Genomic DNA, 56,876 nt, shown 5'->3' on the forward strand with positions numbered 1-56,876 from the left:
GCGCGGACGCGGGAAGCGCGGACGCGAAGGCCACGGGCGCGGGGAGCGCGGACGCGGGAAGCGCGGACGCGAAGGCCACGGGCGCGGGGAGCGCGGACGCGGGAAGCGCGGAAGCGGGAAGCGCGGACGCGGGAAGCGCGGACGCGAAGGCCACGGGCGCGGGGAGCGCGGACGCGGGAAGCGCGGACGCGAAGGCCACGGGCGCGGGGAGCGCGGCGGTTTGTTACCCGTGCGGCAGGTCCGTCGTCACGGACACCACGGTGGCTCGGCCGGAGGTGGCCGGTGCGGCGGCCCCGCCGTCCGGTACGGGGTCCCCGCGCAGGATCAGCCCGTAGGCGTCGGCGAGTTCGCGGCCGGGGTCGATGCCCAGTTCGTCGACGAGCAGGCGCCGGGTGCGGTGGAACCAGTCCAGCGCCTCCGACTGGCGGCCCGCCTGGTACAGCGCCGTCATCAGCGCGGCCGACAGGGACTCGCGCAGCGGGTGGGCGACGGCCTCGGTGCGCAGGACGGCGGCGGCCCGGTGATGTTCCCCCAACCTGCCGTACGCGCGCGCCAGTTGCTCGACGGCGGACAGCCGGGACTCCTCCAGGGAGTGCGCGGCGGCCTGGAGCGGCGGGCCGGCGAACGCGCCGCCGAGGGCGGGCCCCTTCCACAGGGCGAGGGCGTCCTTGAACATGAGCACGGCGTCGGCGGGATCCCGCTGTTCCCGCGCCAGCGTCAGGAGTTCCTCGAACCTCTGCGCGTCGAGCAGCGTCTCCGGCAGCCGGAGTGCGTACGCGTCGCCCGCGGTGAGGAGTTCCACCCCGTACGCCTCCGCGTCGCCCTCCGCCAGCAGGGCGCGCAGCCGGGACACATGGCCCTGGATGACGCTCCGGGCCTGGCTGGGCGGTGTGTCGTCCCACAGGCAGGCCGTCAGCCGGGTCATCGACACGGGGGTGTTCGCCGACAGCAGCAGCGCGGCGAGCAGGCTGCGGCGTTTCGCGGGGCCGAGCGGCAGCGGTCCACGGCGGGTGTCGACGGAGACGGTGCCGAGCAGCCGGAACTCCAAGGGGGGTCCTTCCAGGCGGGCGCGAGGGGGCGGTGCGGACGGGGGGTGCGCATGGCCGGCACCAGTGACCGGTGCGGGAGAAACAGCAGCATATCGGGGGTGTCGGCGCCGGACCGCAGGGGTTTCGGCCGCTCTCGGGCCGGGTTTCACCCGCGCCCCTCACCCAAGTCCCCCACCCACCTCCCTCACTCATATCCCCCACCCGCCTCCCTCGCCCATGCCCCCACCCACCTCCCTCGCCCACGTCCCTCGCCCACGTCCCTCCCCCACCCCCCCGTGCCCTCTCCGCCGTACCCTTCTCCTCGTGTCAGCCTCTCGTCTCCGTCGTGCCGCCGTCCTCGTCCTCGAAGGTGCGAAACCCCTCGATGTGGGTATTCCGGCGCAGGTGTTCACGACGCGCGCGAGCATGCCGTACGAGGTGCGCGTGTGCGGCGCGCGGACCGGGCTGGTGACCGGCGGGGACGGGTTGTCGTACCACGTCTCGCACGGCCTCGACACGCTGGAGTGGGCCGACATCGTCTTCATTCCGGGGTATCGGTTCCCGGACCGCGAGGACCCGCCGCCCGCCGTGGTGGACGCCCTGGTCGCCGCCCACGCACGCGGCGCGCGGCTCGCCGCCATCTCGACGGGCGCCTTCGCGCTGGCCGCCACCGGGCTGCTCGACGGGCGGCGTGCCACGACGCACTGGCACTACACACGGGCCCTGGCGGCGAAGCATCCGCTGATCCAGGTCGACGAGAACGTGCTGTTCGTGGACGAGGGCAGTGTGCTGACGTCGGCCGGCGCGGCTTCGGGCATCGACCTGTGTCTGCACATCCTGCGCCGTGATCTCGGGGTGGCCGCGTCGAACCACGCGGCCCGGCGGCTGGTCGCGGCGCCGTACCGCAGCGGCGGTCAGGCGCAGTACGTGCCGCGCAGCGTCCCCGAACCGCTCGGCGAGCGGTTCGCCGCCACGCGCGAGTGGGCGCTGCACCGGCTCGGCGGTCCCCTCACCCTGGAGGCGCTCGCCAGGCACGCGGCGGTGTCGCCGCGCACGTTCTCCCGGCGGTTCGCCGAGGACACCGGGTACACGCCGATGCAGTGGGTGATGCGCGCCCGGATCGACCTGGCGCGCGAATTGCTCGAACGGTCCGAGCGCGGCGTCGAGCAGATCGCCGCGGACGTCGGCCTGGGCACCGGCGCGAATCTCCGGCTGCACTTCCAGCGCATCCTGGGCACCACCCCGAGCGAGTACCGGCGCACCTTCACGCAGGGGACGTAAGCCCGGCCGGCCGGACCCGGGGCCCTGCCTGCGGCACCCCGCACCGCATCAGCCCAGGCCACGCCCTCTCTCCCCCCTCTCTGCCCCTCTCTTCCTCCCCCTGGCGCGATCCTTTCGAACCATGGCGCTCACGCCACTGCCCCGAAGGGGACCGGCCCGCGAACCTGGTGGAGAACCGAAGGGACAGGACACCTCTCATGACTCGTATCGCCATCAACGGATTCGGCCGCATCGGACGCAACGTGCTGCGCGCCCTGCTGGAGCGCGACAGCAAGCTGGAGGTCGTGGCCGTCAACGACCTCACGGAGCCGGCGACCCTGGCGCGGCTGCTCGCCTTCGACACGACGGCCGGGCGCCTCGGCCGGCCGGTGAGCGTCGACGGCGACACGCTGGTCGTCGACGGGCACCGCATCAAGGTGCTGGCCGAGCGCGAGCCGGCGCAGCTGCCGTGGGCCGAGCTGGGTGTCGACATCGTCCTGGAGGCGACCGGCCGCTTCACCTCCGCCACGGCCGCCCGCGCCCACCTCACCGCGGGTGCGCGCAAGGTGCTGGTCAGTGCCCCGTCGGACGGTGCGGACGTCACGCTCGCGTACGGCGTCAACACCGGCGCGTACGACCCCGAGGTCCACACGATCGTCTCGAACGCCTCGTGCACGACCAACGCGCTGGCGCCGCTCGCCGCCGTGCTGGACGACCTGGCCGGCATCGAGCACGGTTTCATGACGACGGTGCACGCCTACACGCAGGAGCAGAACCTGCAGGACGGCCCGCACCGTGACCCGCGCCGCGCCCGCGCCGCCGGCGTCAACATCGTGCCGACCACGACGGGCGCCGCGAAGGCGATCGGCCTGGTGCTGCCGAACCTGGACGGCAAGCTGTCGGGCGACTCGATCCGCGTGCCGGTTCCGGTGGGCTCGATCGTCGAACTGAACACCACGGTCGCCCGCGACGTGACCCGCGACGAGGTGCTGGCGGCCTACCGCACCGCCGCGGAGGGGCCCCTCGCCGGTGTCCTCGAGTACTCCGAGGACGCGCTGGTGTCCGCGGACATCGTCGGCAACCCGGCCTCGTCGATCTTCGACTCGGCGCTCACCCGCGTCGACGGCCGCCACGTCAAGGTCGTCGCCTGGTACGACAACGAGTGGGGCTTCTCCAACCGTGTGATCGACACGCTCGACCTCCTCGCCGGGCACTGACCCGGCCGCCGGCGGCACTCCGCGAGCGGAACACCGCCGGTACGACACAGGGGCGGCCCTCAATCGGGGGGCCGCCCCTGTCGTGCGCACGGCCGCGTTCCCCGGAATGATCCACTCGAGTCGACGCGCTCCCGCACCCGGGATACGTTTTCCGGCAATTGCCCTTTCAGCGATTGCCCCTCTGCCAGTTGCGCCCGGGACCGAGTGCCCATGGCGCCTGGGACCGAGTGCTCATGGCGCGCGGGACCGAGCGAGAGAAGGACGCCGTGGAGCTGGCCATCGCTCACGAGACGGTCGCCCGCCGGCAGTTCGGCGTGACGACCGTCTACCACTTCCTCTTCGTCCCGCTCACCATCGGCCTCGGCGGGATCGTCGCGGGTCTGGAGACGGCCTGGGTGCGCACCGGCAAGGAGAAGTACTTCCACGCCACCAAGTTCTGGGGAAAGCTCCTGCTCATCAATATCGCGATGGGTGTCGTCACGGGAATTCTCCAGGAGTTCCAGTTCGGCATGAACTGGTCCAGCTACTCGCGCTTCGTCGGTGACGTCTTCGGCGCCCCCCTGGCGATGGAGGCGCTCGTCGCCTTCTTCTTCGAGTCCGTGTTCATCGGGGTGTGGATCTTCGGCTGGACCAGGATCCCGAAGGCACTGCATCTGGCGACCATCTGGATCGTCACCGTCGGCAGTGCTCTGTCCGCGTACTTCATCCTCGCGGGCAACTCCTTCATGCAGCACCCCGTCGGCTACCGGATCGACCCCCTCACCGGCAGGGCCCGGCTCACGGACGTGTGGCGCGTGCTGTTCCAGAACACCACCCTGGTGCAGGTCTTCCACACCCTGACGGCGGCCTTCATCACCGGCGCCGCGCTGGTGACGGGCATCTCCGCCTACCATCTGTGGCGGGCCGGGGACGGCAGGGAGACCGACCGGCGCCGGATCGCCGCGATGCGCAGTTCGCTGCGGTGCGCCCTGATCGTCGCGGTCGTCGCCGGTGTCCTGACCGCGCTGAGCGGGGACCGGCTCGCCAAGGTCATGTTCGAGCAGCAGCCGATGAAGATGGCCGCCGCCGAGGCGCTCTGGGACACCCAGGCCCCCGCCCCGTTCTCGATCTTCTCCGTCGGCGACGTCAACAGGGGCCGCAACGACGTGGAACTCCAGATCCCCGCGGCACTCTCCTTCCTCGCCAAGGGCGACTTCCACTCCCCCGTGCCCGGCATCAACGACCGGGCCGAGGACGAAGTGCGTGCGTTCGGCGGCAGCCGGGAGAACTACATCCCCAACATCTTCATGACGTACTGGGGTTTCCGGCTCATGATCTTCTTCGGGATGACCAGCTTCGCCATCGGTGCGGCGGGGCTGTGGCTCACCCGGAAGAGGTTCTGGCTGGATCACTCGTTCCGCACGGGTGAGGACGAGCCACCGCATCTGATGATCACGAACAAGACGGCCATGAACAGGTTCTTCACCCGGTGGAGCTGGCGCCTCGCCGCCCTCACCCTGGCGTTCCCGCTGCTGGGGAACAGTTTCGGCTGGCTCTTCACCGAGATGGGCCGTCAGCCCTGGGTGGTGTTCCGGCTGATGAGGACGGCGGACGCCGTCTCCCCCGAGGTGGGTGTGACCGAGCAGGTCCTCTCGCTGGTCGCGCTCAGCGTGCTCTACGCGGTTCTCGCCGTGGTCGAAGGGGGGCTCATGGTCAAGTACGCCCGGCCGGGCCCCGACGTCGAGGAACGGCCGCCGGCCAAGGACCCCACGCTGCGGCCCTCCGAGGAGGACGCCGACAAGCCCCTCACCTTTGCCTACTGACCCCTCACCTTCGCCTACCGAGGACGGGCCCGCCATGCACCTGCACGACCTCTGGTTCGTCCTCGTCGCCCTGCCGTGGACCGGCTACTTCTTCCTGGAGGGCTTCGACTTCGGCATCGGTGTCCTCACCCGGGTGCTGGCCCGCGACGACGTCGGACGGCGGGTCCTCATCAACACGATCGCCCCGGTCTGGGACGGCAACGAGGTCTGGGTGATCACGGCCGCGGGCGCCACCTTCGCGGCCTTCCCCGACTGGTACGCCACCTTGTTCAGCGGCTTCTACGTCCCGCTGCTGATCATCGTGCTCTGTCTGATCGCCCGGGGCGTCTCCTTCGAGTACCGGGCCAAGCGGCCGGGGCGCCGCTGGCGGCGGGGCTGGGAGCTGATCACCTTCTGGACCTCGGTGATCATCCCGTTCCTGTGGGGCGTGGTCTTCGCCAACATGGTCCGGGGCATCGCGATCGACCGGCACAAGTCGTACATCGGGACGGCCGGTGACCTGTTCAACGGGTACGCGATCCTCGGCGGCGTCACCCTGCTGGTGCTGTTCACCTGCCACGGCGCGATCTTCGCCACGCTGAGGACGGACGGAGAGATCCGTGAACGGGCCCGGCTGCTGGTGCCCGTGGTGGGGGCGGCGGCACTCCTGCTGGTCCTGGCCTTCCTGCTGTGGACGCAGGCCGAGTCCGGCAACGGCAGGAGCCTGGGCGTGATGATCGTGTCGTTCGCGGCGCTCGCCGTGGCGCTGCTGTGCAATCAACTGGGCCGTGAGGGCTGGGCGTTCGTGTTCTCCGCGCTGACGGTCGTGGCGGCGTTCGCGATGCTGTTCCTGACGCTGTACCCCGAGGTCATGCCCTCGACGCTCAACCCGCGCTGGTCGCTGACGGTCGCCAACTCCGCGTCCGGGCCGTACACGTTGAAGGTGATGAGCGTCGTCGCGGCCGTCTTCGCCCCGCTCGTCGTGCTCTACCAGGCCTGGACGTACTGGGTGTTCAGCCGGCGCATCTCCGTGCGCCACATCCCGACGGGCCGCTGACGGGCCGCTGACAGCCCCGCTGACGGCCCGCGCGGGAAGGGCCTCTCACGCGGCGGGCGTGATGGTCACCTTGACGTGCTTCATGATCGGCTGGTCGCTCTGGGTGCTGTAGTCGCACAGCGCGACCAGCACGTTCATCTCCGGCATGTACCCGGCGGCGCAGCCGCGCGGCATGTCGTACGGGACGGCGAGGTAGCCCTCCAGGGAGCGGTGTGTGCCGTCCTTGGCCGTGCTCACGATGTCGACCGGGTCGAACTCGGAGATCGCGCGTTCGCGCATGTCGTCCTCGTTCATGAAGACGAGCGTGCGCAGGTTCCTGATGCCCCGGTAGCGGTCGTTGTCGGAGTAGATCGTGGTGTTCCACTGGTCGTGCGAGCGCATGGTGCCGAGGGCCAGCATGCCCGGTTCGGGTACGACGTCGGGCAGCGGGGCGCTGGAGAACTCCGCGCGCCCGGACGGGGTGCGGAAGACCAGTTCGCGGGCGGGCTGCTTGATCCGGAAGCCCAGGGGCAGCCGCACCCGGCGGTTGAAGTCCTCGAAGCCGTCGAGGACGTGCGCCATGGTGTCGCGGATGCGGTCGTAGTCCTCGATGTACCACTCCCACGGGGTCCCGCTGGTGGGCAGCGCCGCGCGCGCCATGCCGGCGACGATGGCGGGCTCCGACAGCAGGTGGCGCGAGGCGGGCTGCTTCATGCCGACCGACAGGTGCACCATGCTCATCGAGTCCTCGACCGAGGTGGACTGGACGCCGGCTCGCTGGTGGTCCTTCTCGGTGCGGCCGAGACACGGCAGGATGAGCGCCCGCTTGCCGTGCACGAGGTGGCTGCGGTTCAACTTGGTGCTCACCTGGACGGTGAGGTCGCACGTGCGGATCGCCTCGTAGCTGAACGCGGAGTCCGGGACGGCCAGGGCGAAGTTGCCGCCCATGCCGACGAACACCTTCACGTCGCCGCGGTTCATCGCCCGCAGGGTGCCGACGGTGTCGAGGCCGTGCTCGCGCGGTGCGTCGATCTTGCAGACGTCGTCGAGGCGGTTCAGGAACTCCTCGCTCGGGCGGTGGTCGATGCCGCACGTGCGGTTGCCCTGCACGTTGCTGTGCCCGCGCACGGGGGACGGCCCCGCTCCCTCGCGTCCCAGGTTCCCGCGCAGCAGGAGCAGGTTGACGATCTCCCGGACGGTGTCGACCCCGTGCTCGTGCTGGGTGACGCCGAGGCACCAGCTGACGATGCTGCGGTCGGCGTCGGTGTACACCCGGGCCGCCTTGAGGATGTCGGAGCGGCTGAGCCCGCACTGCCGCTCCAGCTCGTCCCACGACGTGGCCTCGCACAGCTCCCGGTACTCCGCGAAGCCCTCGGTGTAGCGGTCGACGAACTCCTGGTCGACGGCCCTGGGGTCGGCCTTCGCCTGTTCCAGGACGGCCTTGGCCATGCCGCGGATCAGCGCCATGTCTCCGCCGACGCGCACCTGGAGGTTCATGGTGCTGGTCCGCGTCGAGTGGAAGGTGGCCATGTCCAGGAAGTCGTGCGGGATGATCGTCCGCGTGGCGCCCGCCTCGACGAACGGGTTGATGTGCACGACCTGGGCGCCCCGGTGGCAGGCCTCGGCCAGCGAGGTGAGCATCCGGGGGGCGTTGGAGGCGACGTTGACACCGAGGATGAACAGGGCGTCCGTGGCCTCCCAGTCCTTGAGGTCGACCGTGCCCTTGCCGGTGCCCAGCGCCGCCTGCAGGGCGCGGCCGCTCGCCTCGTGGCACATGTTGGAGCAGTCGGGCAGGTTGTTGGTGCCCAGCTCACGGGCCATCAGCTGGTAGAGGAACGTCGCCTCGTTGCCGAGCCGGCCGGAGGTGTAGAACGCGGCCTGGTTCGGGTGGTCGAGGCCGCGCAGGGTCCGCCCCACCAGCTCGAACGCGTCGTGCCAGGAGATCGGGACGTAGTGGTCCGTGTCCGGGTCGTACACCATCGGCTCGGTCAGCCGGCCCTGGTCCTCCAGCTGGAAGTCGCTCCACTCGGACATCTCGCTCACCGTGTGGCGGGCGAAGAGTTCACGGCCGGCCCGCTTGTGGGTCATCTCCCAGGTGACGTGCTTGATGCCGTTCTCGCAGATGTCGAGCTTCAGGCCCTTGGTGTCGTCGGGCCACGCGCACCCGGGGCAGTCGAAACCGCCGTTCTCGTGGTTCATCTTCATGATGGCGCGGGGCCCGTCCAGCAGGGCGCCCTCGCGCATCAGGAACTTGGTCACGCTCTTGGCCGCGCCCCAGCCCGCGGCGGGGTGGTGGTACGGCTGGAAGTGCGGCTCGCCGCCCGGCGTGGGACCGACCTGGGCCTCGGGCCCCTCCTGCGCCCCCGCCCGCTGCTCGTCCAAGGTGCTCAAGGGACTCACCCTTCCGCCGTCCGGGGCGTGCGTCCATATCGGCATATGGAACTCGCCGCCAGCCTATTGCGGTGGATCGGCGCCCGCCATGCGACCGACGGGACGAACGACGGGAGGCATCGCCACTTGGAGGGCAGGGCGGCAGGGGGACAGGGAGGGCCCCGAGGTCCCGGGGGCTCATCCCCGCCGGGCGTGCTCCGCCTGGGGTGCGGACTGCGCCGAGGGCAGGGACCCTCCCGTGTGCGGGCACCGCTCGCGGGAGGTGAGGGGCCAGGGCACGAAGGTCTCCTCGTCCGTCTGCACACAGATGCCGTGCCGGTGTGCCACGACAGCGGTGACGGGCTCCCCCCGCAGCCGGGCCAGCACATAGACGGCGGCGAGGCTGGTGACGTCCCTGATGGTGCCCATGGGCAGCAGGGACCTGGTCTCCGCGATGGCCTCGTGCTCGCCGGCCCGGATGACGACCCGGGTGCCGGGTGCCACACCGTGGGCGGCGATGGCGACCGCGATGTTGTCGAGATCGTCCGAGCCGACGGCTGCCAGGGCCCGCGCGTGGGTGAGGCGCAGCCGTTCGAGAACGGCCCGGTCGCCACCGTGGCCGGTCATCACGGGGATGCCCAGGGAGCGGGCGAGCCGTGCGGTCGAGGTGTGCGGGTCCCTCTCCACGCCGACGACGGGGACACCGAGACGGCGCAGCTCGACGCAGAGCCGCATGCCGACCTGCCCCATGCCGACGACGATGACGTGTCCGGAGCGGGGCAGTGTGCGCGGTCCGATGAGCCCGATCAGCTTGGGACCGAGCATGCGCTCGATGACACCGGCGGTGAACAGGGCGCTGAACACGAGGGTGGCGAGCATCGCGGCGCCGGACATGATCTGGTAGCCGCTCGCGTCCTCGGCCGCCGTCGCGGGGCCGACCGTGGCGACGACGCGGGCGGCGTCGAAGAACGCCTCCGCCGGAGCATGGCCGTGGCCGACGAGCCAGGACCAGTCACCGACCAGCACGGCGAGGATGCCGAACAGTCCGATCAGCAGCAGGCGGGCGCCCGCGTCGTGCGGCCGCAACTGGCCGGCCACGTGCTTCAGCCGGCGCCGCAGCCTCGGCCGGTGCTGCTGCCACTCCTGCGCGTACGGCGTGTCGCGCCCTGCGCGGACGGCCCGGATCTGCCGTCCGTTTCGCTGCACGGCGAGGTTCAGCGGGTCGAGACAGGGGCCGGCCAGCGCGGGGGCCGCGAGATCCGCCGGTGACGTGACGTCGCACTGGGGCAGCAGTCGCTTGAGCTCGTCGGCGACGGTGCGGTCGAAGACCGTGGCGACGATGGGCACGTACGGGAAGAGATGGGCCACGGCCAGCGCGTAGCGCAGGGCGGCGACGTCGTCGTGCAGGAGGATCGCGACGCCGTCGGAGCCGTCGCGCAGGGCGGCTCGCAGCTCGCCGTCGGTCGGTTCGACCAGGTGCACGACCGTGTCGTGACGTTCCCGCAGCGTTGCACAGACGCGACGGGCGAGGTTGGTCTCACCGATGACGACGAAGGATCGGGGGCCCGGGGGCATGGGGCGTATAGGGGTCACGGTACTGGGGAGTCCCTTCAGTCGTGAGGGCGCGATCTCAGGGGCTAACTTCGCTCGAATGAGCGACCCACCGATCATACGAGACTATGAAGGAAATGTGGACCACGTCATGGGTCCGGAAAGGAGCAGTTCCGGTGAGGTTCGGTCCGGTAAGGCGCAGTCCGGGAGGGCGCGGTCCGGGAGGGCGCCTCCCCGAACCGGTGGGCCTCGTCGCCGGGAAGCGGCGTCAGTCGCCGTGGCGGGGCGGCGTGGGGTCCAGATAGACACGCCGGACGGCCGGGATCAGGGCGCGGAGGCGGGCCTCCGCCTCTTCGGAGGCCCATTCGATCTCGTCGGAGGTGGAGACGCCGCGGAAGTCGACCTTCGCGGCGATCAGGATCTCCCCCGGCCCCTGCACCAGCGTCGTCAGCTCCAGCACGCTCTCGATCTGCTGGACGGACATCAACTCTCGGCGTACGGCGTCCCGCAGCGGCGCCGGCAGGGCGCGGCCGACGAGGAGCTCGGCGTTGGCGCGCCCGAGGACGGCCGCGACGAGGACCAGCAGCAGTCCGATCAGGATCGAGGCGATGCCGTCCCACACACCGGATCCGGTGAGCTGCCCGCCCAGCAGGCCGAGCGCGGCGAGCACCAGACCGGCGAGGGCCGCCGAGTCCTCCAGGACGACCGCCTTCACCGCGGTGTCGGGCGTGTGCCGCAGGTACCGCAGGATGGGCACGCGGAAGTACCGCGCCCTCCCCGTGACCTGTTTGAGCCCGGTCCGCAGGGAGAGCCCTTCGAGCACGAAGGACACGGCGAGCACGACGTACGCGACGAGGGGGTTGCCGGGTTTCTCGCCCGCGGTCAGGGCGTGGATGCCGTCGTACAGGGCGAAGACGCCGCCGCCCACGAAGGTGGCGACGGAGGCGAGCAGTGCCCAGATGTACCGCTCGGGTCCGTATCCGAGCGGGTGGTCCTCGTCGGCGGGCTTGTTGCTGCGTGTGAGGGCCAGCAGCAGGAGCACCTCGGTGATGGTGTCGGCGACCGAGTGCCCGGCCTCGGCCAGCATGGCGCTGGAACCGCTGAGGACACCGGCCACGGCCTTGGCCAGGGCGACACCGAAGTTGGCGGCGGCGGCCACGAGCACGGTGGCGACCGACTCGCCCGCTCCGGGGCCACCCCGGGAGCCGACCCGGGCGTCGCGCAGGGGAGCCGTGGGGGTGTCGGGCACCGGAGCCGTGGGGGCGTCGAGCACGGGGGCCGCGGGGGCGTCGCGCACGGGAGGCGTGGAGGCGTCGCGCACGGGAGGCGTGGAGGCGTCGCGCACGGGAGGCGTGGAGGCGTCGCGCACGGGAGGCGTGGAGGCGTCGGCCGTCTGCGCCGGCTCTCGTTCATCCTGTGCACTCATGCCCGGACAGCAGCCCCCTTCACCTGTGGGAGGACCGTACCTGATCTCGCGCGCGCTCCGGTGCCGTTCTCAGCAAGCGGACAGGTAGTCGTGGACGACCTTCGCACGGCCGAGGGTGAGATCGGTGAGCAGGTGGCTCGCGGAGACGATCTCCAGGACGGGCAGGTCGGCGAGCGGGGCGAGCGCGTGCTGGAACAACTGGAGGCGGGCCGGGCCCGTCCAGGCCCCCTTGACCCTCACGTCGGTGATCCGGCTGCGGACCAGTTCGCAGATGCGGGCGGTGCCGTCGTAGCCGGGCAGCTTCTTCAACATGAAGGAGGGGGTGGTCAGTTCCTTCAGCGCGGCCTCCTCGTCGACCGGGGCGTGCTTGTACCCCATGGTCGCCGTGGCGACGCGGAGGGTGCCGTAGTCGAGGGTGCCGATCAAAGTGTCGGAGTCGACGTACAGACGCGGTGTGCCGAGCTTCTTCGGGAAGGCGCCGATCTCACGACCGCTGGCGATGGCCGGAAGACTGTCGACGTACATGCCGAGGTTGTACTCGCCGTGCTCGCCGTCGAGTTCGACGGCGGCCAGGTGGCCGGACTCCGTGTAGTCGCCGAGGCCCGTGACGTCGGGCATGCGCATCACCTCGAACCTGACCAGGGGTTCCACCACCCGCAGCGGCTCCGGCACGATCCGGGTCAGTGCCCCGGGATCGGTCCGGTAGGTGATGTTGAGGTACTCCCGGTCGGTGAAGCGGTACTGGCCCTCCGGGTAGGCGGGGGCCGCGAGGGGTGTCGTCCACCGCTTGACCACGTCTTCCGCGCGCATCCTCGGTCCTCCGTCGGGACTCGGTCGGGACTCCGTCGGGACTCGGTCGGGACTCCGTCGGGACTCGGTCGGGCGCCGGCGACGCTCACGCCGGCGCCGAGACCCATCGGGTTCACATCGGGTTCACATCGGGTTCAGGACTGGGGCCGCTTGCCGTGGTTCGCGGCGTGCTTGCGGCGGGACTTCTTCTTCCGACGGCGCTTCGACGACACGGGAAACCTCCTGTGGGCGTGGTCGGGGACGGCACGAGGTGGAGCACCTCACACTCGGTGGATCACTTCACACGATGCCCGTAATGTCCATCGTCGGCCACCGCTCGTCCGTCGTGGCAGGCTCCGACTGGCACGCCGCACAAACCGGCAATTATCGTTTTCCCGTCAAGATATTCCGCCTGGAACACAGGAGCAGGAATGACTGGTGACCCCGAGCCCATCAGCGCGGACGCCCGTCACGCGCTCGAACAGGAGCTTGCCGACCTGCGCAAGGAACGCGGACTCGTCGCCGCGTCCCTGCGGGACAAGGACAGCGACGAGGTGGGCGACCGCGCCGACGAGGCCGACGAGTTGCAACGCGCCGACCAGCTCCAACACCTGGACAGGCGCATCGAGCAGATCACCGTGCGGCTGCGCCAGGCGGACCTGGCGGGTCCGGCCCGCACCGACGAGGTCGGCGTGGGCAGCACGGTGACCGTCCGGTTCCCGGACGGTTCGACCGACACCCTCCATGTCAGCGAGCTGCCCGACGCCCTGGACGAGCAGCTGGTCACGGCCGACAGTCCGCTCGGCAGCGCACTGCTCGGCCACCGCCCCGGCGACACCGTCCGCTACCACACTCCGGAAGGACAGACATCGGCGGTCGTGATGTCGATCGGCTGACAGGTCGATCACCGTACGACTGACACGTCGACCGCACGACGAAGAGGGCCCGACCCCTTCGGGCCGGCCCTCTTCGTCGTGCGGAGTTCGAGTAGCGCCGGCTCAGTCCTTGTAGCGGCTCGGCGGGTAGGGGTCCCGCCGCTTGCGGGAGACCTTGCCGGTCTCCATCTCGCCGCGGCCGACCTCGCGGTCGATCTCGGCCTGTTCCTCCTCGTACTGCGTCTCGGGACTCGGCTGCTCCCTGACGGGCAGCCCCGCGTCCCGGCGGTCCTCGGTCGCGCGCTCCTGGAGCCGTGCCTCGTCGGGCCGGCGCGGCATGCCCCGCCCGTGTCCGGCGTCCGGGTCGCCCTCGACCGCCTTGTTGGACTTGTGATGGTGGTGCCCCATGGATCCTCCCAGCCCTACGACTTGCCCTTCTTCGACGCCTTCTTCTTCGCCGCCGTGTCGCCGGCCGGCTTCTCCGCGGCGGCGGCGTCGGAGGCTTCGGCCTTCTTCCCGGCCTCCGGATCGCCCTTGCGCACGATGCAGTGCAGCGAGTCGTCCTTGATGTCGGCGACGATCGTGTCCCCGGGCTCGGCGTCACCGCTGAGCAGCAGTTCGGCGATCCGGTTGTCGAGTTCCGCCTGGATCGTGCGGCGCAGCGGGCGGGCGCCGAACTCCGGCTGGTGACCGTGCGCGATCAGCAGCTTCTTGGCGGCCTCCGTGACCTCCAGCGTCATGCCCTGCGCGTGCACCCGCCGCTTGCTCTGGTCCAGCAGGTGGTCCACGATCTGTGACAGATCGTCCTCGGACAGGCCGTGGAAGATGATGATGTCGTCGATGCGGTTGAGGAACTCGGGCAGGAACCGGCGGCGCAGCTCGCCCATCAACTGGTCCTTCAGCTCGGACACATCGCCCTTGTGGTCCAGGATCAGATGCGCGCCGATGTTGGACGTCATGATGATGACGCAGTGCCGGAAGTCGACGGTGCGGCCCTGGGCGTCGGTCAGCCGGCCGTCGTCCAGGATCTGCAGCAGTGTGTTGAAGACGTCGGGGTGCGCCTTCTCCACCTCGTCGAACAGCACCACGCTGTACGGCTGGCGGCGCACCTTCTCGGTGAGCTGGCCGGCCTCCTCGTAGCCGACGTATCCGGGAGGCGCGCCCACGAGGCGGGCGACCGTGTGCTTCTCCTGGAACTCGCTCATGTCGAAGCGGATCATGCGGTCCTCGTCGCCGAACAGCAACGCGGCCAGCGTCTTGGCGAGTTCGGTCTTGCCGACGCCCGTCGGGCCGAGGAACAGGAAGGAGCCGACGGGCCGGTTCGGGTCACCCATGCCGGCGCGGTTGCGGCGCACCGCCTGGGCCACCGCGGTGACCGCCTCGTCCTGGCCGACGATCCTCGCGTGCATCTCCTCCTCCAGCTTGAGGAGGCGCTCCTTCTCGCTCGCGGTGAGCTGGGAGACCGGGATGCCGGTGCGGCGCGAGACGATGTCGGCGATGTCGTTCGCGGTGACGCTGACGACTCCCTCGCGGCGCTCCTCGATCCCGGCGAGTTCGCCCTCGGCCTCGGCGATGTCCCGCTTGAGGGTCGAGGCCTTCTCGAAGTCCTCCGCCGCGACCGCCTGGTCCAGCTCGCGGCGCAGTTTGGCGATACGGTCCTCGCGGCTGACGACCTCGGTGGAGCGCCCGGCGCTGCGCAGCCGCACGCGGGCACCGGCCTGGTCCATCAGGTCGATCGCCTTGTCGGGCAGGAAGCGGTCGGTGATGTAGCGGTCGGACAGTCCCGCCGCGGCTTCCAGGGCGGCGTCGTCGAAGCGGACCTGGTGGTGCGCCTCGTACGCGTCGCGGAGGCCTTCGAGGATCAGTACGGTCTCCTCGACGCTCGGCTCCGGCACCATCACGGGCTGGAAGCGGCGTTCCAGGGCGGCGTCCTTCTCCACGTACTTGCGGTACTCGTCGATGGTCGTCGCGCCCACGACGTGCAGCTCACCGCGGGCGAGTGCGGGCTTGAGGATGTTGCCCGCGTCCATGGAGCCCTCGCCGGTGGCGCCCGCGCCGACGACGGTGTGCAGTTCGTCGATGAACAGGATGATGTCGCCGCTCGCGGCCTGGACGTCCTCGATGACCTTCTTCAGCCGCTCCTCGAACTGGCCCCGGTACTGCGCCCCGGCCACCAGGCCCGGCATGTCGAGGGCCACGACCCGCTTGTCCTTCAGCGTGTGGGGCACCTCGCCCGCCACGATCCGCTGGGCCAGGCCCTCCACGATCGCGGTCTTGCCGACGCCGGGCTCTCCGATGAGGACGGGGTTGTTCTTGGAGCGCCGCGAGAGGATCTCCACGGTCTGCTCGATCTCCTCCGCGCGCCCGACCACCGGGTCGAGCTTTCCGGCCTTGGCCTCTTCCGTGAGGTCGCGCCCGTACTCGTCCAGCGTCGTGGCCGGCTGCTTCTTCCGTTCGGCGGCGGGGCCTTCCGCGCGGGCCGCCTGCTCCGTGAGACCGGCGAGCCTCTTCCCGTCGATGCCCTCCGCCGTCATCAGCCGTCCCGCGCCGGAGTCGCTGTCGTCCAGGAGCGCGGTGAGAATGTGTTCGGGGCCGATGTAGGAGACGCCGGACGCCTGCGAGTGGGCGAACGCGGAGGCGAGCGTGCGCTTGGCCGCCGGGGTGAGGCCCGGCTCGGCCGACGGCTGCCCGGCCTCGCGGGGCAGCACCTGGGCGATCTCCGTGGCCAGGTTGTCGGGATCGACGCCCACCTGGGCGAGGAGCTTGCGCGAGGGGTCGACCTGCGTCGCGGCCCACAGCAGGTGCTCCGTGTCCAGGTCGGTCGTTCCGTCCTCGACCGCCTTCCGCGCCGCCAGATTCAGCAGTTCCTGCGACGACTCCGTCAGCAGCCGTCCGATGGGTACGCGCTGCACCGCGGGTGGGGAGGTGGCCGGGGACATGCCGAAGAATCGATTCAACAGTTCGCTGAACGGGTCGGACGAACCGAACGGTGAACCGAACGACATCGACATGGCAGCTCCTGGTACACGACGGATCAGGTTCTCACTGAACCGCGATGTCCAGGGCCCCGCAACCGGAGCGCAGACGGCTCACCGCATGAGGTAGGGGCCTGATTCGAGGCCTGTGTCGAGCCCTGTTTCGAGGCCTTTCCAGGGGGTGTTCCAAGGGATGTTTCGCGCGTTGTTCCGAGGGGTCTCATCCGCTTGTCGACGGGCTCAGTGCCACCACGGCCTCGTCGGTGTACACGAGGAACGTGAGGGTCTGGCGGAAGTACAGCTCGATGTCGGTGGCGTCGTGCGACGCGTAGCCGATCGCGAGGTCCTGGCCGAGCCTCAGCTCGAAGTCCCCGCCGCGCGTGGAGACGAGGAACCCGCCGTCGATCGCGGGAGCCCAGACCAGCTTGCCGTCGAGGATGCGTCCGAGGTGCGCGGCGATGGGACAGCCGTGGTCGGAGGTCTCGTTGACGGCCGTGTACGCGTCGGCGCCCAGCAGCAGCGAGTAGGGGCCGGCGACTCCTGCCAGGCGCAGGGTGGTCAGCGCGTGGCTGACGGCGTCCGGGTACTCGCGCGGGTCCGCGGGCAGGCCGATCACCGGGTTGGACGTGCGGTTGCGCAGTCCGTCGATGCCCGCCGCCGGGTAGCCGTCGAAGACGGCCCGGTCCTCGGCGAACGCCATGGTGCGCGCCGCGTCCTTCACCGACTGCCAGTCGCAGTCCTTCGCGCCGCGTTCCACGGCGTCGACGGCGCTGCGGCTCACCGTGAACGGCACGCGCAGCTCGACCAGGTGCTGTGCCCCGCGCAGCCGTGCCGAGACGCCGTCCGCGGGTGGCTCGATACCCTCCAGATGCCCGGTTCCCACCGCGGCCAGCTCGGGCCCGTCGGGGCCGGAGACGTCGACGACCCTGCGGCCCGCGAGGTGACGGCGGAAGGTGCGTCCGGCCTCCTCCTCGATCTCGCGCCACGCCTCGGGCGTGATCGGGGCGAGTTCGCGGTGCAGGTTCGTCACGACACCGCAGGCGGTCATGCTCAGGCTCCCTTCAGGCTGCCGATGCCGAGCGACCCGTCGGCCCGTGCCACGCCCGCGTCCGGGGCCGGGGGCAGGTCGTCAAGGAAGGTGGCGGTCGGCACATGGAACAGACAACCGGTGACCGCCGTCGAGAAGTTGAGGATCTGGTCGTGCTGACCGGGTTCCCTGCCGAGGAACATGTTCCGCAGCATCTGTTCGGTCACCTCAGGCGTGCGCGCGTAGCCGATGAAGAAGGTGCCGAACTCGCCCTTGCCGAGGGCCCCGAACGGCATGTTCTCGCGCACGATCTTGTGCTCGGTGCCGTCCTCGTCGGTGATGGTGTTGAGGGCGACGTGCGAGTCGGCGGGCTTCACGTCGTCCGGGTACTCGATGTTGTCCAGCTTCGACCGCCCGATCACCATCTCCTGCTGCTGCGGCGGCAGGGCGTTCCAGGCGTCCATGTCGTGCAGGTACTTCTGGATGATCACGTAGCTGCCGCCCCGGAAGTCCGGGTCCTCGTCGCCGACGTACACGGAGTCGGCCGCGATCCGCCCTTCCGGGTTCTCGCTGCCGTCGACGAATCCGAGCAGGTCGCGGTCGTCGAAGAACTTGAAGCCGTGCACCTCGTCGACCACGGTGACCGCTCCCTTGAGCCGCTGCATGAAGAGCCGGCCCAGTTCGAAGCAGAGGTCCGTGCGCTGGCCCCGCACATGGAAGAGGAGGTCGCCAGGGGTGCCGGGTGCCCGGTGGCGCTCGCCGGCCAAGTCCACGAAGGGATGCAGGTGTTGGGGGCGGGGGCCGCTGAAGAGCCGGTCCCAGGCGGTGGATCCGATGCCGACGACACAGCTGAGCTGGGCGTCGGGGACCCGGAATCCGACGGAGCGCTTGAGGGTCGCCACGTCCTCCAGCAGGCCGCGCACGGTTTCCTCACCGCCGGGTGAGATGGTGACCACGAGGAACAGTGCGGCCCGGGGCGGCGGAACGATCACGGGCTGGGTTTCCATCACGGTGTCCTCCCTCCTCATCGGCTGCGCGCAGGACGAACATAATCGCTGCCGACCGAGTCCGCTCGGTCACGCGAACGGCGCGGGCCGTTCGCGTCACCTCGGCCGAAAGTGTTCGCGTCGCCTCGGCCGGACGAAGGCGGCCGACGCCGGCGCGATCAGCCGACGGGCTGCCGCTCCAGCCGCTCGGCGCCCGCGTAGACGTTCATGGAGTCGCCGCGCAGGAAGCCGACGAGGGTCAGTCCGCTCTCCTCGGCCAGGTCCACGGCCAGCGAGGACGGGGCGGAGACGGCGGCGAGCATCGGGATGCCGGCCATGACCGCCTTCTGCACCAGCTCGAAGGATGCGCGACCGCTGACCATCAGCACGGTGCCGCGCAGGGGCAGCATGCCCTCGCGCAGGGCGTGTCCGACGACCTTGTCCACGGCGTTGTGCCGGCCCACGTCCTCCCGCAGGCACAGCAGCTCGCCGTCGGCCGAGAACAGTCCGGCCGCGTGCAGGCCGCCGGTGCTGTCGAACACCTTCTGGGCGGCCCGCAGCTTGTCGGGCAGGGACGCCAGCAGCCGCGGGCCCACGCTCAGCCGGTCCTCGGCCACGGTCCAGGCAGCGGTGGTGCGTACGGCGTCCAGGCTGGCCTTGCCGCACAGGCCGCACGAGGACGTCGTGTAGAAGTTGCGCTCCAGCGAGGCGTCGGGGGCCTCGACCCCCGGGCCCAGCACGACGTCGACCACGTTGTAGGTGTTGCCGCCGTCGGCCGTGGCGCCGGCGCAGTAGCGGATTCCGGCCACGTCGGTGGCGCGGTGGACCACGCCCTCGCTGACCAGGAAGCCGGCGGCGAGGTCGAAGTCGTCGCCGGGGGTGCGCATGGTCACGGTGAGCGGGCGCCCGCCGACCCGGATCTCCATCGGCTCCTCGGCGGCCAGGGTGTCCGGGCGGTGGGAGACGACGCCGTCCCGGATGCGGAGAACCCGTCGCCGCGCGGTCACTCGTCCCATGCTCCTGTTCCTCTCCTTCGGCCCCTTCGGCTCTCCGGTTCGGCTCCTTCGGCCTCCGGCAAGCGGCAACGCTGCGAGGAGTCCACTCTAGGTGCCCCTCCCCGCTGCGGGTCCGCTCAGTCCTCCCGCGGGTCCGCTCAGTCCTCCTGGACGGCGCCCGCCGTGACCCGCGCAGGCTCCAGCCGGATCACCACGCTCTTGGAAGTGGGGCAGTTGCTGATGTCGGCGACGCTGTCCAGCGGGACCAGGACGTTGGTCTCCGGGTAGTAGGCGGCCGCGGAGCCGGGGCTCGCGGGGTAGGCGACGATCTTGAAGTTCTCGGCCCGGCGCTCCCTGTCGTCGTGCCAGACACTGACCAGGTCGACCATGTCGCCGTCCGCGAACCCGAGGAGTTCCAGGTCGGCGGGGTTGATCATCACGACCCGGCGGGCGTTGTGGATGCCCCGGTAGCGGTCGTTGGGGGCGTACCAGACGGTGTTCCACTGGTCGTGCGAGCGCAGCGTCTGCAGCAGCAGGTGCCCCTTGGGCACGTGCGGCATCGTGAACTCGTTCTCCGTGAAGACGGCCTTGCCGCTGGGGGTGCGGAAGACGCCCTGGTTCGCCGGGTTGGGCAGGTTGAAGCCGCCGGGCGCGGACACCCGGGCGTTGAAGTCCTCGAAGCCCGGGACGACGCGCGAGATCCGGTCGCGGACGGTGCCGTAGTCGTCCTCGAAGGTCTTCCACGGGATGCCGTACCTGTCGCCGAGGGTGGCGGCGGCCATCCGGCTGACGATGGCGACCTCGCTGAGCAGGTGCGGGGAGGCCGGGGGCAGCTTGCCCCAGGAGGCGTGCACGTCGCTCATCGAGTCCTCGACGGTGATGAACTGCTCGCCGCCCGCCTGGACGTCCTTGTCGCTGCGGCCCAGCGTGGGCAGGATCAGGGCGGTGTCGCCGCACACCGTGTGGGACCGGTTGAGCTTGGTGGACACGTGCGCCGTCAGGCCGCAGTTGCGCATCGCCTGCTCGGTGACCTCGCTGTCGGGGGTGGCCCGGACGAAGTTGCCGGCGACGCCGAGGAAGAACCTGGCGCGGCCCTCGTACATGGCGCGGATGCCGTTGACGGCGTCCAGGCCGTGGTGGCTGGGCGGGGTGAAGCCGAACTCCTTGCCGAGCGCGTCCAGGAACGTCTGCGGGCTGCGCTCCCACACGCCCATCGTGCGGTCGCCCTGGACGTTGCTGTGGCCGCGCACCGGGCAGGCGCCCGCGCCGGGCTTGCCGATGTTGCCGCGCAGCATCAGGAAGTTGATGACCTCGCGGATGGAGGGGACGCCGTGCTTGTGCTGGGTGAGGCCCATCGCCCAGCAGACGATGATCGAGTCGGCCTTCAGGACGCGCTGGAAGACCTCGTCGATCTCCTCGCGGGACAGCCCGGTCGCGTCGAGGATGTGCTCCCAGGAGGCCTTGCGGGCGTGCTCGGCGAAGGCCTCGAAGCCGGTGGTGTTCTTCTCGATGAAGGCGTGGTCGACCACCGTGCCCGGCGCCGCGTCCTCGGCCTGGAGCAGGAGCAGGTTGAGGGCCTGGAAGAGGGCGAGGTCGCCGCCGGCCCGGATGTGCAGGAACTGGTCGGCTATCTGCGTGCCCTTGCCGATGACACCGCGCGGGCGCTGCGGGTGCTTGAAGCGCAGCAGGCCGGCCTCGGGCAGGGTGTTGACGGCGACGATGTGGCCGCCGTTGCGCTTGGTCTCCTCCAGCGAGGAGAGCATGCGCGGGTGGTTGGTGCCCGGGTTCTGTCCGACGACGAAGACCAGGTCGGAGTGTTCCAGGTCGTGCAGCGAGACGGTGCCCTTGCCGACGCCCAGCGTCTCGGTCATCGCGGACCCGCTGGACTCGTGGCACATGTTGGAGCAGTCGGGCAGGTTGTTGGTGCCGTAGGCGCGGGCGAAGAGCTGGAGCAGGAAGGCGGCCTCGTTGTTGAGCCGCCCGGACACGTAGAAGAGGGCCTCGTCGGGGGAGGCGAGCTGCTTCAGTTCCCTGGCGAGCAGGGCGAACGCGTCGTCCCAGTCGATCGGCTCGTAGTGGGTCGCGCCCGGCCACTTGACCATGGGTTCGGTCAGCCGACCCTGCTGGTTGAGCCAGTAGTCGGACTTGGCGCCCAGCTCGGCGATCGAGTGCTCGCGGAAGAGCTCGCGGGTGACGCGGCGCGAGGTGGCCTCGTCGTTGATGTGCTTGGCGCCGTTCTCGCAGTACTCGTTCATGTGCCGCTTGCCCGGCGCGTGCTCGGGCCAGGCGCAGCCGGGGCAGTCGATGCCCTTGTCCTGGTTGATGTTGAGCAGGGTCAGCATGGTGCGCCGGGGGGACGTCTGGCTCAGCGAGTACTGCAGCGCGTGGGTCACGGCGGGGACACCCGTCGCCCAGGTCTTGGGGGGCGTGACCGACAGGTCGTCGACCGGGTCCTCGATGCTGCTGCCCATGGTGTCCTCTGCCTCTTCACCCGATTTCCGAATACCGCCGCGGGGCATCTTCTGTCATCCCGTCACCAAAAGTCAAAGAGTCCATTTCGATGACGTGATAGAAGCTGTTTATCTCGCCCGTCTCACGTGCCTTGTGTGGGCTCTCACCAGGCATGACGAGCCAAGGATAATCTTCGGCTATTGCGCCATCGACCGCCCCTCTTTGACTTCCCGGGGAAATTGGCCGACGCTGGCCGACGGGCCGTAAATCAGCATTCACCGCCACGGGAAAACCGGACGGCAGAGGAAGAAGAGGGCAGGACCGTGCCGCGACCGCACCCGCTGGTGGACCGCTTCGGCCGGATCCACACGGACCTGCGCCTGTCCCTGACCGACCGCTGCAATCTGCGCTGTTCCTACTGCATGCCGGCCGAGGGCCTCGCCTGGCTGCCCAGGGACGAGGTGCTCACCGACGACGAGATCGTGCGCCTGGTCGCCGTCGCCACCGAGCGCCTGGGCATCACCGAGGTCAGGCTGACCGGCGGTGAACCGCTGGTGCGCCGCGGCCTGCCCGCTCTCGTCGCCCGCCTCGCCGGCCTGCCCCGCGCGCCGGAACTCTCCCTCACCACCAACGGCATCGGCCTGGCCCGCTGCGCGTCCGCTCTGCGGGAGGCCGGGCTGAGCCGGGTCAACGTCAGCCTGGACACGCTGCGCCCGGACCGCTTCGCCGCCCTGACCCGGCGCGACCGGCTCCCCGATGTGCTGGCCGGTCTGCGCGCCGCCCGGGACGCGGGGCTGGCCCCGGTCAAGGTCAACGCGGTCCCGGTGCGGGGTGTCAACGACGACGAGATCGCCGCGCTGACCGCCTTCGCCGTCGAGAACGGCTACCGCATGCGGTTCATCGAGTCGATGCCGCTGGACGCGCAGGGCGCCTGGGAGCGGGACCGGATGGTCACGGCCGAGGAGATCCTGGACCGTCTCGGCGAGCGCTTCACGCTCGTACCGGTCGGGCGGGAGGACAACGCCCCCGCCGAGGAGTGGCGGATCGCCGGCACGGACGCCGTGGTCGGTGTCATCGCGAGCGTCACCCGCCCGTTCTGCGGCAGCTGCGACCGGGTACGGCTCACTGCGGACGGTCAGCTGCGCAACTGCCTCTTCGCCACCGAGGAGTCGGACCTGCGGGCCCTGCTCCGCGGCGGCGCCAACGACGCCGTACTGGAGGCGGCCTGGCGCGCCTCCATCGGGGGCAAGGGCCCCGGCCACGCCATCGACAGCGCGGGCTTCCGCCGCCCGGACCGGCCCATGTCGGCCATCGGCGGCTGACGCGCGGACACAGGCCCCTTCGACACGAACGCGAGGACCACGAGGTGAGGACGACAAGGTGAGGACCACAGGGTGCGGACGGCAGGGTGAGGACGACAAGGTGAGCCGGACGCACGACCGGACCGCCGCGGCCGGGGACGACCCGGGCATCGATCCCGACGCGGACGTGGCCGGTCTGCTCGGCACGACCACGGTGGTCGCCCACGACGTGGTGACCCGGCCCGCGCGCTGGGCGAGCGAGCACGAGGGTGGTACGACGGCCTCATGACCGCGGCACCGATGAACACCACCGGGGACACCGCCACCCGGCAGGCCCCCGGCGCCCCGCGCACCTGGGAACAGGCCCGGTCGGCCGCGCGTGCCGCCGCCGCGCACCCCCTGCCCGCGGTCCCCCGCACCCTGGCCGACGCGCTCGGGCACGCCCTGGCCGGACCACTGGCCGCGCTGACCGACCTGCCGCCCTTCCCCACCTCCGCCATGGACGGCTGGGCCGTGTCGGGCCCCGGACCCTGGCTGCTCGGCGAACGCGGCGTACTGGCCGGTGAGACCCCGGGGCCCCTCACCGCGGGCACCGCCGTCCCCATCGCCACCGGCGCCCCGCTGCCGCCGGGCGCGACCGCCGTACTGCGCCGGGAACACGGACAGGCGGACCCGCTGCGGGACCTCCTGTACGACCGCTCCCCCGGCCCGGAACCGACGCCCGAGGGCCGTGACGTCCGGCCGCGCGGCCAGGAGTGCCGCAGCGGTGAGCCCCTGCTCCCCGCCCGCACCACCGTGACCCCGGCCGTCCTCGGCCTGGCCGCCGCGACCGGGTACGACCGGCTGACCGTGCACCGCCGGCCCAGCGTCGAACTCCTCGTCCTCGGCGACGAGTTGCTCGCCTCCGGCGTCCCGCGCGGCGGATGCGTCCGGGACGCGCTGGGCCCGCTGCTGCCGCCCTGGCTGGACGACTGCGGCGCCGAACTGACCGGTCACCACCGCATCCCCGACGACCTCGACCCCCTGCGGGAGGCGCTGCGCCGCTCCCCCGCCGACGTCGTGATCACCACGGGCAGCACCGCCGCCGGACCGGTGGACTTCCTGCACGACGCCCTCACCATGCTGGGCGCGCGGCTCCTCGTCGACTCCGTCGCCGTACGGCCCGGCCACCCGATGCTGCTCGCCGAGCTGCCGGCCACCGCCGACGGCCGCGCCCGCCATCTCGTCGGCCTGCCCGGCAACCCGCTCGCCGCCGCGGCCGGCATGGTCACCCTGGCCGTCCCGCTGCTGCGCGCCCTCGGCGGCCACACCGTCCCCGGGCCCCGCCTCGTGACCACCACGACCGCCCTGCCGGGACACCCGCGGGACACCCGGCTGCTCCCCGTGCACACGGCCGGGGACGCGGCGACCCCACTCCCCTTCGGCGGTCCCGCGATGCTGCGCGGGCTGGCCCTCGCCGACGCCCTCGCCGTGGTTCCCCCCGGCGGCACGGCGCCCGGCGCGACCGTGGAGACAGTGAGGCTCCCCGGCCGGTGACGCCCGGCTCCCGCACGGAGTCCCACCGGGCCCGCGGCCTCGTCGGCTCTCAACCGACGCTCAGCCTGGCACTCAGCCGGCGCTCAGCCTGGCACTCAGCCAGTGATCAGCCCGGCGACCAGGTTGATGGTCGTGGCCAGGATGCCGGTGCCGAACACGTAGGACAGCAGGGTGTGCCGCAGCACGATGGCACGGATCAGCGGACTCGACACCGAGGTGTCGGAGACCTGGTAGGTCATGCCGAGGTTGTAGCTGAAGTAGAAGAAGTCCCGGTACGCGGGCGGGATCCGGGAGTTGAAGTCGATACCGCCGGCGGCCCGGCCGTAGTACAGGTTCGCGTAGCGGCTGGCGTACATCATGTGCAGGGACGCCCACGCCATGAACACACCGCCGAGCGCGGTCGCCGCGGCGGCGTGATTGGTGTCGGAGCCCTTCACGAGGAGCAGGAGCACGATCCCGAACAGCCCGCACAGCGTGACGGTCGCGACCACCACTTCCTCGGCGACCGGCGGGAAGTCCTCGCGCCGCGCGTAGCGGTGGGTCGCCGCCGCGTCCAGCGGCCACAGCACGATCCATCCCGACGTCACGAAGGCGAATCCCCCCGAGGCGATCCCGGCGAGCACGCCCATCGGAGCGTGGGTCGCCACGCCGACGAACGCTCCGACGATCGCGCCCACGATGAACGAGAGGCCGAGCCGAGGAACCGCGGACAGCGGCATCCACTTCCTCATGCGGCACCACGCTAGTGCCCCCTGCCCTGATCGGCCCGACGAGCCGCGGGCGGCGCGGAGCGGGCGCCGACCAGTGCCCGGGACCGGTGCCCGGGAATCGGGCCGGGCCAGGTGATATACACCGAACATGCCCCCTTCGCCCGCGCCGGTCCCCGCCGCGAACGGCGGCGGCCGGCGGCGTTCGGCCGCCGGTCTGGCGCATGTCCTGACCCCGCACGGCGCGCTCGCGCTGCACCGGGTGGACGGTGCGTTCCTGTTCGCGCTGCGCGCCGCGCTGGCCATGGCACTCGCGGCGCTGCCCGTCGTCCTGGCCGGACGGCCCGATCTCGCCGTGTACACGATGCTGGGCTCCTTCACCACCACGTTCGGGCGCAACCTGCCCTACGACCGCCGGGCCCGCGTCCTGGCCGTGGTCGCGGTGGCCATGACGGCGTCCGTGGGTGTGGGTTCGGCGCTCGCCGCGGTGGCCCGTCCCGCGCAGAGCGAGGTCGGTGCCGCCGTGGTGGTCGTGGCGACGGCCGTGGTCGCGGGGCTGTCCAAGTTCGCCTGCGACGCGGCCCGGCTGGGCGGGCTCGGCGCGGTGCTGCTGCTCTTCTCGTTCGCGGTGGCGGCCAACGGGACCCCCTCGCTCCCGGACGTGCTCCCGCACACGGCCCTTGCCGCGCTGGGCGCGGCGACGGCGTGGGTGCTGGCCGTCCTGGGCCGGTACGTGCACCCGGAGCGTCCGGAGCGCCTCGCGGTGGCGGCGGCGCTGCGCGCGCTCGCCGAGCTGACGGAGTCGGCGGGCGACGGCGTCCGCCGCGCACGGCACCGGGCGACCGCCGCGGTCCTTCAGGAGTACCGGTGCCTCGGTCTGGTTCCCCCGGCGGGTACCGGGCAGGTCCACCGGGCGACCACCTGTGCGCGTCTGGCCGACCTGTCCTGGTCGTTGCTGATCGAGTCCAGCCGTCACGCCGCCGCCGACCGCGCTGAGCTGGCCCGGGATCTGCGCCGGCAGGCCGATCTCCTCACCGAGCGCCGGGAGCCCCGTCCTCCGATCCTTCCCGGGCTGCCCGTGCACACGGACCCGGCGGCCCGGGGAAGGGGCTACCGGGCGGGTGAATCGGCCACGTCGGGCACGTCAGGCAAGCCTGGCGAGTCGGGCAAGCCGGGCGCGTCGGGCGAGTCGGGCGCGTCGGGTGAGTCGGGCGCGTCGCCGAACGACGCGGCGGCCCAGCGCGCGTGGGAACTGATGCGTGGGCGCCCCGGCCGCCACGTCGCCCCGGCGGTCCTGGTCGTACCCGCGCTGCGCATGGTCCTCGGCACGCTGGTGGCGGGCGGGACGGCCGTGGGGCTGGGGCTCGGCCACGGATACTGGGCGGCGATCTCGGCCGCCGCCGTGCTGCACGCGGTGAATGTCCGTACGACGGCGCAGCGTGCCGTCCAGCGCACGCTGGGGACAGCCGCCGGCCTGCTGATCGCCCTCGGCGTGCTGGCCGTCCATCCGCGTCCGGTGCTGCTCGCCGTGGTGATCGTGGTCCTGGAATTCCTGCTGGAGTACGCCGTCGCGGGCAACTACGGCCTGGGCGTCGTCTTCCTCACCCCGCTCGCGCTGCTGCTCAGCGAGTTGGCCGCGCCCACGCCCGCCGGGGCTCTCGTCCGCGACCGTGCCCTCGCCAGCCTGCTCGGTATCGGCGCCGGGCTGGCCTGTGCCCTGCTCGTCGTCCACGACCGGGCCGCCGTACGCGTGGAACGCGCGCTGGCCGCGTGCACCGAGGCGATCGAGCGGGCCGAACACGCCCTGGCCGACCGCTCCGCGCCGGCGCGGCCGGTCGTCCATGTGCGACTGGCGGTGGCCGTGGTGGAACTGCGCGAGGCCGACGACGCCGCGGCGGGCGAACTGTGGCCCGCCGGCATCGATCCCGCCGCCCTGGCCGCCGCCGAACAGCGTGCCTACCTGCTGCTGGGGCGGCTCCTGCGGGACCGGTGATCCGGGGGGCGCTAGCGTGAGGGCATGCGCCATCACATGGACGACGACATGCGCCATGAAGTGACCGACGCCGACACCGCGCTGGTGATGGGCAGTGGTGATGTGCCCGTGCTCGCCACCCCGCGCCTGATCGCGTGCTGGAGGCGGCGACCGTACGGGCCGCCGAGCCGTTCACCGGCGCCGGCCGGACGACCGTCGGCACCTCCGTCCGTGTGGAGCACCTGCGTGCCACGCCGGTGGGCGGGCAGGTCGAGGTGACCGCCGAACCGGTGCCGGGGGCGGCCGGCCGACGGCTCACGTTCGTGGTGCGCGCCGTCGACGGCTCGGGGGAGCTGGTGGCGCGCGGCGAGATCGACCGGGCGGTCGTCGACCGGGAGCGGTTCCTCGCATCGGCCCAGGCGTGAGCGTGCCGCCGCGCAAGCTGCTCGCGCAAGCTGCTCGTACGGGGTACCCACTCGGCGTACTCACACCGCGTACTCACACGGGCGTGTGTCCCCGAAGGTATGCGCGCACGGCAGCGGGCAGGGGGCTGCCGATGGCCTCCGCGAACGGGCACCAGCGCAGCTGGTCCGCCGTCAGACTGGCCCCCTCGGACGGGGACCGGGTCAGCAACTGGCACACCACGGCCGGTATCGCGTCCTCCGCGCCCTCTCCCCGGTGCTCCAGCGGCTGGGAGCCGTCGACGAGGTAGCCGGTGAGTTCGTAGACGATGCGCGCGGCCGTCGCCTCCGCCGACTCGGCCGGTTCCGCGGTGCCCGAGGGCAGCACCCAGTCCTCGCCACGCGCCACCAGCAGCAGCTGCCCGTCGTACACCACGACCGCCTGCACCACGGCGCCTGCGGCCTGATCGAGCGTCATCTCCGACCCACCCCTTCGCTGTTCCTGTCCCGACTCGCCGGCCGCTCGCACGGCCGGGCTCCGGTTCCCTACCCAGGAGGGGCGTCCGCGCACCTCGGCGCGCCGACTCGTCCTCGTGGCGCGCCGACTCGTCCTCGCGGCGCGCGCTGGCGTCAGTTCCGGAGCTGGTCGAGGAACGTCCGCGGGGTGACGTCCACGACGGAGCACTTCGGCGGCCCGCAAGAGGGCCTTGTGCCGTGGGGAGTCGGCGGGGCGGGGCGGGCACGGACCGGCTGCTCCCGGGCCCTTCCATGAGCGGGCGGCATCGTGGAGACTGCGCGCGACCGGGAGGCCCGCGCCCCTCGGTCGCGCGATGTCTCCACCCCTGCCACCCCTGCCACCCCCGACACCCCTGTCCCCCGACACCCCTGCCACCCCCCGACCGCAAGGGCTGCCCTCATGCCGATCGCCTCCGCCCCGCTGCGTCTGGCCGCCGCCACCGCAGGATTACTGCTCATGGCCACCGCGTCCACGACCGCGTCCGCCGCCCCGGCACCACCGGCGCGCTCCTACACCCCGCACGCCACCCGAGCCGCCGACCCGGCCGCCTGGACCGCGCCCCTGTCGACACAGGGCCGCTACATCGTCGACGCCCGGGGCGACCGCTTCCGGCTGAAGGCCGCCAACTGGGACGGCGCGCAGGGGTCGTGGACCGGGAGCGGCAGCGTCCTGGATCCGGCGAACCATCACGCCGGGCAGGACTCGCACGGCATACCCCTCGGTCTCGACCGCGTCCCGCTGGACCAACTGCTCGCGGATTTCCATGAGTTGGGTGTCAACACGATCCGGCTGCCGTTCTCCGACGAGATGATCCACGCGACGGCTCCCGTCCCCGACGACGCCGTCACCGCCAACCCCCGACTCCGTGGCAGGACTCCGCTCCAGGTCTACGACGCGGTGGTCGACGCGCTGAGCGGGAGCGGGTTCGCCGTCATCCTCAACAACCACACCGTCACCTCCCGTTGGTGCTGCGGTGTCGACGGCAACGAGCGCTGGAACAGCGGTCAGTCCACCGAACGGTGGGCCGACGACTGGGTCTTCATGGCCCGCCGCTACGCCTCGGTCCCCCGCGTCGTCGGGGCCGACCTGTACAACGAGGTCCGCCGCGACGTCCTCGACGACCCCAACTGGGGCCTGGGCGACGACCACGACTGGTACGCCGCGGCCCGCCTCGCCGCCGACCGCATCCTCACCGAGGGCGACCCGCGCCTGCTCATCGTCATCGAGGGCATCAACTGGACCGGTGTGCCGGTGGACGGCCTCCCGCACGGCCGACCGATGCTCACCCCGGTCCGCACGCTGTCGCACACCCTCGTCGACGCCCACAAACTGGTCTACTCCGCCCACTTCTACGGCTACACCGGCCCGCACCACAGCGGCGCCACGGGCCTGGGCGAGACCCACGACCCGCGCTACCAGGACCTGACGCCCGCGGAGTTGATCGCGGCCATGGACGACGAGGCTTTCTTCGTCGAGGAGTCGGGACGGCACTACACGGCGCCCGTCTGGGTCAGCGAGTTCGGCATCGGGTCCGGTGAGACGAACGCGGCGGCACGCGCCTGGTTCGGCCATGTCACCGACTACTTCGCCGACCACGACGCCGACTTCGCGTACTGGCCGCTGGTGGGTTTCGAGGGCCACGACGACTGGGCCCTGCTGCGCTACGACGGCGCGGGCCACCGCTCGGGCATCCTCGACCCCGCCGACTGGCGCGCCACGGCGTGGCAGCACCTCATGTCCGCGCCGAGCACGTCCGGCCCCGTACCGGCGGTGCCGGTGTGGCGGATGCTCAGCACGGACCACGGTGACGCGGTGGAGTCCCTGCTGGTGCGGGCCACCGGGGACTGGGACTCCGGTGCGTACAAGGCGGCCTGCCCGGACGGGCTCAGGCTCGTCGGTCTGAGCCACACCTCCGGCCGCGGACTGTGCACCGACTCCGGCGCGTCCGGTCTGCGGGCCTCCGGTACGGGGCAGACGGTCGTCACCGACGAGCGCCACGTCCCCGAGGGCGGCGACTGGGCGTCCGGCTACACCAAGTTCCAGTGCCCGTCGGGCTCGTTCCTCATCGGCTACAGCGAGCGCGGCGAGCGCGTCTCGGCGGCGCTGTGCGCTCCGGGGCGTGTCGCGCTGTCGGGCAGCGGGCGCACGGTGTGGTTCGACCGGTCGGACAACCGTCCCGCCGACGGGGCCGGCGGCGACTTCGCCCAGGGCAGCTACAAGGGCCAGTGCGCGGTGGACGAGTACGCGGCCGGCATCGCGTTCACCACGCGCGTCGGCAGCAGGCCGGGGCCGGCGGCCCTGCTCTGCCGCACCCTGCCGTGACCTCGGGTCGACCGCGTCTGCCGCACCCTGCCGTGACCTCAGACCGACCGCGTCTGCCGCACCCTGCCGTCGCCTCAGGTCGACCGCGCCGACCTGACCCACCCCAGGGACCGTTCGACGGCCTGCTGCCAGTCCTCGTACTCCGCCTCACGGCGGTGCGGGTCCATGTCGGGCAGCCACTGGGCGGCCCGGTGCCAGTTGCGGCGCAGGACCTCCAGGTCCGACCAGTAGCCGGCGGCGAGTCCGGCGGCGTAGGCGGCGCCCAGGGAGACGGTCTCGGCGACCATGGGCCGTACCACGGGGACGTCGAGCACGTCGGCCACGAACTGCATGAGCAGGTTGTTCGCGGTCATGCCGCCGTCCACCTTCAGCTGCCGCAGCGGCACCGAGGAGTCGGCGTTCATGGCGTCGACGACCTCGCGGGTCTGCCAGCCGGTGGCCTCCAGGACGGCTCGGGCCAGATGTCCCTTGGTGATGTACGAGGTGAGGCCGACGATGACACCGCGCGCGTCGCTGCGCCAGCGGGGCGCGAACAGGCCGGAGAAGGCGGGGACGATGTAGCAGCCGCCGTTGTCCTCGACGGTCCGGGCGAGCGTCTCGATCTCCGGGGCGCTGCTGATCAGCCCCAGGCGGTCACGGAACCACTGGACCAGGGAGCCGGTGACGGCGATCGACCCTTCCAGGGCGTAGACGGGCGGCTGGTCGCCGATCCGGTAGGCGACGGTCGTCAGCAGCCCGTGCCGGGAGCGTACGAGATCGGTGCCGGTGTTGAGCAGCAGGAAACTGCCGGTGCCGTACGTGCACTTGGCCTCGCCCGGGGAGAAGCAGGTCTGGCCGAAGAGCGCGGCCTGCTGGTCGCCGAGCGCGGCCGAGATGCGGACGCCGGGGACGAGGGCGCGCGCGTCGCCGTAGATCTCGGCGGAGGATCTGATCCCGGGCAGCATCGCGCGGGGGACGCCGAAGCAGGCCAGCAGTTCGTCGTCCCAGTCGAGGGTGCGGATGTTCATCAGCATGGTGCGGCTGGCGTTGGTGGGGTCGGTGAGGTGGAGGCCGCCGTCGGTTCCTCCGGTGAGGTTCCAGATGAGCCAGCTCTCCATCGTGCCGAAGAGGACGTCACCGTTCTTCGCGCGTTCCTCCAGGCCCTTGACGTTGTCGAACAGCCAGCGCACGCGCAGCGCCGAGAAGTAGGTGGAGGGTGCCAGGCCGCACCGGTCGAGGAAGAACTCCGCTCCGGGGTCGTGGCCGAGTTCGTCGACGAGCGGTGCGGTGCGGGTGTCCTGCCAGACGATCGCCCGGCTCACCGGGGCGCCCGTGTGCCGGTCCCACAGGACGGTCGTCTCCCGCTGGTTGGCCAGGCCGATGGCGGCGACCTGGCCGGCGTCGATCTCGCCGGCGGACAGGGCCTCGGGCACGACGCGCTGGAGGTTGTTCCATATCTCGACGGCGTCGTGCTCGACCCATCCGGGCTTCGGGAAGTGCTGCTGGTGCTCCCTCTGGGCGACGGTCACCAGCCGTCCCCGATGGTCGAACAGGATGCAACGGGTGGAGTTGGTGCCCTGATCGATGGACATCACATACCGCTCAACCATGATCAGGTCCGCCTTCCCGTGCGGTGCGGAGGGGGCGAGGGGGCGATGGGGCCGGTGGGGGCTACCAGCGGGCGGCGCCCAGGTCTCGGGAGATCGCCCGCGCGGCCTCGCGGAGCAGGGTGAGCAGATTGCCCCGCGGCGTGCCCTGGCTGTCGCAGATCCGCTCGACCGGGCCCGAGAGGCAGATGGCACCGACGACGAGGCCGCCGTGCCCGCGGATCGGCGCGGCGAGCCCTGCCTCGCCCATGCTCATCTCCTGGATCTCGGCGGCCCAGCCCTGGTCGCGGACCTCCGCGAGCGCCCGAGCGAGATCCTCGGGCGTGACGAGGGTGTGCCGCGTGTAGGCCTCCATCCCCGACTCGATGACCGGCTCCAGGGGCGCGGTCCCGTAGGCCAGCAGGATCTTGCCCAGTGAGGAGGCGTGCAGGGGCAGCAGTGCGCCCACGTCCAGGCTCTGCAGGGAGTCGTCCGGCCGGAAGACGTGGTGGACGACGAGGACCTTGCCTTCCAGGGGGGTGCCCAGGCGCACCGCCTCGCCGCTGCGGGCGGCCAGGGCGTCGGCCCAGTTGATCGAGCGCGAGCGCAGCTCGTTGACGTCCAGGTAGCTGGTGCCGAGGTGCAGGAGAGCGGCTCCGAGCTGGTATTTCCCGGTCGCCGCGTCCTGTTCCACGAAATCCACGTGCTGGAGCGTGCGCAGGATGCCGTGGGCGGTTCCCTTGGCCAGTCCCAGGGAGGCCGCCACCTCGCCGAGTCCGAGTCTGCGGGGACCGCCGGCGAGGAGACGCAGAATCGCCGCCGCCCGTTCGATGGACTGGACTGGGCCTGCCATGAAGCGAGCGTATTACCGTCACAGCCGCTTCGCTTGGCGTGCGGGGCGTACGCAGGCGCCGCGCGGGGGCCCGCCGTTCGGCAATGCCGACCCGGATTCATTGACCGGTTTCGTCCGTCTCCTTACCGTTCTGCCAGGTCTTGGCACGGTGTCCGAGGCCCAGCGCCTGACCTGCGGGGCTCATCCCCTGGAGACCCGCAGGGCTCACCCCCTGGAGACAAGATGGCGGTACAGCTCAACACGCTGGTTCGGGAGGCATACGAACACGTCTGCCCGGTGCCCCCCGCCGCGGGGGCCGTCCCGGCCGCGCGCCGGCAGGTGGCCACGCTCCTCGACGACTGGCACGTGTCGGCCGAGATCGTCGACGACGCACTGCTGGTGGTGTCGGAACTGATCACCAACGCGATCGTCCACGCCCTGCCCCCGGCTCTGCTGCGGGTGTCCTGGATCCGGGAGGACGCTTTCGGCACCCTGCGCGTGGAGGTGTCCGACAAGGGCCCCGCCCTCGCCGCCGGCCGCTGCCCCCCGGGCGTCGACCCGGACGAGCACGGTCGGGGCATGGAGATCGTCCACGCGCTGGCAACCCGCTACGGCCTGCACGTCGCCCCCGGCGCCATCACCCGCTGGGCCGACCTCGTCGCCCTCAGCGACGGCGCCGGCGCCTCCCACCTCTTCCCCGACCAGCGGACAGTGGCGCCCCCTCGGTGAGCGGACCTTCGGCCGGGCACGGCCGTCAGCAGAGCACCGCCAGGTCGCCCGGCCGGACCCGGGCCGTGACCGGGAGGGTGGCCTCGACCTCGCCGTCGGCGCCGTAGGGGACCGGGCGGGAGGCTTCGATGCGCAGTTCGCGGCCCCGGAGGACGCGGACCTCGGGGCGGCGTATGTGGGCGCCGGTCTTCAGCTCGTTCATGAGGGCGAAGAAGAGCCGGCGCGGGGCCTCCCGGATCATGACGATGTCGAGAAGCCCGTCGTCGACCTTGGCGCCGGGTGCGATGAGGCGGCCCGAGCCGTAGTAGGGGGAGTTCGCGGCGACGACGGTGTAGCCGCGGTGGGGGTGCTCCTCGCCGTCGACGGTGATCCGGTAGTCCGCCGCGCGCCAGCCGGCGACCGCGCGCAGGCCGCCCGCGTAGTAGGAGGCGGAGCCGCGCAGCAGGCGGGCGTGGTTGGCGTGCCGGTTGGCCAGGGCGTCGACGCCCGCGTAGACGCCGCCCAGGACCACGGTGCGCTGGTGGACGGCCGATTCCAGCTCGATGGTGTCGACGGGCCGGGGTTCGGCGCGCAGGAGGATGCCGGCCAGGGCCTCGGGGTCGTGGGGCAGGTCCAGTGCGCGGGCGAAGTCGTTGCCGCGGCCGGCGGGGACCAGACCGAGCACGGCTCCGGTGCCGCTGAGCGCTCCGCCGATGCCGCCCGCCATGCCGTCCCCGCCCACCGCCAGCACCACCCGGCCGTTCTCCCCCGCCCGGCGGGCCAGTTCCTGGGCGTGGGCGAGACTGTGGCTGTACTCGGTCTCCAGGGTGGCGCCGGCTTCGCGCAGGAGCCGGGCCACCCGGAGGAGCGTCGCCGCCCCGGTGGAGCCGCCCGCGGTCGGGTTGACGACGGCGGTGAACTGTCGCATCGGTGTGCCTCCGGGGCGGTGACGGGTCGGGAGACGGATCGGGAGACGGATCGGGGATCGATAGGGGACGGAACACGGGACGGACCAGGGGACGGACCAGGGGGCGGATCGGTCGGCGTGCGGGAAGCGTACGGATCGCCGGAAGCGTACGGTCAGTCGGTGGGCAGCAGGACGCCCGGGTTGAGCAGTCCCTCGGGGTCGAGCCGGCGCTTGACGGCGCGCAGCGCGTCGACGGCGAGGGGGCCGGCTTCCCGGACGTACCAGTCGCGGTGGTCGGTGCCCACGCCGTGGTGGTGGGAGATGGTGCCGCCGACGGCCAGGATCGCCTCGTTGGCCGCGTGCTTGGCTGGTGTCCAGTGCGTCACCGGGTCCTCGCCCTGCGCGCTGACCACGGTGAAGTACAGCGAGGCGCCGTTCTCGTACACGTGGGAGACGTGGCACATCACCAGCGGCGGGGTGCCGGCCTCGGTGAGCGTGTCGGTCAGCGCGGTGCGCACGGCCGTGTACAGCTCGGGGACGCGGGACCAGAAGGCCGCCGTCTCCAGGGTCTCGGCGAAGGCCCCCACGTCGAGGAGGGCGTCACGCAGGTAGGGCGCGGAGTAGCGGCCGTGGGCCCAGCGCTCGCCCGGCTCGGCGCCGACGAGGGTGCCGCCGCACTCGCGCAGGACGGCGGCCGCCTGCTCGCGGCGCTGTGCGGTGTCCTCGGCGGTGCCCTCGTACCCGGTGATCGCCAGGCATCCGGCGTCGCTGTTCGCGAGGCCGGCGCCGATCGCGTCGGGCTGGGCCAGGCCGATGAGGGTCTCGGTCTCGTCGGAGAGCCGCAGGACCGTGGGCCGGGGCCCGTCCTGGGCGAGCCGGCGCAGTGCGGCGGCCCCCTCGTCGAAGGAGGCGAACCGCCAGCCCTCGTAGACGCGCCGCTCGGGCAGCGGGCGGACGCGTACGGTCACGGAGGTGATGACGCCGAAGGCGCCCTCGGAGCCGAGGATCAGCTGGCGCACGTCGGGGCCGGCGGCCGAGCGCGGGGCGCGGCCCGTCTCGACGGTGCCCTCGGGGGTGGCGAGGGTGAGGCCGAGGACCATCTCGTCGAAGCGGCCGTATCCGGCGGAGGCCTGACCGCTGGAGCGGGCGGCGGCGAAACCGCCGACGGTGGCCCACTCGAAGGACTGCGGGAAGTGCCCGAGGGTGAACCCGCGCCCGGCGAGCAGGGCCTCGGCCTGCGGGGCGCGCAGGCCCGGCTGCAGCACGGCGGTACGGGAGACCGGGTCCAGGTCGAGCAGGCCGTCCATGCGCCGCAGGTCGAGAGCGACGAAGTCGCGCCGCTCGGGGGCGAGGCCGCCCACGACGCTGGTGCCGCCGCCGAAGGGGACGACGGCCAGTGCGTGCGCGGAGCAGGCGCGCAGTACGGCGAGGACCTCGTCGTGGGAGCCGGGCAGGACGACGGCCTGCGGAACGTCGGTGGTGTCGCCGGAGCGGATGCGCAGCAGGTCGGGGGTGGACTTGCCGCGGGTGTGCCGGATCCGGCTCTCCGCGTCCGTGCGGACGTGCTCGGCGCCGCCGACCGCGTCGGCGAGGGCGGCCAGTGCCGCCGGGGCCGCGGTGGGCCCGGACACGGGGACGTCCGTCAGGGCGAGCGGTTCGGTGCCGCGCGGCTTGACGCCGAGCAGGTCGCGCAGCAGTGCGGTCACCGAGTCGGGCAGCGGCGCCGCCTTGACCGGGTCTCCCCAGCCGTTCCACAGCATGTCCATTGAACGGTCGTCCTCACACGGTCGGTTCGCTCGGTTCGTGCGGCGCGATGGTCCGCCCTCCCCCAGGGGCGTTACACTGTGACACATGACGCCCATTCGTCACAACCGTTCGGACAGTGACACCGTGCTCGACGCGGTGCGCGACTGCGTCCTGGCCGTCGGCGTCCGCCGCACCACCCTCGCCGACGTGGCCCGCCGCGCCGGCGTCTCCCGGATGACGCTGTACCGCCGCTGGCCCGATCTGAACTCGCTGGTCGGCGACCTGATGACCCGTGAGTGGCTCGACGTGGCCAACCGGTCCATGCCGCAGGTCACCGAGGGCACGGACGCGCGCGCACGGATCGTGGAGGGTCTGGTCGCGGGGGTGGAGGCGTTCCGCGCCCACCCCCTCTTCCACAAGATCGTCGACGTCGACCCCGAACTCCTGCTGCCCTACGTGCTCGACCGGCGCGGAGCGAGCCAGGAGGCACTGCTCGCCCTGATGACCGAGGGGCTGCGCGAGGGGCACACGGACGGGTCGGTGCGCGCCGGCCACACCGACCGGCAGGCCCGCGCCCTGCTGCTCACCGTGCAGTCCTTCGCCCTGTCGCTGCGCACCATGACCGACGAGGACGACCCCGAACTCGACACCCGCGCCTTTCTCGGCGAACTGCGCATCCTTCTGGAGAGGACCCTCACGCCATGAGCCCCACCAGCAACCGGGACGAGCACCCCGGGGCAGTCCCCGGCTCGTCCCTCGGCGCCGGCCGGCGCACCCGCGACCTGGCCGCGGCGGCGGACGGCAGGGTGGCCGACGTCCTGGTCGTCGGGCTCGGCGCGACGGGGGCGGGCGCCGCACTGGACGCCGCCGCCCGCGGGCTCGACGTCGTCGCGGTCGACGCCCACGACCTCGCCTTCGGCACCTCCCGCTGGAGCTCCAAGCTCATCCACGGCGGGCTGCGCTATCTGGCCTCCGCGCAGTTCGACGTCGCGCACGAGAGCGCCGTCGAGCGCGGTGTGCTGATGACCCGCACCGCCCCGCACCTGGTCGCCGCGCAGCCCTTCGTGCTGCCGCTGACCCCGCTGGTGTCGCGGGCCCAGGCCTCGCTCGCCTGGGCCGGGTTCCGGGCCGGCGACATGCTGCGGCTCGCCGCCCGCACCCCGCGCCAGGTGCTGCCCGCGCCGCGCCGGCTGTCGGCGACCGAGGCCCGCCATCTCGCGCCCTCGGTGCGCACGGCCGGCCTGCGCGGCGGTCTGCTCTCCTGGGACGGCAAGGTGAGCGACGACGTCCACCTGGTCACCGCCCTCGCCCGCACCGCCGCCGCGCGCGGCGCCCGGGTGCTCACCCGGGTCAGGGTGCTGGAACTCACCGCGGCCGGCGCCCGCTTCCGCGACGAACTCACCGGCGAGGAGGGCGAGATCAGGGCCCGCGCCGTCATCAACGCGACGGGCGTGTGGGCGGGCGGTCTCGTCGACGGCATCCGCATCCGCCCCTCCCGCGGCACCCACCTGGTCCTGCGCTCGCAGCGCCTCGGCGCCCTCCCGGCCGGCCTGCACATCCCGATACCCGGCGAGACCAACCGCTTCGTGCTGGTCCTGCCCCAGGGCGACGGCCGTACGTACGTCGGCCTCACCGACGAGCCGGTCGAGGGCGAGATCCCGGACGTGCCCGAGGTGCCGGAGACGGACATCGGCTTCCTGCTGGACGTGCTCGGCTCGGTGCTCGACGCGCCGGTACACCGCGACGAGGTCGACGGCGCCTTCGCCGGGCTCCGCCCGCTGCTGGACACCGCGGACCACGAGGGCCCCGACGGCGCCTCGCCCCGCACCTCCGACATCTCGCGCCGGCACGCCGTGCTCACCTCGGCCGAGGGCGTGACCACCGTGGTCGGCGGCAAGCTGACCACGTACCGCCGGATGGCCGAGGACGCGGTCGACGCGGCGGTCGAGGCCCACCGGCTGCCCGCGGGCCCCTCCCCCACCGCCGCCCTGCCCCTGGTCGGCGCCGCCGCCCCCGACCGGCTCCGCGCCCTGCGCGCGCCGAGCCGCCTGGTGCGCCGCTACGGCACCGAGGCCCCCGCCGTCCACGCCCTCGCCGAGCGGGACCCGGCCCTCGCCGAACCCGTCCTGCCGGGACATCCGGTCACCCGCGCCGAACTCGTCTGGGCCGTCCGCCACGAGGGTGCCCTGGACACGTCCGACCTCCTGGACCGCCGCACCCGCATCGGCCTGGTCCCCGAGGACCGGGCGAGGGCACTGGACGCGGCGCGGGACGCGCTGGAGCGGGGTGCGCTGGAGCGGGGCGGCGAAGCAGTGAGGTGAGGCCGGTGACGGCGACACCCTGGTGCGGCCGGGTCGCCGCCCCGGCCGCCCACGCGGGCCGGGGCGCATCGGGAAGGCCTTCCGGGTCCGGGAAACCTCCGGGTCCGGGGAACACGGGGCGAACACGGGCGAGTACGGGGCCGGGTCGCTCGTCGTCGGCCCCCGGTGCGGCGCCGTCACGGTGTTTCGCCTCGGGGCACCGGGGCATTCGGTGCGCGTGGTCTCGTACGGGCCGGAGCGGCGCGTGCACGTCCCCGCGCTGCGTGCCGGCTGGCTGACGCAGACGTTCGTCCACTGGCCCTACCCGGCGGAGCAGGTGCAGCGGCTGGTGCCGGACGGCCTGGTGGTGGACACGTACGACGGTGCCGCGTGGGTGAGTCTCACGGCGTTCGTGATGGCGGACCTGCGCCCGTCGGTGCTTCCGGCGGCCGTGCCCGGCCTGCCCGCCTTCCCCGAGACGAATCTGCGCACGTACGTGCGGCGGCCCGACGGACGGGACGGGCTGTGGTTCCTGTCCCTGGAGGCGGGCTGGTCCGCGATGCTCGCCGCCTGCGCGGTGGGCGCTCCGTACCACGTGGCACGGCTGCGCGTGTCGCGGGCGAGCGGCGTCGTGACGTACACCGGCTCCCGGCGGCACACCGGTGTCACGTACCGCCTGTCCGTCCGCCCCGGCGACCCGATGGCCCCCACCCACCGGGACGTGTGGCTGACCTCGCGCTGGCGCGCCTTCACCAAGCGGCTCGGCGTCATCTGGGAGACCCCCGTCGAGCACGTGCCCTTCCCGCTGCGCGGCGCCCGCGTCGAGGCCCTCGAAGAGACGCTCACCCGCGCGGTGGGGCTGCCTCCGCCCGGCACCGAGCCCCTGGTCCACTTCTGCGACGGCATCCACCGGGTACGCCTGGGCGCCTCCCGCCCGGCGCAGCCCCTCCACGGCCACCGCACGGCGGACGGCCACCACACCGCGGACGGGCACTCCCGGACCGGGGCGGCGCACGGCCGGCACGGGTGGGCAGCCGGATGACCCCGATGTTCTCGATGTCCCCGACGTCCCCGACGTCCCCGCGCGGGCGGGCACCCGGATGACCGCCATGTTCCCGGCGCGATCCCGGGCCACCCGCGATCCCGGGCGCCCGGAGCCGCACCCGGCGCCGCGACCGGCGCGGCCCGTCCGCCTCCGGTTCGACGGATGGATCGCGGGACTCGGTACGGCGTCCGGCACGCGCCTGGTCCTGGGCCACTGGGCGGACTCGCCCTTCGGCCCCTTCAGCGACGTGATGCTCGAACACGCCGGCGGCCACCGCCTTCTCCTGGCCCCGACGCGCCGCACGGCCGACTTCGTCGCCCGCACGTACGCCTTCGACGAGGTGTGTGTCGTGCCGGTGCGGGTGGGCGTCGCCGGGAACCGCTGGACGGTCGTCGCCGGCTCCCTGCTCGACCTGACCTTCACCGTCGGACGGCGGGGCGCGCTGGGCATCCTGCTCGGCGCCGTCCCGGGCCCGGTCTCCGCGCGCCCCTTCTACGCCACCGTCACCGACCCCGCGGCCCGCCTGCTGCTCGGCGTCCGCACCCGCGGCACCGCCGGCGCCGGCCGGCACGAGTGGTACGGCGCCCACGACCTCCACCCCGTCACCACCGCGTCCGTCAGGCTCGGCGGACGGGACCTCGGCCCCCTCACCCCCGTCGACCCGCCCGTGCACGTCGGCTTCGGCTCGACACCGCGCTCCCCCTGTCTCGTACGGGTCACCACCACGGTGCGGGCGACGAGGTCAGCGTGAAGACGACACCGCGTCTACGGTGCGGACGACCGGCGGGTGCCGTCGCACCCGGACGCCGACGGCCGCGACGAGCACGACCGCGCACGCCGTGAACACCAGCCCGGCAACGCGCACGCCCAGCGTCACGGCCAGGGCGCCCACACCGACGACGGGCAGCGAGATGCCCAGGTAGGCGATGACGAAGAAGGCCGAGATGGTGGCGCCCCGGTGCTCCGGGGGCGCCGCGGCGCTCACCAGGGTCAGGCCGGCCCGGAACGCCATGCCCTGTCCCGTGCCGCCCGTGACCGCGCCGAGCAGCAGCACCGGGAAGGACGCCGCCGCCAGCGAGGTGCCGACCAGGACGAGGCTGGCGACGAGCACGGCGCAGCCCCACGTGAGGGCGGCCTGGGGACCCAGGCGTCCCATGAGCACCTGGCCGGCGGTCGAGGCGCAGAACACGCAGAAGGCGACGGCGCCGATCACCGCGAGGTTGCGCTCGTGCAGCGTCTGGGAGAGGAACGCGGGGGCGACGGCCGTGAAGAGGCCGAGCAGGGCGAAGCCCGCGAAGGCGGCCAGGGAGCAAGGCGCGAACACGCCACGTACCTCCGGCGGAACCGTCATGCCCTGGGGGCGCAGCGAGGGGCGCGGCCCGGTGTGGTGGACGGTCTCGGGCAGGAGGCCGACGACGACCAGGGCGAGGGCCAGGAGCGCCAGGTGGACCAGGAAGGGCAGGGTGAGCGGCCAGGGCGCGTACTGGGCGAGGACGCCGGACAGGAGCGGGCCGAGTCCCAGGCCGCCCATGTTGGCCGCGGTGGCCGCCAGGGCGGCGCGGGCCCGTCGGTCCGGTGGTGCGAGGTCGAGAACGGCGGCGGTGCCCGTGCCGCTCAGCAGCCCCGCCGAGAAGCCCGACAGCACACGCCCCGTGTACAGCAGCGGGAGTCCGCCCTCGCTGAGGAAGCAGACCGCGCTGAGCGCGGCGAGGACCAGCGCGGCGGCCAGCACCGGGCGCCGCCCCAGGACGTCGGAGGCGCCGCCGGCGACCAGCAGAGCGGTGATGACGCCCACCGCGTAGACCGCGAACACCACGGTCACGATCAGTTCGGAGAACCCGAGCTGCTGCCGGTAGAGCCCGTAGAGGGGGGTGGGCAGCGTGGTGCCCACCATCCCCACGGCGAAGACGGCCGCCGCGGCCTTGTAGCCCGGCCGGCGGCGCCGCGGACGAGACACGGCGTCGGTGTCGATCACACTTCACCATAGGCACGGGGGTCCCGGTGAGCCGCGGTGAGAACGGCCGGGCGGGTCAGTCCGGGCAGGGCCGGATCGCGGGGCCGGATTCCGGGGGCACGTGGCGGGGCCGGATTGCGGGGCTACATGGCGGGGCCGGATTGCGGGGCTGGATTACGGGGCCGGATTGCGGGGTCGGATTACGGGCCCTGACAGGCTCCGCCGCCCTTCGGTTCCGTGACTTCCGTCACGTGGGGCTCGCTGTTCGGGATGCCGGATAGTAGATGCCCCTCTGCCGACAAATGGGATTTGTCCGTCTTGATCCAGGTGCGGATCGCACCGCTTCCGAACCTGCTCCAAGCAATTGATCGTTTCGCTCGCTTTTGCAAACTGTGACGGCTTCTGACGGAGTGTCAGGGGACCGCAAGGGGAGCGCGCAACGGGTCCGCACACTGCCTTTCCCCTCACCGTGGGCTCCCAGGTCTACGAGCTCGGGTAGTACGAAGACCCCTTTGCGCTCGCAGTGAAGGGGTCCTAAGAATGGCGACCGCAGAACGGCTCCGCAGCTCAGTTCGGCAGGCGGAGTACGCGCAGAGGCAGCCGCAGAAGGGGCGCTCGGCGACTACCGAGTGAGGTCACGCATGAGTAAGCACCGCAAGAAGCAGCACTACCGCCGGATCGTCATCGCCGCTGTCGCCGTCAGCGCCGTGGGCGTGCCGACCGCCGCCATGGCCTGCACGGGCTGGGGGAACGACCCGGCGGCCCAGGCCGCGGGCGCGCAGCAGCCGATAGGCCAGGGCCAGGGTGACGACGCGAGCCTCTGGCACCAGTGGAACCAGGCCTGGTGGGGTGGCGACACCGGATCGGCCACACCGTCGGCGACGGCATCGGCCACACCGTCGACCACGGCATCGGCGACGCAGACCCCGACCGCCCCCGCGAGCACCGCCCCGACCGCCCCCACCCCCCTCAAGCACCACGCGCACAAGCACAGTGCGCACAAGCACCACGTACCCAAGCGCAAGCACCATGCGCGCCCGCACACCCCCGCCGCCACCCCCAGTGCTGCCGGTACCCCCAGTGCTCCCAGCGCTCCTAGTACTCCCAGCGCGCCCAGCGCCCCGAGCACGCCCAAGGCGACCGCCCCCACGACCGCCGCCCCCACCACCACCGCCCCCGCGGCGCCGAGCACCCCGAAGCCCACCGCCACGACCAAGTCCGCCGCCCCGGCGTCCGGGACCGTCGCCCGTATCGTGCAGCTCGTCAACGCCGAGCGCGGCAAGGTCGGCTGCCCGGCCCTGACGCTGAACGCGACGCTCACGAAGGCCGCGCAGGCGCACAGCGACGACATGGCGGCGCACAAGAACATGTCGCACACCGGGTCCGACGGGTCCGACCCGGGCCAGCGGATCACCGGCGCCGGCTACACCTGGAGCGCCTACGGCGAGAACGTCGCCTACGGCTACTCCACCCCCGAGCAGGTCATGGCGGGCTGGATGTCCAGCTCGGGCCACCGGGCCAACATCCTCAACTGCTCGTTCAAGGAGATCGGCGTCGGTCTGGCACAGCCGGGCAGCTACTGGACGCAGGACTTCGGAACCGCCCGCTAGTCACGGCGGTTCCCGGCGCGGGCGGTCCGGCGAGCCCCTGTGGAGCCCCTCTCAGGGTTCCCGGTGTTCGTGGGCCGCCTGTTCCAGTTCCGCGGCCTCCGCCTCGGCGACGCGCATCTCGGCCTCCACGTCGATCGAGCGGGTCAGCCACCAGTAGAGCAGGGCGGAGACGGGCAGCCCGACGAACAGGGAGATGTCGGCTCCGCCGAGCGCCTCGGCGGCGGGTCCGACGAACAGGGTCCCGACCGCGAAGAACGGGACCATGACGGCGAAGCCGACCAGGTACGAGAGGATCCCCTGCCAGCCCCAGCGTCCGTAGATGCCGTGCGGGTTGAAGATCTCGGCGACGGCGTAGTGCCCGCGGCGCACGACGTAGTAGTCCATGAGGTTGACCGCGGTCCACGGGATGAACAGGTAGAGCACCAGCAGCAGGAAGTTGTTGAAGTTCTGCAGGAAGTTGGCGGTCGCGGCCAGTGCGCCGACCAGGGAGAGCACCGCCGTCAGACCGATGGTCAGCATGCGTACGCCGAGCGTGGGCCGCACGCGCTTGAACGAGTCGATGGCGCTGATGAGGGTCAGTGAACCGCCGTACATGTTCAGCGCGGTGACGGAGACCAGGCCCAGCGCGGCGAAGAGCAGCACGATCGCGCCGAATCCGGTGAACACCTCGTCGCCGGCCGCGTTGATCGACGTGATCGTCTCGAAGTTCTTGCCGGCCCAGGCCGCGAGCAGCGCTCCGAGCACCATGAGCCAGATGCCGCCGAGGGCGGAGCCGAAGTAGGTCCAGTAGAAGGTCTTGCGGACCGTCACGTAGGGCGGCAGGTAACGCGAGTAGTCGGAGACGTAGATGGCCCAGCTGATCTGGTAGCCCGCGACCACGCCGAACTGGGCGAGGAAGGGCGTCCACTTGAAGCCGCCGAGGTCGAACGAGCCCGGCGGGTAGTGCAGGTTGACGAGGACGCCGACGGTGAAGACCCCGAAGACGACCAGGAAGGTGTACGTCAGGATCCGCTCGGCCTTGTGGATGATGTCGTAGCCGACCAGGGCGATCACGAGCGCGACCACCGTGACCACGACCACCCACAGTTTGACGCTGCCGTGCAGCGTGGTGTGCAGGGCGTCGGCGGTGAGGATGGTGTTGAAGACGTTGAAGCCCGCGTACTGCACATAGGCGAACAGCCACACGAGAAGCGCCCCGACGTAGCCGAACTGGGGGCGCGACTGGATCATCTGCGGCAGGCCCAGCTGGGGCCCCTGGGCCGAGTGGAAGGCCATGAAGAAGGTGCCGATGAGGGTGCCCGCGGTGATCGCGAGGAGCGACCAGACGAGGTTGCCGCCCTCGGTGATGCTGATCAGCCCCACGGCCAGGGTGGCGATCTGGGCGTTGGACATGAACCAGAGCGGTCCCAGGTGCCAGAGTTTGCCGTGCCGCTCGTCGAGCGGCACGTAGTCGATGGACCGGACCTCCAGGCCCGACACTCTGGGCTCCGCTGGTGTGCCCATGACGCCTCCCGAAGCCGGTCCGTCTCTCTGAGCACATTTTCCCCGCACACCCCCGTTCAGGCGCGCCTGACGCTCATCGCGGCGCCGCAGGTTCTGCACAGACACCCCTGTGTCACACCGCGCAAGCACAGGTCACTCTCGGTTCACCAGCGCACCTGTTGCCCTGCTCACAATTCAGGCATACGGGGTCTCGTCGTGGCAGCGGTCACTTCGCGAATCGGGCGTTTTGTTTACGTTCGCTGTCGCGTGTCCCTCCCACCGAACTGCTGAGGCCTTGCACCATGCCCTACCTGCCCCGCCCCTCGAAGCATCCGCGGCGCCCCCGGAAGGCCGGGTGCCAGGGCAGGCGTGCGGTGGTGTCCTGCGCGCTCGCCGCGGCGGCGCTGGCCGCGGCCGGCCCCCTGTTCGCGACACCGGCCGCCGCCGCCACGACCACCTCCATGGTCGCCACCACGACCACGGCCGCCGCCACGGCCGACTTCCCGGCATCGGTGCAGGCCAAGGGCAAGCAGCGCGTGACGGCCGCGGTCCTCGACCTGGACGGCGCGGGCCGCACGCCCCGCGTCTACGGTGACAACACCCCGTACGACACGGCGAGCATCGTCAAGGTCGACATCCTCGCCACCGCGCTGCTCCAGGCCCAGGACTCCGGGCACCCGCTGACCGCTCGGGAGCGCGCCCAGGCGGAGGACATGATCAAGCACAGCGACAACGCGGCGGCCAACGCGCTGTGGAAGAAGATCGGCCGCGCCCCGGGCCTCGAAGCGGCGAACAAGCGGCTGGGCCTGACCGCCACCCAGGGCGGTCCCGGCCCCAAGTGGGGCCTGACCCGGACGACGGTGAGCGACCAGATACGGCTGCTGCGCGCGGTCTTCGACAGCGGGCCGACCACGAGGACGGCGACCGGACCCGCGCTCGACCAGGCCTCGCGCACCTACCTCCGCACCCTGATGAGCCGCATCGCCCCCGAGCAGTCCTGGGGCGTCTCGGCGGCGGACGACGCCGGCTGGGCCCTGAAGAACGGCTGGCTCCAGCGGAACACGACCGACCTGTGGGACGTCAACAGCGTCGGCCGGATCACCAAGGGCGGACACCACTACCTCGTCGCGGTCCTCTCCGACGGCAGCAAGTCCATGCCGGAGGGCGTCGCCCTGGTGGAACGGGCGGCGCGGTCCGCCGTCTCCTCCACGACCGCCCACTGACACATCTGCCCACCGACGCACCTTTCCGGCGGCGTGGCATGTGGTGTGGCGGCGCCGTTCGCGGGTGAGGATGACACTTGAGACGGTCCGGCAGGGAGGCGGGTGTGCGGGTATGACGGTGAGCCGTGTCGGCCTGGTCGTGCACAGCGGGCGGGCGGAGGCCGTGGCCGCCGCGCAGGCCGTGCGCCAGTGGTGCGCCGACAACGCGGTCGGGTGCACCGACATCGACGTGTGGCAGGAGGGCGCGCGGCACAACGCCCACGAAGAGGTCGTCGCCGCACACGATCCCGACCTCATCGTGACGCTGGGCGGGGACGGGACCTTCCTGCGCGGCGCCCGGCTGGCGGCGGAGAACGACGCGCTCGTGCTCGGTGTCGACCTCGGCCGGGTGGGCTTCCTGACGGAGGTCCCCGCCCCGGCGGTGTGCGCCGCCCTGGACGCCGTACAGGAGGAGCGGATCGACATCGAGCGGCGGATGCTGCTCACGATGCGCGCGTCGTGCCGGCTGGAGGTGCCGCACAACATGGACGCCCTCGTGCGGTACGGCCGGGGGCCGATGCTGCCGCCGCCCCGGGTGCGGGTGGAGTGCGAGACCGGGGACGACTGGGGTGTCGCGCTCAACGTCACCGCGCTGAACGACATCGTCGTGGAGAAGCTGGCCCGGGACCGCCAGGTGTCCGTCGCCGTCTACCTGGCCGGCCGGCTCCTCGCGTCCTACTCCGCGGACGCGCTGCTCGTGGCCACGCCGACGGGTTCGACCGCGTACAGTTTCGCCGCCGGTGGCCCGGTCGTCTCGCCCCGTGCGGAAGGGCTGCTCTTCACGCCGGTCGCCCCGCACATGGCGTTCAACCGTTCGGTGCTGGCCGCCCCGGACGAGCCGATCGCGCTGCGGGTGCTGGAACGGTCGGGGCAGGCGGCCGTCAGTATCGACGGCCAGGTGCGCGGGGTGCTCCACCCCGGGGACTGGATCGGCGTGTACGCCTCTCCGCGCCGGCTCAAGGCGGTCCGGCTCGGCCCGATGGACTTCTACGGCCGGCTGCGCGACCGCATGAACCTCACGGACGCGCCGGCCGCGGTCGCCGACGGCGTCGCGGCCCCGCTCTGGCCGGTCACCACCCCACCACCCGGCGACCTCGCACACCTCGCCCTGCCCCCGACCCCACCCCCCGTCGACAGACCGGCACCCAACTGACGGCCGGGCATACGGACTTACGGACATACGGACACTGGCGTAGCGCCGCATCGGCGCACCGACGTACACCCTCGTACGGTGACGCCGGCCCCTCGGCGGTGTCACAGCTTGGCGCCGAAGTCCTGTGTCCACCAGGGGCCGCCGGAACCGCGGTGGACGCCGACGCCGATATCCTTGAACGAGCAGTTGAGGATGTTGGCGCGGTGGCCGGGGCTGTTCATCCAGGAGTCCATCACCGACTCCGGGGTCTGCTGGCCCTTGGCGATGTTCTCGCCGTACGTGGACCAGCGGTAGCCCGCGGCGGTGATGCGCTGTCCGGGGTCGGCGCCGTCCGGGTTGGTGTGGTCGAAGAAGCCGCGGGCGGCCATGTCGTCGGAGTGGTCCTGCGCGGCCTTCTCCAGTTGGGGGTCCTGCGTGAGCGGGCCGCAACCGGCCGCCGCCCGTTCCTTGTTCACGAGCGCGACCACCTGGGAGACGGTGTCCGACGGTGTCGGCTGCGGCGGCTGGGCAGCGGGCGGGGTTGTCCGAGGGGCCTGCCGGGGTGGCGACGCGGTCTTCTTCGCGGGCTGGGGGGTCTTGCAGCCTTCGCCTTCTCGGAGGCCGACGCGGGCGGAGAGGCGGAGGACGACGACGATGCCGAGGTCGAGGCCGGCCGGGTGGCCGTGGCGGAGTCCGGGGACGAGTGGTCCGTGAGGGGTTCGTCGGCGCTCCGCGCGGCGGTCGTGTCCTCGCCGCCGGCGCCGGGGTCCACGCCGAACGGACCGAAGTACCAGAGGCCTCCGCCCGCGACACAGGCCGCCACCACGGCGCCGCCGACCGCCCGGCGCCGTATTCGCCGTCGCCGGCGGGCCTCGCCGCGGGAGGCCGCCCGCCGACCGCGCGGGGCGCGGTGCCCGCCCCCGGCACCCGAGCCGGCGGGGCCCGACGCGGCCTGTCCTGCGGGCGCGTCGAAAGCGGAGGCCGAGGCCGAGGTCGAGCCGGTCACGGCCGTACCGCCGGTGGCGGAGCGCGTCTTCGCCAGCAGCGCGGGCGTCGCCGCGACCAGGGCGAGTCCGGCCAGCAGGCCCTCCGCGGGCATCAGTCCGCTCCACAGGCCCGCGCAGCGCGGGCAGCCGCGGGCGTGCCGGGCTATGCGTTTGCGCCACAGCGCGGAGGGCCGGCCGTCCCAGCCCGCCAGTACGCCCCGCAACTCCTCGCAGCGCGGCCTCGCGTCCAGCGCTCGTACCACCACGCGGGCCGCCTCCAGTTGGGCCTTCATCCGCTGCACGCGGACGGCCGTGTGCTGGGGCGACAGCTCCAGCGCGACGGCCACCTCCGGTCGCGTCAGCTCGCCGGCGCACTCCAGCCACCACAGCGACAGCAGGGCGCGGTCGTCGGGCTCCAGCCGACGTGTCGCCCGTGCGGTCTCCTGGCGCTGTCCGGACAACTGGAGCTGCGTCATCGTCAGGTCCACGAAGTCGGCGCCCGGGTCGGCGAGGTCGGTGGCGTCCTCGACGGTGCCGGGGGCGAGTTGCCGGTCGTGCCAGTACGTGCGCACCTGGTTCACGGCGATCGCCACGAGCCAGGAGCGGAAGCTCTCGGGGGCGCGCAGCCGGGGCAGCGCGTCCAGGGCCCGCAGCATGGTCTCCTGCACCACGTCGTCGACGTCGACGGAGCCGTTCAGGGCTCGGCCCACGATGTTGTAGACCAACGGCAAGTAGGCGCCGACCAGGGCGTCCTGGGCCGCCGGGTCCCCCTGTCGGGCAGCGCTCACCAGTGCCGCGGCGTCCACCGTGTCCTGTGTCCTCATCAAAAGCTTCCCTGTCCTCGACGCCGCACGACGCGGTCCGACACCTGTCCGATGCCTGGGAGACCACCCGGCGAGCGCGGGATAACAGTTCTTCGGATCTCCGTTGCACGAGAGGTTCTTCGCACCGGCCGACGCGCGCAATGGGACGCATCACATCGGACGCCGGCGGGACTTAGGCCCCGCGGTCGGCGAATTCGACGCCGCACGCAACCAGACACACCCCCAACGCGTCCTCGTCGCCACGAGGAAGATCCGTGCGGCGGCCTCGGTCCAGGACCGGGGCGAGGACGAAGGGGGCGGAGAACGTGACGACGTGGGGGCTGGTCCTCGAGACGACCACGGGCGCCGGGGAACGCAAGCACATCGAGGCCTACGTGGTGGCTCACGTCACCGGATCCCGCGAGGAGGCGCTCGCGGAGCTTGAACGGCGGGCGCGGACCCACTCGCCCGAGCACCCCAGAAGCCCCAAACGCCGTCGGCTCCTGCGGCAGGACGACGGTTTCCTGCTCGTCGTCGACGGTGCGTGGCAGTCGTTCGTCACGCGATTCACGGTGGCGGAGCTGCTGGAGGACTCCGCCGCACCAGCACCAGCACCCGCACCAGCACCCGCGCCCACACCCACATCTGCACCCGCACCCACACCGGCACCCCCATCCCCACCCGTCGCCCCGGAACCGGTCGCGGAGGCGTCGGCCGCGCCTGCCGCTCCACCGACCGAGCGGTTCGCGGACGGAGTTCCCGTCAAACCGTCATGGCTGGGGCGTGACGACCTGCCGTGAGTCCGGCGACGCGGGTCGGCGCCGCCCGCCCGCGCCTGCCGACAGAACCGGCAGGCAGGCCAAGCGGCAGACGGGCAGGCACCGAACCGGTCAGTGCGCCGTATCGCCGGTGAGCAGGAAGTCCGGCGCCACGGCTTCCCAGTCCGGCTTGTCCAGCGTGTCGAGCGCCGCGCGGATCCGCTTCTCCTCGTAGACGAAGTGCGTCTCCATGAGCGCCGCGAGGGTGTCCATCTCGCGCCGGACCTCGGCGGGATCCTCGGCCCGGTCCAACTCGCCGACCAGCGCGTCGAGTCGTCGCAAGGAGTCCTCCACCAGCCGGTGGTCGCGGCGCAGTTCTGCCAGGACGGGCCTCAACCGCGGGAACTGCTCGGCCACTTCCGGGAAGGCGACGTCGTCCTCGCCGGTGTGATGACGGTTCAGTGCCGAGCAGAAGGTCAGGCAGTGCGTGCGCAGGTCCCGGAGCCGTGTGCCCCCGGCGAGATAGGCGTCGACGTCTTCACGCAGCGCCGCGAGCTGCTCGCGGAGCCAGAGGTGTACGTCGGCCAGCTGGTTGCCGAACGCCTTCAGGCGCCCGTCGGATGTCACCAAAGTTGTCCCTTTGGTTCGGCGCCTCCATGCCCTCGACGGTCTCCTTGCCGGGTACACGCGACGCTGATCCAAAGTCCTACCAACGCGGCAAATCCGCTGTCAATCACGCGATGACCGCCGCACGGCGCGGGGCTGCTGGGCCCTCTGTCAGAAGGACCCAGAACGCCCCAGAACGCGCCGGAACAGTCCGCGTTCCCACGCGCACGGACCGTAGCGAGCGCGGGTGCGGCAGCGCGTCGTGACGGGGTGCTGGCGACCGCCGGGGCCGAGCGAAGGTAGGTTGATCCCCATGAGCGAGAACGTCTACTTCGACATCACCATCAACGACCAGCCTGCCGGCCGGATCGTCTTCCGTCTCTTCGACGACGTGGTCCCCAAGACCGCCCAGAACTTCCGCGAGCTCGCGACCGGCCAGCACGGCTTCGGCTACGCCGGCTCCCCGTTCCACCGTGTCATCCCGCAGTTCATGCTGCAGGGCGGCGACTTCACCCGTGGCGACGGCACCGGCGGCAAGAGCATCTACGGCGAGAAGTTCGCGGACGAGAACTTCACCCTCAAGCACGACCGCCCGTACCTGCTGAGCATGGCGAACGCGGGCCGCAACACCAACGGCTCCCAGTTCTTCATCACCACGGTCGTCACGGACTGGCTCGACGGCAAGCACGTCGTCTTCGGCGAGGTCGTCGAGGGCCAGGACATCGTCGACCAGGTCGAGAAGCTCGGCAGCCGCAGCGGCTCGACGTCGGCGAAGATCGCGGTCTCCGCGAGCGGCACGGTCTGACCGGACCCGCACCCCGCCGAACCGCCGTGCCCCACACCCTGGGGCACGGCGGGCGCTCCGCACCGCCGTGGCAGCCGCGCTGCCGGAGCCCCGGCCACGACCGCGTACCGCACTCAGCCCAGGGACGAGACCGACGGCACGACGACGCCGTACACGTCGGCGATCGTGGCGAGCGCGCCGCGGTGGAGCTGGTCGGCGGACACGTCACCGGCCGCCGACGCCAGAGGCCGCGTCGCGCAGGCGTCGGCGACGACGGTTGGCCGGTTGCCCCGCAGGAACGCGCCGGCCGCGGTGAACGTGACGCACATGTGGGTCATGAACCCGGCGACGATGACGTCCTTGTTCCCGGCCGCGTCCACCAGCTCGCCCAGCTCGGTGCCGACGAACCCGTCGGGCGCCGTCTTGACGACCACGTCCTCGCCCTCGACGGGCGCCACCCGCTCGTGGATCGCGCCGATCTCGGCACGGATGTCGTACGGACTGCCCTCGCCCCCGTCGTGGACGACATGGATGACATGCGCGCCCGCCTCCCGCGCGCGGCCCAGCAGTTCGGCCCCGGCGTCGAGCGCGGCCCGCCAGCCCGTCAGCTCCATCACGCCGCGTGTGTAGGTGTTCTGGTAGTCGACGAGGATCAGCGTCGCGGCGGCCGGTGAAGCCGGGGTCTGATCGAAGCCGCTGATGTCCCGCAGAGTTGTCGTAGGCATTGCCGTGCCTTCCCAGGCTGGATGTTTCGAAGGTTTCGGCCATCGCGCGTTGGCGTCTCCAGGCTACGAATCCGCCGATCATGACGGCAATGTCAGATAACTTGCAGATACCGACATCGGACAGCTGATCGCACGGACGGAGAAGCCATGAGCCACGTCAAGCGGCTCGTCGTCGTCCTCCTCTTCGACGGCGTCGACCTGCTCGACGTCACGGGGCCGCCCGAGGTGTTCGCCCTGCTGCGCCGGGAGACGGACGACGTGACGGGCTACGAGGTCGCGCCGGCCGCCGAGACCCTGGACCCGGGGTCACCACGTCGGCCGGGGTGCGCGTCCTGCCCGACATCACGTTCCAGGAGGCGTCGGCACGGAGCGTCGACACGCTCATGGTGCCCGGCTCGGTCGAGGTCGTCGGCCGGCGCCGCGTGCGCGCCCTCGCGGACCCGGCGGTGGTCTGCTGGGTGAAGGCCCTCGCCGCCCGGACCCGGCGCGTCGCCTCCGTCTGCGTGGGGGCGCACCTCCTCGCCGCCGCCGGCCTGCTGGACGGCCGGCGTGCCACCACCCACTGGTCGACCGCGCGGCAACTCGCCGCCGAGTACCCGTCGATCGAGGTCGACGCCGACCCGATCTTCATCCGCGACGACAAGGTGTGGACCGGCGCGGGCATCACCGCGTGCCTGGATCTGTCGCTGGCGCTCGTGGCCGAGGACTTCGGCGAGGCCGTCGCCCTGCGCATCGCGCGGCAACTGGTGATGTACCTCAAACGCCCCGGCGGGCAGAGCCAGTTCAGCGTCCCGATCGAACCGGTCTCCACCACACGCCGTATGGACGACCTCCGCCACTACATCGGGCAGCACCTCACCGGCCGGCTCACGGTCCCCGATCTCGCCGAGTACGCCCACGTCAGTGAGCGCCAGCTCACCCGTGTCTTCAAGGCCGAGCTCGGCACGACCCCGGCCGCCTACATCGAGTCCGCCCGCGTCGAAGTCGCCCGTAATCGCCTGGAGTCCACGGACGACACCCTCGAACGCGTCGCCTCCGCCTCCGGCTTCGCGACGACCGACACCCCCCTCATCCGCGCCTTCCGCCGCACCCTCGACACCACCCCGACGGAATACCGCAACCGCTTCCGCCACTCCCCCCGCCGCGACACCCGCCCCGGCGACACGCCCCCGTCGTAGCCACGGGGTCGGACGGACCCGGTGTCCCCGCCTGTGTCCCCGCGTCTGCGGGGCGTGCGTCGCGGACCAGTGCGTGTTCGCCGGGCGCGACGTACCGTTCGGGTCCGAGGAAGCCGGCTTTGGCGAAGACCGCCGCCTCGCCGCCGGGTGTCCCGTGCGGCAGGAACCCTCGGCCGGCCCGGCGGCCGGGGACCACGTCGAACGAGCCCAGTCCCGCCGGGAGTTCCTCGGCCCTCGTCCGTACCCACCGGAACGTCGCCCGTACCCACCGGAACGTCGCCCGCACCCACCGGGACGTCGCCCGCACCCACCGGGACGTCGCCCGTACCCACCGGAACGTCGCCCGTACCCCGCCCTCGCCGGCCAGGCGCTCGGCCTCGGCCATCATCCCCTGGTCCGGTCCGGGTCGACGCCGGCGACCTCGGTGAACAGGTGCGCCAGGCGCAGGGTGAGGGTGGCGTCAGGCCCCGAGGCGGGTTCCCCGGGCCGCGACCAGGTCGGCCGGACCGCCGCGCTGCGGCGCCTGGCGCACCGTCATGGGGTGGTCAGGCACCTGGGTGCGGGCCTGCTGCGGGGCGGCGGCGAGGCGCGGCAGCAGGAAGGTCCAGAACTCGGTCATGCGCTCCCCGGACAGCCACCGCGGGTCCCGGCCGCCGAGTACCTCGAAGCCGACGGTGGCGGAGACGACCGCGACGGCCGCGCCCTCCGGGGCGACGCCGTCCGCGAGTTCGCCGGCGTCCTTCGCCTGGCGGAGCATGTCGTGCACCCAGGTGTGCCACCAGTCGAGCAGTCCGGTTTCGTTCGGCCGGGCGGGATCGCCGCTCAGCCGGAAACCCGCCCAGGTGACGGGGTCGGTGGCGAATGCGGAGACCACGTGGTGGGTCGCGGCGACCAGCGCCTCCAGCTCGGTGCCGTTGGAGCGGCGGCACTGCCGGGCCATCTCGGTCACGGCACGCGTCGCCACCTGCTCGACCTCGGAGGCCAGTAAGTCCTTGCTCGGGAAGTGGAAGTGCAGGGCTCCGGCGCTCACTCCGGCGCGCTTGCTGATCGCCGGCAGGGACGCGCGGGCGTATCCGTTGTCGGCGAAGACCTCCGCCGCCGCGCGGATCAGGGCCTGCCGCGTGTAGGCCGCCCGTACCTGCTTGACCATGACGCTCTCCTTCGGTGCCGGATCCGGTGGGGAGCCAGCGCCCCTGGTCCGCGTCTAACCGCATGTTCAGTATGTTTTAGCGGAGACGTATGCGGCAAGACCTGACGGGCCACCGGGCGGCGACCGCGGGAAGTCGGTGCGAACCGACGAACTCCCGGCGCGGCGGGGCGCCTTCAGCGTCCAGGCGTACGTCATCCACCCGAAATAAACCGTCTGTCCGGTGTTTTTGTGGGGCGAAAGGGTGCCACGGCGACTCCGTCGGCTCGCGGGGAGCGGCGTGGTCGCCGTGGCGGGAGCGGCCGGGTCCGTGGCCGCTCACGGGCTCAGGAGGCCGACGGGCGCAGGACGACGGGCAGCGCCTGGTAGCCGTTGAGCATGAAGGTCGGCAGGGGCTTCAACTCCTCGGGAGGGCAGGCGAGTCGCGCGTCCGGGAAGAGGTCGAAGAGCTTGGCGAGGGCGGAGGCCGCCTCGATCTCGCCGAGCGGGGCGCCGAGGCAGCGATGCGGTCCGTGGCCGAAGCCGAGGACGTCGCGGCCGGTGCGCAGCACGTCGAAGCGGTCCGCGTCGGGGCCGTGCCGGTCGGTCTCGTGGCCGCCCGCCGCGAAGTTGACGAGGATGGCCTCGCCCTTGCGGATCCCGACGCCGTCGAGGTCGATGTCCTCCACCGCGAACCGCAGCGGCGAGTACGCGCCGGGCGTGTGCACCCGCATGGTCTCGGCGACCACGTCGGCCCAGGTCGCCCGGCCCGCGCGGACGTGCTCCAGCTGCTCGGGGTTGCTCAGCAGGGCGCCGGCCGCGTTGGTGATGAGGGTGGCGGTGGTGTCCTGGCCGGCGGCGATGAACATGAAGAGGGAGCCGAGCAGTTCGTCCTCGGTGAGGCGGTCGTCGTCGTCCCGGGCGGCGATCAGCGAGCTGGTGAGGTCGTCGCCGGGTGCCTGCCGTTTGGCCCGCACGTGTGCGGCGAGCCGCCCGAAGGCCTCCATCCGCGCCGCCTCCATCTCCGCGGCGGAGACGGTGGAGCCGAACACGGTGCTCAGCGCGGCGGACAGGGCGTCCGTCTCGGCGCCGCGCGGGACCCCGAACAGCTCGCAGATGACGCGCAGCGGGAGCACCTCGGCGTACGCGGTGCGCAGGTCGACGGGGGTCCCGGGGGCGACTTCGCCCAGGGTGTCGAGCAGTTCGGCCGACAGTTCCTCGACTCTCGGGCGCAGGGTCTCGGAGCGGCGGGCGGTGAACGCCCCGGCCACGAGGCGGCGCAGTCTGCTGTGGTGCTCCCCGTAGGCGAACAGCATGTTCTCGTTCGCCACCCACGGGTACAGCGGCCACTCCTCGGTGATCTTCCCCTCGATGAAGGGCGGCCAGTGCAGGCGGGCGCTGCGCGAGACGCGCGGGTCGGCCAACAGCCTTTCCACGTACGTCTGTCGCACGACGGCCCAGGCGATCACGCCACCGGGCAGTTCGACCTGGACGGCGGGGCCCTGGGTGCGCAGCTTCGCCGCCTCTCCCATGTGGTCACGGCCCGTGATGTCCAAGGTGTACGGGCAGGCGGTCTTCTCCATCGGGTCTCCCTGGGTCGGTCCTGCTTCACGTTGCTGCGTTGCGACGTGCCCGAGGGAGAGTCGCCCCTCCCCACAACCAGACGTGTTCGCCGATGCGTTGCCCCGTTCTCGCACCGACGGCAGCCGTCCCGTACCTCCGGGAAGGTGCCGCTCAGCCGGCGGCTTCGGCCTCTTCCGCTCCCCGGCCCAGCGCGAGGGCCTCCTCGTGGACCCGGCGGCCCCGGTCCATGGTCATGTCCAGGCGCACGAGCACGGCAGGGACCGCGATGCTGGTCATGAGGTGGCGGTAGAGGTCGACCACGCGCTCCATCAGGTCGGAGTGGTCGCTCATGATCTTGGACAGCACCTGGGCGCCGGTGAACGCGGAGACGAACGCCTTGGCCGAGGCCTCGACGTCGACGTGGGGCAGCAGTTCGCCGTTCGCCTTGGCGCGGGCGAGCAGTTTGGCGTTGTACTCGATCCACGAGGCCATCGGCACCCGTCGGTCGAGTCCGTCCTGCGGTGATCCCTGGTCCACGGTGAGGCGGATGCTGCCGCGCACCAGGGGGTCTCCGGCGCTGAGCAGATGGGCGAGGAGGAACCCGGCGTCCAGCCCCTCCTGCAGCACCAGCTCACGCACCGGCACTTCCGGTACGGAGTTGAGCTGGTCGGTCAGCACCGCCTGGGCGAGCTGTTCCTTGGAGGCGAAGTGGAAGTAGAGGGCGCCCTTGGTGACGTTCGCCCGCTGGAGGATCTCGGAGATCGTCGCCGCTTCGTAGCCGACGTCGGCGAACACGTCGGCTGCGGCGACCAGGATGTTGCGTCTCGTCCTGATCGCTCGTTCCTGCAGGGCCACGGCACACCCTCCGCACTGGGTTCACGGACCGGTCGGTGCCGAAAAGCGACCGACAGGTATGCATCCTGCCACCCTGGAACTCGGCCTTTCAAGCGCGAGCGCACCCCCCTAAGCACCGCCTCTGCCGGGCCTGAGGACCCGTCGCTGACGCCACAATAAAACGTGTCGCCCGGTATCTCAACGCCCCGTTCACGGCCCAACTCACCGTTCCCCGCACGGGTGGTGGGCGTAGCGACTGTGCAAGAAGTTGTCATCTTGGGTCACTTGACAGCGCAGGATTCGCACACGATGTGCAATCGTTCGGTAACCGATCTGAGAAGATTTTGCTTGATAAGCAAACCGGGAGGTCCGTATCTTCTGACACTGCGCGTCCCATCCTTCCGGATCCGTGACCAACGGGAGCAGGCCATGGCCCTTCTGACACCG

At 72.0% G+C, this 56,876-nt stretch carries 48 protein-coding genes and 2 pseudogenes; 22 read left to right on the top strand and 28 right to left on the bottom strand.

What is annotated here, in order from left to right; all coding sequences use genetic code 11:
- Positions 1-199 (bottom strand): hypothetical protein (locus ACGFYV_RS02500; protein WP_393876471.1); only part of this gene is annotated, 199 nt, incomplete at its 3' end.
- A 51-nt stretch (positions 200-250) separates the two neighbouring features.
- Positions 251-1,048, bottom strand: a pseudogene (locus ACGFYV_RS02505) (BTAD domain-containing putative transcriptional regulator); the annotation flags it as partial.
- 304 nt (positions 1,049-1,352) lie between these two features.
- On the opposite strand from ACGFYV_RS02505, the gene ACGFYV_RS02510 reads away from it, so the two are divergent.
- The 4 genes from ACGFYV_RS02510 (at position 1,353) to cydB (ending at position 6,343) form a co-directional block, all read left to right on the top strand.
- Entirely contained in the window at positions 1,353-2,309 is a 957-nt protein-coding gene (locus ACGFYV_RS02510; protein ID WP_393876472.1) for a GlxA family transcriptional regulator, read from the top strand.
- A gap of 197 nt (positions 2,310-2,506) precedes the next feature.
- The gene (gene gap / locus ACGFYV_RS02515) at positions 2,507-3,505 is read left to right on the top strand and encodes a type I glyceraldehyde-3-phosphate dehydrogenase (protein WP_393876473.1); all 999 of its coding nucleotides are present in this window, start codon (positions 2,507-2,509) and stop codon (positions 3,503-3,505) included.
- 266 nt (positions 3,506-3,771) lie between these two features.
- Positions 3,772-5,307, top strand: a complete 1,536-nt coding sequence (locus tag ACGFYV_RS02520; RefSeq protein ID WP_393876732.1) for a cytochrome ubiquinol oxidase subunit I — start codon at positions 3,772-3,774, stop codon at positions 5,305-5,307.
- Positions 5,308-5,341: 34 nt separating this feature from the next.
- Positions 5,342-6,343 carry a cytochrome d ubiquinol oxidase subunit II gene (cydB, locus tag ACGFYV_RS02525; protein ID WP_393876474.1) on the top strand — a complete coding sequence of 334 codons (1,002 nt, stop codon included), beginning with the start codon at positions 5,342-5,344 and terminating at the stop codon, positions 6,341-6,343.
- A 45-nt stretch (positions 6,344-6,388) separates the two neighbouring features.
- Here cydB and ACGFYV_RS02530 read toward each other — a convergent pair whose 3' ends face one another.
- From ACGFYV_RS02530 to ACGFYV_RS02550, 5 genes are all read right to left on the bottom strand, one after another.
- Positions 6,389-8,713 carry an FdhF/YdeP family oxidoreductase gene (locus tag ACGFYV_RS02530; RefSeq protein ID WP_393876475.1) on the bottom strand — a complete coding sequence of 775 codons (2,325 nt, stop codon included), beginning with the start codon at positions 8,711-8,713 and terminating at the stop codon, positions 6,389-6,391.
- Positions 8,714-8,890: 177 nt separating this feature from the next.
- Positions 8,891-10,174 carry a potassium channel family protein gene (locus tag ACGFYV_RS02535; RefSeq protein WP_393876476.1) on the bottom strand — a complete coding sequence of 428 codons (1,284 nt, stop codon included), beginning with the start codon at positions 10,172-10,174 and terminating at the stop codon, positions 8,891-8,893.
- Positions 10,175-10,511: 337 nt separating this feature from the next.
- Positions 10,512-11,468, bottom strand: a complete 957-nt coding sequence (locus ACGFYV_RS02540) for a cation diffusion facilitator family transporter (RefSeq protein ID WP_393876733.1) — start codon at positions 11,466-11,468, stop codon at positions 10,512-10,514.
- A gap of 270 nt (positions 11,469-11,738) precedes the next feature.
- Entirely contained in the window at positions 11,739-12,479 is a 741-nt protein-coding gene (locus tag ACGFYV_RS02545) for an acetoacetate decarboxylase (protein ID WP_393876477.1), read from the bottom strand.
- 134 nt (positions 12,480-12,613) lie between these two features.
- A complete protein-coding gene (locus ACGFYV_RS02550) occupies positions 12,614-12,691 on the bottom strand; it encodes a 50S ribosomal protein bL37 (protein WP_373287922.1) in 78 nt (25 codons plus the stop codon).
- 198 nt (positions 12,692-12,889) lie between these two features.
- Here ACGFYV_RS02550 and ACGFYV_RS02555 point away from each other — a divergent pair, with 198 nt between their 5' ends.
- Complete coding sequence (locus ACGFYV_RS02555) at positions 12,890-13,354, top strand: GreA/GreB family elongation factor (protein ID WP_393876478.1); 465 nt, start codon at positions 12,890-12,892, stop codon at positions 13,352-13,354.
- A 102-nt stretch (positions 13,355-13,456) separates the two neighbouring features.
- On the opposite strand, the gene ACGFYV_RS02560 is transcribed toward ACGFYV_RS02555, so the two are convergent.
- The 6 genes from ACGFYV_RS02560 to ACGFYV_RS02585 all read right to left on the bottom strand — a co-directional run bounded on the left by ACGFYV_RS02560 (position 13,457) and on the right by ACGFYV_RS02585 (position 21,787).
- The gene (locus ACGFYV_RS02560; RefSeq protein ID WP_393876479.1) at positions 13,457-13,741 is read right to left on the bottom strand and encodes a hypothetical protein; all 285 of its coding nucleotides are present in this window, start codon (positions 13,739-13,741) and stop codon (positions 13,457-13,459) included.
- 14 nt (positions 13,742-13,755) lie between these two features.
- Positions 13,756-16,344: an ATP-dependent Clp protease ATP-binding subunit gene (locus tag ACGFYV_RS02565; RefSeq protein WP_393876480.1), complete on the bottom strand. Its 2,589-nt coding sequence runs from the start codon at positions 16,342-16,344 to the stop codon at positions 13,756-13,758.
- A 184-nt stretch (positions 16,345-16,528) separates the two neighbouring features.
- The gene (locus tag ACGFYV_RS02570) at positions 16,529-17,356 is read right to left on the bottom strand and encodes a family 1 encapsulin nanocompartment shell protein (protein WP_393876481.1); all 828 of its coding nucleotides are present in this window, start codon (positions 17,354-17,356) and stop codon (positions 16,529-16,531) included.
- 2 nt (positions 17,357-17,358) lie between these two features.
- On the bottom strand, positions 17,359-18,345 hold the full coding sequence (locus tag ACGFYV_RS02575) for a Dyp-type peroxidase (protein ID WP_393876482.1): 987 nt from the start codon (positions 18,343-18,345) through the stop codon (positions 17,359-17,361).
- Positions 18,346-18,500: 155 nt separating this feature from the next.
- Complete coding sequence (gene fdhD / locus ACGFYV_RS02580) at positions 18,501-19,337, bottom strand: formate dehydrogenase accessory sulfurtransferase FdhD (protein WP_393876483.1); 837 nt, start codon at positions 19,335-19,337, stop codon at positions 18,501-18,503.
- Between the two features lie 137 nt (positions 19,338-19,474).
- On the bottom strand, positions 19,475-21,787 hold the full coding sequence (locus ACGFYV_RS02585) for an FdhF/YdeP family oxidoreductase (RefSeq protein ID WP_393876484.1): 2,313 nt from the start codon (positions 21,785-21,787) through the stop codon (positions 19,475-19,477).
- A gap of 303 nt (positions 21,788-22,090) precedes the next feature.
- Here ACGFYV_RS02585 and moaA point away from each other — a divergent pair, with 303 nt between their 5' ends.
- Genes moaA through ACGFYV_RS02600 form a run of 3 tightly spaced genes read left to right on the top strand, consistent with a single transcriptional unit; the run spans position 22,091 to position 24,604 of the window.
- The gene (gene moaA / locus ACGFYV_RS02590) at positions 22,091-23,089 is read left to right on the top strand and encodes a GTP 3',8-cyclase MoaA (RefSeq protein WP_393876485.1); all 999 of its coding nucleotides are present in this window, start codon (positions 22,091-22,093) and stop codon (positions 23,087-23,089) included.
- Positions 23,090-23,147: 58 nt separating this feature from the next.
- Positions 23,148-23,357, top strand: coding sequence for a hypothetical protein (locus ACGFYV_RS02595; RefSeq protein ID WP_393876486.1), 210 nt, complete (start codon positions 23,148-23,150; stop codon positions 23,355-23,357).
- On the top strand, positions 23,354-24,604 hold the full coding sequence (locus tag ACGFYV_RS02600; RefSeq protein ID WP_393876487.1) for a molybdopterin molybdotransferase MoeA: 1,251 nt from the start codon (positions 23,354-23,356) through the stop codon (positions 24,602-24,604). The genes ACGFYV_RS02595 and ACGFYV_RS02600 overlap by 4 nt, the downstream gene beginning before the upstream one ends.
- 95 nt (positions 24,605-24,699) lie before the next feature.
- Here the strand turns inward: ACGFYV_RS02600 and ACGFYV_RS02605 are convergent, their stop codons facing one another.
- Positions 24,700-25,335 (bottom strand): DUF1345 domain-containing protein, encoded by a 636-nt coding sequence (locus ACGFYV_RS02605; RefSeq protein WP_393876488.1) that lies wholly within the window; start codon positions 25,333-25,335, stop codon positions 24,700-24,702.
- A 127-nt stretch (positions 25,336-25,462) separates the two neighbouring features.
- Here ACGFYV_RS02605 and ACGFYV_RS02610 point away from each other — a divergent pair, with 127 nt between their 5' ends.
- Positions 25,463-27,304: an FUSC family protein gene (locus ACGFYV_RS02610; protein ID WP_393876489.1), complete on the top strand. Its 1,842-nt coding sequence runs from the start codon at positions 25,463-25,465 to the stop codon at positions 27,302-27,304.
- 134 nt (positions 27,305-27,438) lie between these two features.
- A complete protein-coding gene (locus ACGFYV_RS02615; protein WP_393876490.1) occupies positions 27,439-27,708 on the top strand; it encodes a thioesterase family protein in 270 nt (89 codons plus the stop codon).
- Positions 27,709-27,781: 73 nt separating this feature from the next.
- Here ACGFYV_RS02615 and ACGFYV_RS02620 read toward each other — a convergent pair whose 3' ends face one another.
- Positions 27,782-28,162, bottom strand: coding sequence for an NUDIX hydrolase (locus ACGFYV_RS02620; RefSeq protein ID WP_393876491.1), 381 nt, complete (start codon positions 28,160-28,162; stop codon positions 27,782-27,784).
- Between the two features lie 438 nt (positions 28,163-28,600).
- Here ACGFYV_RS02620 and ACGFYV_RS02625 point away from each other — a divergent pair, with 438 nt between their 5' ends.
- On the top strand, positions 28,601-30,523 hold the full coding sequence (locus ACGFYV_RS02625; protein WP_393876492.1) for a glycoside hydrolase family 5 protein: 1,923 nt from the start codon (positions 28,601-28,603) through the stop codon (positions 30,521-30,523).
- 74 nt (positions 30,524-30,597) lie between these two features.
- Here ACGFYV_RS02625 and glpK read toward each other — a convergent pair whose 3' ends face one another.
- Positions 30,598-32,112, bottom strand: coding sequence for a glycerol kinase GlpK (gene glpK, locus ACGFYV_RS02630; protein WP_393876493.1), 1,515 nt, complete (start codon positions 32,110-32,112; stop codon positions 30,598-30,600).
- Between the two features lie 61 nt (positions 32,113-32,173).
- Positions 32,174-32,941 (bottom strand): IclR family transcriptional regulator, encoded by a 768-nt coding sequence (locus tag ACGFYV_RS02635; protein WP_393876494.1) that lies wholly within the window; start codon positions 32,939-32,941, stop codon positions 32,174-32,176.
- A gap of 222 nt (positions 32,942-33,163) precedes the next feature.
- Between ACGFYV_RS02635 and ACGFYV_RS02640 the strand changes: the two genes are divergently transcribed.
- The gene (locus tag ACGFYV_RS02640) at positions 33,164-33,649 is read left to right on the top strand and encodes an ATP-binding protein (protein WP_393876495.1); all 486 of its coding nucleotides are present in this window, start codon (positions 33,164-33,166) and stop codon (positions 33,647-33,649) included.
- 25 nt (positions 33,650-33,674) lie between these two features.
- Here ACGFYV_RS02640 and ACGFYV_RS02645 read toward each other — a convergent pair whose 3' ends face one another.
- Together ACGFYV_RS02645 and ACGFYV_RS02650 are read right to left on the bottom strand one after the other, a co-directional pair.
- Positions 33,675-34,556 (bottom strand): diacylglycerol kinase family protein, encoded by an 882-nt coding sequence (locus ACGFYV_RS02645; RefSeq protein ID WP_393876496.1) that lies wholly within the window; start codon positions 34,554-34,556, stop codon positions 33,675-33,677.
- Positions 34,557-34,708: 152 nt separating this feature from the next.
- Positions 34,709-36,301, bottom strand: coding sequence for an FAD-binding oxidoreductase (locus tag ACGFYV_RS02650; protein ID WP_393876497.1), 1,593 nt, complete (start codon positions 36,299-36,301; stop codon positions 34,709-34,711).
- 85 nt (positions 36,302-36,386) lie between these two features.
- Between ACGFYV_RS02650 and ACGFYV_RS02655 the strand changes: the two genes are divergently transcribed.
- The 4 genes from ACGFYV_RS02655 (at position 36,387) to ACGFYV_RS02670 (ending at position 40,377) form a co-directional block, all read left to right on the top strand.
- Positions 36,387-36,986, top strand: a complete 600-nt coding sequence (locus tag ACGFYV_RS02655) for a TetR/AcrR family transcriptional regulator (RefSeq protein ID WP_393876498.1) — start codon at positions 36,387-36,389, stop codon at positions 36,984-36,986.
- Positions 36,983-38,602, top strand: a complete 1,620-nt coding sequence (locus tag ACGFYV_RS02660) for a glycerol-3-phosphate dehydrogenase/oxidase (RefSeq protein ID WP_393876499.1) — start codon at positions 36,983-36,985, stop codon at positions 38,600-38,602. Before ACGFYV_RS02655 ends, ACGFYV_RS02660 begins: the two co-directional genes overlap by 4 nt.
- 244 nt (positions 38,603-38,846) lie before the next feature.
- Entirely contained in the window at positions 38,847-39,623 is a 777-nt protein-coding gene (locus ACGFYV_RS02665; protein WP_393876500.1) for a YqjF family protein, read from the top strand.
- Between the two features lie 67 nt (positions 39,624-39,690).
- On the top strand, positions 39,691-40,377 hold the full coding sequence (locus tag ACGFYV_RS02670; RefSeq protein ID WP_393876501.1) for a hypothetical protein: 687 nt from the start codon (positions 39,691-39,693) through the stop codon (positions 40,375-40,377).
- Here ACGFYV_RS02670 and ACGFYV_RS02675 read toward each other — a convergent pair.
- On the bottom strand, positions 40,369-41,601 hold the full coding sequence (locus tag ACGFYV_RS02675; RefSeq protein ID WP_393876502.1) for an MFS transporter: 1,233 nt from the start codon (positions 41,599-41,601) through the stop codon (positions 40,369-40,371). The two genes, ACGFYV_RS02670 and ACGFYV_RS02675, sit on opposite strands and share 9 nt — an antisense overlap.
- Before the next feature lie 620 nt (positions 41,602-42,221).
- On the opposite strand from ACGFYV_RS02675, the gene ACGFYV_RS02680 reads away from it, so the two are divergent.
- On the top strand, positions 42,222-43,190 hold the full coding sequence (locus ACGFYV_RS02680; RefSeq protein WP_393876503.1) for a CAP domain-containing protein: 969 nt from the start codon (positions 42,222-42,224) through the stop codon (positions 43,188-43,190).
- Between the two features lie 51 nt (positions 43,191-43,241).
- On the opposite strand, the gene ACGFYV_RS02685 is transcribed toward ACGFYV_RS02680, so the two are convergent.
- Complete coding sequence (locus ACGFYV_RS02685) at positions 43,242-44,693, bottom strand: purine-cytosine permease family protein (RefSeq protein WP_393876504.1); 1,452 nt, start codon at positions 44,691-44,693, stop codon at positions 43,242-43,244.
- A 281-nt stretch (positions 44,694-44,974) separates the two neighbouring features.
- Between ACGFYV_RS02685 and ACGFYV_RS02690 the strand changes: the two genes are divergently transcribed.
- Positions 44,975-45,895: a serine hydrolase gene (locus ACGFYV_RS02690; protein ID WP_393876505.1), complete on the top strand. Its 921-nt coding sequence runs from the start codon at positions 44,975-44,977 to the stop codon at positions 45,893-45,895.
- Between the two features lie 112 nt (positions 45,896-46,007).
- Entirely contained in the window at positions 46,008-47,087 is a 1,080-nt protein-coding gene (locus ACGFYV_RS02695) for an NAD(+)/NADH kinase (protein WP_393876506.1), read from the top strand.
- A gap of 101 nt (positions 47,088-47,188) precedes the next feature.
- Here the strand turns inward: ACGFYV_RS02695 and ACGFYV_RS02700 are convergent, their stop codons facing one another.
- Together ACGFYV_RS02700 and ACGFYV_RS02705 are read right to left on the bottom strand one after the other, a co-directional pair.
- The gene (locus ACGFYV_RS02700; protein WP_393876507.1) at positions 47,189-47,554 is read right to left on the bottom strand and encodes a CAP domain-containing protein; all 366 of its coding nucleotides are present in this window, start codon (positions 47,552-47,554) and stop codon (positions 47,189-47,191) included.
- A complete protein-coding gene (locus ACGFYV_RS02705) occupies positions 47,539-48,876 on the bottom strand; it encodes an RNA polymerase sigma factor (protein ID WP_393876508.1) in 1,338 nt (445 codons plus the stop codon). Before ACGFYV_RS02705 ends, ACGFYV_RS02700 begins: the two co-directional genes overlap by 16 nt.
- A gap of 305 nt (positions 48,877-49,181) precedes the next feature.
- On the opposite strand from ACGFYV_RS02705, the gene ACGFYV_RS02710 reads away from it, so the two are divergent.
- The gene (locus tag ACGFYV_RS02710) at positions 49,182-49,655 is read left to right on the top strand and encodes a hypothetical protein (protein ID WP_393876509.1); all 474 of its coding nucleotides are present in this window, start codon (positions 49,182-49,184) and stop codon (positions 49,653-49,655) included.
- Positions 49,656-49,745: 90 nt separating this feature from the next.
- Here the strand turns inward: ACGFYV_RS02710 and ACGFYV_RS02715 are convergent, their stop codons facing one another.
- Positions 49,746-50,240 (bottom strand): hemerythrin domain-containing protein, encoded by a 495-nt coding sequence (locus tag ACGFYV_RS02715; protein WP_393876510.1) that lies wholly within the window; start codon positions 50,238-50,240, stop codon positions 49,746-49,748.
- 292 nt (positions 50,241-50,532) lie between these two features.
- On the opposite strand from ACGFYV_RS02715, the gene ACGFYV_RS02720 reads away from it, so the two are divergent.
- Positions 50,533-51,024 carry a peptidylprolyl isomerase gene (locus tag ACGFYV_RS02720; protein ID WP_393876511.1) on the top strand — a complete coding sequence of 164 codons (492 nt, stop codon included), beginning with the start codon at positions 50,533-50,535 and terminating at the stop codon, positions 51,022-51,024.
- Between the two features lie 113 nt (positions 51,025-51,137).
- Here the strand turns inward: ACGFYV_RS02720 and ACGFYV_RS02725 are convergent, their stop codons facing one another.
- On the bottom strand, positions 51,138-51,728 hold the full coding sequence (locus tag ACGFYV_RS02725; protein WP_393876512.1) for a cysteine hydrolase family protein: 591 nt from the start codon (positions 51,726-51,728) through the stop codon (positions 51,138-51,140).
- Positions 51,729-51,875: 147 nt separating this feature from the next.
- Here ACGFYV_RS02725 and ACGFYV_RS02730 point away from each other — a divergent pair.
- Positions 51,876-52,906 (top strand): annotated as a pseudogene (locus ACGFYV_RS02730) (GlxA family transcriptional regulator).
- Positions 52,907-53,366: 460 nt separating this feature from the next.
- Here the strand turns inward: ACGFYV_RS02730 and ACGFYV_RS02735 are convergent.
- The 3 genes from ACGFYV_RS02735 to ACGFYV_RS02745 all read right to left on the bottom strand — a co-directional run bounded on the left by ACGFYV_RS02735 (position 53,367) and on the right by ACGFYV_RS02745 (position 56,450).
- Positions 53,367-54,056, bottom strand: a complete 690-nt coding sequence (locus ACGFYV_RS02735) for a ScbR family autoregulator-binding transcription factor (protein WP_393876513.1) — start codon at positions 54,054-54,056, stop codon at positions 53,367-53,369.
- A 323-nt stretch (positions 54,057-54,379) separates the two neighbouring features.
- Positions 54,380-55,615, bottom strand: coding sequence for a cytochrome P450 (locus ACGFYV_RS02740; RefSeq protein WP_393876514.1), 1,236 nt, complete (start codon positions 55,613-55,615; stop codon positions 54,380-54,382).
- A 151-nt stretch (positions 55,616-55,766) separates the two neighbouring features.
- Entirely contained in the window at positions 55,767-56,450 is a 684-nt protein-coding gene (locus tag ACGFYV_RS02745) for a ScbR family autoregulator-binding transcription factor (protein WP_393876515.1), read from the bottom strand.
- Between the last annotated feature and the right edge of the window lie 426 nt (positions 56,451-56,876).

Origin of the sequence: Streptomyces sp. NPDC048297 (assembly GCF_043201585.1) — a bacterium.
Lineage (GTDB): Bacteria > Actinomycetota > Actinomycetes > Streptomycetales > Streptomycetaceae > Streptomyces.

Bases quoted from the DNA above. Each gene is read 5' to 3' on its own strand.
- gap (WP_393876473.1), top strand. From the start codon at position 2,507: ATGACTCGTATCGCCATCAACGGATTCGGCCGCATCGGACGCAACGTG.
- cydB (WP_393876474.1), top strand. From the start codon at position 5,342: ATGCACCTGCACGACCTCTGGTTCGTCCTCGTCGCCCTGCCGTGGACC.
- ACGFYV_RS02545 (WP_393876477.1), bottom strand. From the start codon at position 12,479: ATGCGCGCGGAAGACGTGGTCAAGCGGTGGACGACACCCCTCGCGGCC.
- ACGFYV_RS02555 (WP_393876478.1), top strand. From the start codon at position 12,890: ATGACTGGTGACCCCGAGCCCATCAGCGCGGACGCCCGTCACGCGCTC.
- ACGFYV_RS02560 (WP_393876479.1), bottom strand. From the start codon at position 13,741: ATGGGGCACCACCATCACAAGTCCAACAAGGCGGTCGAGGGCGACCCG.
- ACGFYV_RS02565 (WP_393876480.1), bottom strand. From the start codon at position 16,344: ATGTCGATGTCGTTCGGTTCACCGTTCGGTTCGTCCGACCCGTTCAGC.
- ACGFYV_RS02570 (WP_393876481.1), bottom strand. From the start codon at position 17,356: ATGACCGCCTGCGGTGTCGTGACGAACCTGCACCGCGAACTCGCCCCG.
- fdhD (WP_393876483.1), bottom strand. From the start codon at position 19,337: ATGGGACGAGTGACCGCGCGGCGACGGGTTCTCCGCATCCGGGACGGC.
- ACGFYV_RS02585 (WP_393876484.1), bottom strand. From the start codon at position 21,787: ATGGGCAGCAGCATCGAGGACCCGGTCGACGACCTGTCGGTCACGCCC.
- ACGFYV_RS02600 (WP_393876487.1), top strand. From the start codon at position 23,354: ATGACCGCGGCACCGATGAACACCACCGGGGACACCGCCACCCGGCAG.
- ACGFYV_RS02605 (WP_393876488.1), bottom strand. From the start codon at position 25,335: ATGAGGAAGTGGATGCCGCTGTCCGCGGTTCCTCGGCTCGGCCTCTCG.
- ACGFYV_RS02610 (WP_393876489.1), top strand. From the start codon at position 25,463: ATGCCCCCTTCGCCCGCGCCGGTCCCCGCCGCGAACGGCGGCGGCCGG.
- ACGFYV_RS02620 (WP_393876491.1), bottom strand. From the start codon at position 28,162: ATGACGCTCGATCAGGCCGCAGGCGCCGTGGTGCAGGCGGTCGTGGTG.
- ACGFYV_RS02625 (WP_393876492.1), top strand. From the start codon at position 28,601: ATGCCGATCGCCTCCGCCCCGCTGCGTCTGGCCGCCGCCACCGCAGGA.
- glpK (WP_393876493.1), bottom strand. From the start codon at position 32,112: ATGGTTGAGCGGTATGTGATGTCCATCGATCAGGGCACCAACTCCACC.
- ACGFYV_RS02635 (WP_393876494.1), bottom strand. From the start codon at position 32,941: ATGGCAGGCCCAGTCCAGTCCATCGAACGGGCGGCGGCGATTCTGCGT.
- ACGFYV_RS02640 (WP_393876495.1), top strand. From the start codon at position 33,164: ATGGCGGTACAGCTCAACACGCTGGTTCGGGAGGCATACGAACACGTC.
- ACGFYV_RS02645 (WP_393876496.1), bottom strand. From the start codon at position 34,556: ATGCGACAGTTCACCGCCGTCGTCAACCCGACCGCGGGCGGCTCCACC.
- ACGFYV_RS02650 (WP_393876497.1), bottom strand. From the start codon at position 36,301: ATGGACATGCTGTGGAACGGCTGGGGAGACCCGGTCAAGGCGGCGCCG.
- ACGFYV_RS02655 (WP_393876498.1), top strand. From the start codon at position 36,387: ATGACGCCCATTCGTCACAACCGTTCGGACAGTGACACCGTGCTCGAC.
- ACGFYV_RS02660 (WP_393876499.1), top strand. From the start codon at position 36,983: ATGAGCCCCACCAGCAACCGGGACGAGCACCCCGGGGCAGTCCCCGGC.
- ACGFYV_RS02670 (WP_393876501.1), top strand. From the start codon at position 39,691: ATGTTCCCGGCGCGATCCCGGGCCACCCGCGATCCCGGGCGCCCGGAG.
- ACGFYV_RS02680 (WP_393876503.1), top strand. From the start codon at position 42,222: ATGAGTAAGCACCGCAAGAAGCAGCACTACCGCCGGATCGTCATCGCC.
- ACGFYV_RS02685 (WP_393876504.1), bottom strand. From the start codon at position 44,693: ATGGGCACACCAGCGGAGCCCAGAGTGTCGGGCCTGGAGGTCCGGTCC.
- ACGFYV_RS02690 (WP_393876505.1), top strand. From the start codon at position 44,975: ATGCCCTACCTGCCCCGCCCCTCGAAGCATCCGCGGCGCCCCCGGAAG.
- ACGFYV_RS02695 (WP_393876506.1), top strand. From the start codon at position 46,008: ATGACGGTGAGCCGTGTCGGCCTGGTCGTGCACAGCGGGCGGGCGGAG.
- ACGFYV_RS02705 (WP_393876508.1), bottom strand. From the start codon at position 48,876: ATGAGGACACAGGACACGGTGGACGCCGCGGCACTGGTGAGCGCTGCC.
- ACGFYV_RS02720 (WP_393876511.1), top strand. From the start codon at position 50,533: ATGAGCGAGAACGTCTACTTCGACATCACCATCAACGACCAGCCTGCC.
- ACGFYV_RS02725 (WP_393876512.1), bottom strand. From the start codon at position 51,728: ATGCCTACGACAACTCTGCGGGACATCAGCGGCTTCGATCAGACCCCG.
- ACGFYV_RS02735 (WP_393876513.1), bottom strand. From the start codon at position 54,056: ATGGTCAAGCAGGTACGGGCGGCCTACACGCGGCAGGCCCTGATCCGC.
- ACGFYV_RS02740 (WP_393876514.1), bottom strand. From the start codon at position 55,615: ATGGAGAAGACCGCCTGCCCGTACACCTTGGACATCACGGGCCGTGAC.